Consider the following 56,668-nt stretch of genomic DNA (forward strand, 5'->3'; position numbering starts at 1 on the left):
GCGCACGACCGCCGAACTCCTCGACGAACCGCACTATCGGGATGTTCTCGCCGACATGCCGCTCATCGAGATCACCCGCATCGCCGACGGCGACCCCGTCCCGCTGCCCGGAGGGGTCGACCAGCCCCTCGACGGCATCCGGGCGTTGGGCATGGGACATGTGATCGCCGGCGCCGGGGTCGGCCGGGCACTGGCCCTGCACGGCGCCGACGTGCTCAACGTATGGCGTCCCGACGAACTCGAGCACGACGCGACCTATGCCACCGCCAACGTCGGCGTACGGTCATCGACGATCAATCCCTACGACGCCGACGGTGCCGCCCGGATTCGTCGGCTGCTCAACGACGCCGACGTGTTCTACGCGAACCGCCGGCCCGGCTACCTCGACAAGATCGGACTGTCCGCCGATGCCGCCGCCGACGGACATCGCGGGATCGTCTACGCCACCGCCTCTCTCAACGGTGAGCACGGCCCGTGGTCGTCACAGGTCGGATTCGATCAGACCGCGGGCAGCCTGACCGGGATGATGCTGCTCGAGGGCGGGGGCGACAAGCCCAAGCTCCCACCGATTCTCGTCGTCAACGACTACATCGTGTCGTGGTTGCTCACCGCGGGAATCGTCGAAGCCCTCACCCGCCGCGCCCGCGACGGCGGCAGTTACCGGGTGCATGTGTCGCTGACCCGGGCTGCACTCTGGATCATCGGGATGGGTGTGTTCGATCGTGGTTACGCCCACGAGATCGCCGGCACCGATGTCGGCGACGGCACCCATCGTTATCTCGATCCCGAGACCTTCACCGCCGAGACACCGCTCGGGGCGTATCAGGGTGTCACCGACCAGGTCCGGATGAGCCAGACGCCGGGGCGCTACCGCACGGTGCTGGTTCCGCGCGGCTCGTGCCGGCCGGAATGGCTTGCGCGACCGGACTGATCAGACCGGACTGATCAGTAGGCGGATGCCGGGCCGAGAGGAGTGATCCCATGATGTCGTTGCGCCACATCCGGGTGCGCGCGCACCCGGGACTTCCAGGCGTTCTCGCCGTAGGTGCTGAAGATCGGATTGTCCGGGTCCGCCTCGACACCGCGGGACAACGCCGCGAGCTCCGGCGGCAGTTCGATGATCGGGATCGTGGCATCGAGAGCCGGATTCAGGAAGAACGGTATCGAGATACGGTCGGTGCCGGGGCGCGGCGCGCGCACCCGATGCCGGGTCGCGCGCAGGTAACCGCCGGTGGCCACCTCGAGCAGTTCACCGATGTTGACGATGAACGCGCCCGGCTTCGGCGGCACATCGACCCAGGTGCCATCCAGCGTTTCCACCTGCAGCCCTTCGGAATCCGGTTCCACCAGCAGCAGCGTGAGGACACCGGAATCCTTGTGCGCTCCGACGCCCTGGTCCCGGTCGATGCTGCCCGGGTAGCGCACCACCTTGAGCAGGGTCGCCGGACGGTCGGCAAACGCGTCATCGAAGTAGCCGGCCGGCGCTCCGAGTGAGGCCGACCACTGCCGCAGCAGGCGCACGCCCACCTCCGACACCGCGTCGATCCACGCCTCGAACGCCGCACGGAATCCGGCGGGACGCTCCGGCCACAGGTTGGGGCCCTGTAGGTTCCAGTACCCGTGCGCACCGTCGACGACGGGCCGGTCCGGGCCGATGTCGACCTGTTCGCGCCAGTCGACGAGTCCGTTCGTCAACTCACCGCCGAGACGTGAATAACCCCGGAACGCGGGACTGTCCAGCTGGGAGATCCGCCGCTTCTCGGCGTCGGGCAACGCGAAGAACTCACGGGCCAGTCGCAGGACCTCGTCGATCCGCGCCGGCGCGATGCCGTGTCCGACGAGGTAGAAGAATCCGTGCTGGTGGGCGGCCTCGCGCAGCGCGGTCGCGAAGGCCTGCCCGTCGGTGTCGGCTGCGGTGAGGTCGAGGGTGGGCAACATGACTCCATGGTGGCACCCTCACGTGCGCCACGCGGCCCGAGAGACACCTCCGCGATCGTCAGTCGAGCCAACGCCGGCCCGTGCGTAGGTGGGCGGCCCTGGTCGACGGTTCCATGCGCTCGAGATTGGCCACCACGAACGACGACCGGCGGTTGCGGTCGAGAACGTCGCGATGATCGGCGACGAACGTCCAGTACAGGCCGTCCCACTCCGCGCACCACGGTCCCTTGCGGAGGTCGGACATCTTGCGCAGGTAGTTGCTGCCCGAGACGTACGGCTTGGTGGTGATGGCGGTGCCCGCGGCGAACTGGCTCATCCCGTAGACGTTGGGCACCATCACCCAGTCGTAGGCGTCGACGAACATCTCCATGAACCACCGATAGACCTCGTCGGGATGGGTTCGCAAGAGACACATGGCATTACCGAGGATCATCAACCGCTCGATGTGATGCGCCCAGCCGCAGTCCAGGACGTGGCGCACGACACCGTCGACCGGCACGAGCCCGGTCTGCGCCGTCCACCAGCCCGGCGCGAGTGCGCGGCGATGTCCCAGCCGATTGGCGGTCCGCATCGTGCGACCGTGGACCACGTAGGTGGCGCGCATGTACTCGCGCCACCCGATGAGCTGACGGACGAATCCCTCGAGCCCGGCGAGCCCGATCTCGCCCTGCCCGCCGACCTCGAGTGCGCGGCGCAGCACCGTCCGCGGTGACACTAGGCCGATGTTGAGGGCGGGCGTGAGCATGGCGTGGAAGAGGTACGGATTGGTGGTGCTGATGGCGTCCTCGTAGGGGCCGAACCCGGCGAATCGCTCGGCGAGAAAGTCCTCGAACATCTCGCGCGCCCCACGGTGGTCGGTGGCCCACCGAAACGCCCGCGCGTCGCCGGGATTGTCGGGGAACTCCTTCTCGACCCATTCGATGGCCGCGTCGACGTGTTCGTCCGGATCGGGAAACCGCGGCACGGCCACGTCGAGCCTGCGGGGGAGCGGCTTGCGGTTGTCGGCGTCGAAGCTCCAGCGTTTGCCTGCGGGCACGCCTGCGCTGTCCACGAGAATGCCGAGGCGGCGCCGCTGCCACGTGTAGAACTCGCTCATCCGGGCGGTCGGGCCGTCGAAGAATTCGGTGATCTGGCGTCGTGAGGTGAGGAAGTTGGGGCTCTCGGCGGTGGCCTCGGCGTCGAGGTCGATCCCGGCGTCGGCCAGGGCGCCGCACACATCGGCGGCGAGCCAGTCGTCGACGACGTCGTAGAGGTGCACCGACGACGGGCGCAGCCGCCGCACCACAGCGCTCAGGGATTCTCGGCTGGTGGTCGCGGAGTCGGTCTCGATGATCTCGACGTCGAATCCGTGGCGGCGCAGCCGCTGTGCGAACCGGCGCATCGACACACGATGCAGGATCAGCTTCTGCCGGTGGAAGCGGTACTGGCGGAACAGCAGATCGTGCTCGACGAGAACGAACCGCGTGCCGGGCTCGGCGTTCAGATGTGATTCGAACAACTGGTGCGGCATCACCAGGCGCAACTCGGACATCGGTGGATCATCCTCTTCTCGCAGCGGCCGTGACGAGAACCGTCGTTACCGGTACGTCCTTTGCCTGGAGTTCGACGCCTCGCGACATGCGGATCTCTTCGGCCGGTCGCCTCGGCGTGTCGGCGTGGTTGTCCACAGCGGCTCGGACGTGGCGCGGGCCACGATCGGTGGACGTGGGAGACTACCTGGCGGCCCGGCCACCAACCCGACCCCCCGATCGCAACCGAACCCCGACGAGCAACCGAACCCGAGACGAACCCACGAGGCGGCGATGGACAGTGCAACTCAGCCCACGCTCATGCAGGCGTGGGAGACCAACCGATCGATCCAACGATCCGCGGCCGTCCGGCTGTTCGCCGCGACCAACTCCGCGCTCTACGTGACATTGATGGAGCGTCACCTCGACTTCGGGGCGCGCCGGTCGGAAACCGATCTGGCGATCCGGCTCGAACGCGACATGGCCGAACTCGGCGTCGGCGACCAGCCCCACGGCATGGATCTGCTGAAACTGTGGGCCAAGAACGGGTGGCTGCATCGGATGGCCGACCCGGTCGTCGCGACCCAGAACCTGTGCTACCTCACCCCCGAGGCGCGCTCGGTGCTCGATTACATGCGGCGGCTGCGCCGGGAGGACTCGGTGGCCACCGCGGGTTCGATCAACGGCATCGCGGCAGGTTTGCGGCGCGTGGCCGGTCAGGTCAGCGACGACCCCAGCTACATCCGTGAGGACCTCACCCATCAGATCGAGGAACTCGACGCCGAACTCGCCGACCTCGACGCCGGTCGCCGGCGCCGACCGGATCTGCGGGCCGCCGAGGACGAGGCCCGCGCCATCGCCTACCAGATGGAGCAGATCATCTCCGACATCGGGCAGTACGGCAGCATGCTCGACCGCATCACCACCGCGCTCCTCGACGATCCGAACGACTCCGATCTGGCCTATCGGGACCGGCAGCGGCAGATGTTCGACGATTACGAGGCCTTGCTGGAGTCCTCGCAGAGCGCGTCCTATCACGCGTTCACGCACATGATCGGCGACCCGACCCAACGGGCTCGATTGGTCTCCGACATCGAGACCGTCACCGCGCATCTGCCCGCCATCGATCCAGGGTTGCGATCGGTGATGGACAACTTCTTCGTGCTGGTCACCCAGCAGATCGACGAGGTCGGCCGGATCCGTCGCCGCTGCGCGCGTCGGATCCGCCGATTCGTCGCCTCGGGAACCCTCGAGCAGAGCCGCGGTATCGCCCGCCAACTCAACGACGCCCTGGCCACGGCCAACGAACTGCTCACGATCTCTCTCGCCGATCGGCGGCTGGGTTACGAATTGCCGCTGGCCACCCCCGCGCTGACGTCCAACGGGCGTCTCGCGTTCGAGATCCGCACCCCTGAACCCCCGCAACCGGCGGTACCCGCGACAGGGGAGACCGATCTCGATTCGTTCGTTTCGCTGGCCGGCCAGGTCGACACCGTCGAACTCACCGAGGTGGTCAACAACGCGGTCGTCGACGGTCCGGTGGCGTTGTCGGAGGTCATCCATTCCCTCGACGACCCCTATCTCGCCCACGTGATCGTGTTGTGGTCGTGGGCGTTGCGGCAATCGTCGGCCACCGGCGACCCCGTGGCGACCGAGTTCATCCGATTCCGGTCCCTCGACGGCGAGGACCGTCTCATCGAGATTCCCGCCCTGCATTTCACCGAACCCATCCCCACCGCGGAGGTCGACGTCCTGTGACCGATCAGTCAGAACGGTTTCCCGCGAAGGGGTTCAGCGCCGAGGGGTTCAACGCCAAGGGGTTCAGTACCGAGGAGTTCAACGGCTACGACGACCTGCCCGCGGTGAGCCGGACCGCCGTCGAGGAAACAAAGGTCCCCCGCTTCGACGGGGACGTCTCGGCGATGCCCGACCGCGCCTGCTGGGCGTTGCAGAATCTACTCACCCGGCGCTATGTCAGCGGCGACCGCACTCCCCAGCTGTGGTCCTGGATCGTCGAATACCAGGAGTCCCTACGCATCCGGCTGTCCGAACTCGATCTGCGGCTGCGCCTGGTCACCGAACTCGAGGTCGCCTTCGTCGAGCAGGTGGGCTACGACTCCCGTTGGGGTAGAAGACTACTCAAGCGCGAGACGATCCAGGCCTACGACGCGATCCTCGCCCTGCACCTGGCCAAACACATGCGGGCCGCGCGCGAAGATCAGGTATTGATCACCCACGAGGAGATCCACGAACTGTTCGCCGGCGTCTCCAACACCATCGATCGCGACCTCGCCCTGTTCGACAAACGCATCGACAAGGCGATCGACAAGCTCGAGGAACTCGAGTTGCTGCGCCGCCATCGCGACGACCCCGACACCTTCACCGTGAGTCCGGCGATCACCGCGATCATGACGGCATCGGTGATCACCGATCTGCAGCACCAGTTCGAGCAATTCATCGGTGCCGGCGAGGAGGCCGACGCGCAGACGCTCGATCGCTCCGCGCCCGAATCCGGAGACGACGGTTCGGGATACCTCGCCGAGGGCGATCGGGACACCGACGACGGTGACGACACCGAGGATGACGACACGGACGAAGGAGATGACTGGTGAGCGATCGTGTCGACCAGTTCCACCTGTCGCGGTTGCAGTTGATCAACTGGGGCGTCTTCGACGGGTATCATTCGATTCCGTTCAGCGCCAACGGTTCTCTGGTGACCGGCTCGTCGGGCAGCGGTAAGTCCTCGCTTCTGGACGCCATCTCCCTGGCCTTCCTGCCCGACCATCGGCGCAACTTCAACGCCTCCGGCGACGCCACGGCGGCCGGATCGGCGAGTGGTCGGCGGACCGTCGGCAAGTACGTGCGTGGAGCATGGGGCGAGCGGCGCGACGGCGTGAACTCGACGCGCGAGATCATGTACCTGCGCGGCACCGGGCCGGCCTGGGCGGCCATCGCCGTCACCTACACCTCCACCTCGGGTGTGTCGATCACCGGCCTCGTCCTCAAGTGGCTCGCTGCGGGCAAGATGACCGACGCCCACAGCGCCTACTATCTCGCCGACGGCGACGCCGACATCGTCGACGCCTGTAACGAGTGGGCGGCCAACGGGCACAATGCGGCCCGGCTCCGTGAGCGCGGTTGGCGGGGCGGTCCCGGCGAGGGGAAGTACCTCGCGTCGCTGTACTCGCTGATCGGCATCCGCGGCTCCGAGGCCGCCCAGCAGCTGTTGGGAAAGGCCAAGTCGCTCAAGAGCGTCGGCGGGCTGGCCCAGTTCGTCCGTGAGTTCATGCTCGACGAACCGACCAGCATCGCGGGTATCAAGGATGCACTCGAGCAGATCGATCCGCTCGTCGAGGCCCGCGAATTCCTGGACGTCGCACGTCGCAAACGCACCATCCTCGGCAACATCGAGGCCGTCCAGGAACGGTATGCGACCGAGTCGGCGAAGTTCTCGGTGCTCGACACCATCGACAGCGCGACCATCCGTGCCTACGTGACCAACCTGCGGATCCGCAACGCCGAACCCGAGATCGCCGACCTCGACGATCAGATCGCCCGTCTCGACGGCGATCTGGCCGCGCTGACCTCCCAGCACGATCAACTTCGCCAGGATCACAGCCATCTGCTGTCGCGAATCTCCTCCAGCACAGCCGATCTCGCACCACTACAGGAACAGCTCGCCGCGGCCGGCAAAGCGGCGAGCGAGGTGTCGATGCGGCGGGCCTCGTTCGACTCGAAGATGTCGGCGCTCGACGTGGAGATCCCCGAGTCGGCCGAGGACTTCTGGGAGACACGCGAATCCCTCATCGAGGAGGCGACACGGCTCGACGGGCAACTCGAGGCCGGAAAGGGACACTACGCCGAACTGCTGGCCGCGGAGGTCGCAGCTCGGAGCCGCCGCGACGCCGCTGCCGACGAGCTGGCCCGGGTGCGCGAGGCCGGATCGGCGCTGCCGCGCGCCGAGCACGAGATGCGCCGGGTGATCGCCGACGCGTTGCAGCTCGACGACTCCGAATTGCGCTATGTCGCCGAACTCGTCGAACTCGACCCGGAGCAGGAGCGGTGGCGTCCGGCGGTGGAGAAGGTGCTGCGTAACGCCGGTCTGCGATTGCTGGTGCCGGATCGCCATTTCAATGCCGCCCTGCGGTTCGTGAACACCCACGACATGCGTGGGCGGATCCAGTTGCATCATGTCGAGCGCCGCACGGCGGTGCTGCCCGACCCCGGCACGCTGGCCGCGACCCTGCGTCCGGTCGATCCGGAGCACCCGAGCTCGGCGGAAGCCCTGACGCTGCTCGCCCGACTGGGCAATTACGTCTGCGTCGACGATCCGGCCGAATTCGCCGACCATGCCAAGGCGGTCACCGATCGCGGCCTGCGCAAGGACTCCGCGAAGCTGGCCATCAAGGACGACCGGCAGGCACTGCGGCCCTCGCAGTACATCTTCGTCGGCAACGTCGACGCCAAGGTCGCCGCCCTCGGTGAGGAACTCGACCACGAGGACAGCATTCATGCTGCGGCGCGCGAGGCCACCGCCGTCCTCGAACGCGAGCGAGCCGACAAACAACGCCGCCGCGACCTCTACCGCACTGTGTGCGAGCAGTTCACGCAGTGGAGTGAGATCGACGTCGAGTCCGCCGACGATCGCGCCGAGCGGCTCTCGGAGCAGTACGAACTGTTGATGGAAGAGCATCCCGACGTCGAGGCACTGCAACGCAAGGCCGAGGAGATCTGGGAGCAGGTCCGCGCGGCGATCTCCCAGGCCGCGCTCGTGCGTGACCGGATCGCGACCCAGGACGAGCGCCGGACGCAGTTGCTCGATCTCGTCGACCGCCTCAAGGCCGAGGACATCTCCGGTCCCGCACAGGCGGCCCTCGACACGTTCCGTGAGGATTCTGCGGCCACCCTCGATGTGCTCGCACCGGATCCCTACCGCCAGGAACTGATCAAGGCCGTTGGGCGCGACCGGGATCGGATGCGCGCCGATGCGCGTCGCTCCCGGGACGAACTGGCTCGTATCCTCGCGACCTACGACGAGGAGTTCCCCGACGAGATCCCCAACGACAGCAGCGATTTCGACGAGCGCATCTATGACTACGTCGCGTTGTGCCGCCGCATCGACGAGCGGGAGCTACCCGCGGCCTACGAGCGGATGCGCCGGCTCATCACCGAGCAGGCGCCGGGTGCGATCCTCAACCTGCACATGGCCGCCGACGCCGAGGAGCGCCGGATCGTCGAGCAGATCGAGCGGGTCAACACGGGCCTGGGTGCGGTCGCGTTCAATCGTGGCACCCGACTGCGCCTGCAGCCGGGACGCAAGAACCTCGGGGCCGCAGCCGAACTCACCGAAAAGGCGCGTCAGATCGCGGGGCGGTCGACCGCCGTCGCGTTCGGCGATGAGCAGGCCATCCTCGAGCAGTACGCCGACATCCTCCTGCTGCGCGAACGCCTGGCGGGGGCGACCCCGGAGGACCGGCAGTGGACGCGCGACGCGCTCGACGTCCGCAACCGTTTCGACTTCTACTGTGAGGAGCACGACGCCGAGACCGGGGAGACGATCCGCACCTACAGCAATGCCGGCGACAATTCCGGTGGCGAGCAGGAGAAGCTCATGGCCTTCTGTCTGGCCGGCGCATTGAGCTTCAACCTCGCCAGCCCGCATGGCGACGACAACCGACCGATCTTCGCGCAGTTGATGCTCGACGAGGCATTCTCCAAGTCCGACCCGCAGTTCGCCCAGCAGGCGCTCTCGGCGTTCCGCAAGTTCGGCTTCCAGCTGATCATCGTCGCGACCGTGCAGAACACCAGCACCATCCAGCCCTACATCGACAACGTGGTGATGGTGTCGAAGTCCGAGGCGGCCGGTGGTCGCCCGGTGGCGACGGCGACGTCGACCTCGATCGGTGCGTTCTCCGACCTGCGTCGGGCGTCGGGGAAGAACCGGCTGATCTGACCCGAACCCCCGACGCTGGAGGCTAGCGGCCGGCCCCGCGGTATTTGCGGTGGTACTCGGCGTATACGTCGGCGTTCTTCTCCTTCTCCCGACGGGAGACCAGATCGGGATCGAAGCCGTGCTGCGACAACCGGTAACGCCGGTAGACGCGGTTCAGTGCGACCGAGAAGAAGATGTAGGGGATGAGGATGGGCACGGTCATGTTCGCCCGGATCAGCCAGTCGGCCGGCACGAACAACATCGGGACGAGGATGATCACGCAGGGCACGGCCCACCACGCGACCATGCGCAGGGCGGCATACGGACCGGTCAGATCGTTGAAGACCCAGTCGCGCATCGAGTCCGGAAGCTTCGCCCCGTAGTGGTACTTGATGTACTGCAGCCCGTGCGGTCGATCACCGTCGCGGCCGGAACCGGATGTCGTCGAGGTGTCCTGCGACGCACGCGATGTCGCAGCACGGCGGTTCGTGTCAACCATGGGGGTTCCTCTTGTCGGTGACCGGTCTTTGTACCCGAGTTTCCCAGACCGACGATCCGGACGATACTCCGGTATACGGCTTCATGAAATCGAGTAATCGATGAACCACTAATCAGTAGTGCACGACTGAATTGTACGCCGTGTACGCGCGGGGACGCCACGACGGTCCGGCGGAGGACGTCACCGCGCGCGACAACTCAGCGCGCGACATCTCAGCGCGCAAGCGGGCTGTAGAACACCAGCCCGTTGCCCTTGTTGTCGTAGACCACCGCGCGCCGTTCGTGCGCGTCGTCGTAGGGGCCCTTGACGATGCCGCCACCGCTGGCCTCGATCGCCCTGGCGGCCGCGTCGACGTCGGCGGTCTTGATCCCGACCACGACCTGTCCGGGAATCGGATGATCGACCTCGGTGGCCAGGGCCAGGGTGACCGGCCCGCCGTCGAGGGCTGCGAAATGCGCGCCGTCGCGGAATTTCAGTGTCATACCAAGCGATTCGCCGTAGAACTTGATCGACTCGTCGAGGTCGTCGGTGGACAGGATGATCATCTTCACTTCGTGGTCACTCATCGAGAACTCCTCATCGTCGGGGTTCTCTCAGCGTAGGTCGGGCGACGGCGGCCGGGATGAGTCGGTGGTCCCTGATCGGGTCATCTTCAGGCCGGCGACCGCCGCGACGATACCCGCGATGAAGAGCAACTTGGCGACCGAAACCCCCTCGCTACCGGTGACCATGGAATACGTCACGGTCAGCGTCGCCCCGACACCGACCCATACCGCGTAGGCGGTGCCGATCGGCAGCGACGAGGCGGCCCAGCCGAGTCCGGCCATACTCAGCGCGAGCCCCACCAGGAACACCGCGACAGGCACCGGTTCGGTGAATCCGTTGGACCGGTCCAGGGCCACCGCCCACACCGCCTCGCACACGGCCGAAGCCAGCAGGATCAACCAGGCCATGTCAGCTCACCGCCTTGAGACCGACGACGCAGCCGACGAGGAGCACGAGAAGCCCGACTCGCACGACAGTCGGCCGTTCCTGTCCCGTGACGACACCCCAGACGACGGTCAGAACCACACCGATGCCCACCCACACCGTGTACGCGGTGCCCAGCGGCAACGACGTCAGCGCGAGAGCGAGTCCGAGCATGCTGAGCGTCAGGGCAACCACGAAGACCACCACCGGCAGTGGCTGTCGAAACCCTCGTGACGCCGACAGTGCAGCCGCCCACACGGCTTCGAGTACGCCGGAAATGATGAGAATGAGCCAGGCCATGGCGACCGACCTCCACTTTCGTGGCAGTCTTGTCGCTCGGCGGGTACTGCTCCCTCGTCCGCGGTCCTGGAATGGACTCCGATGTCCACGGTAGCAACGACGTCAACTCCCGGCGTTCACGCGAGAATTTCAGGCGCCGGGTTTTCCGGGGTCGGCGGTGTGGCGAGTCCCTCGTTCACCCATCCAGACCGCGACGACCAGCGTGACGAAACAGATCGCGGAGCCGACCACCACGGCGACGAGCGCCGTGACGCCCGCGTCTGCGCCATGTCCCACCAGCGAACCGGCAACGGCACCGACCACGAATTGCAGGGCACCCAGCAATGCGGCTGCCGCGCCGGCTCGTTCGGGGTGTCGTTGCAGTGCCAGCGCGGTGACGCTGGGGCCGATGATGCCCCACGACGAAGCGATCAGGGCGAATCCGAGAAGGAGCGGGATCAGCGCGCCGCTGCTGCCGGCGCCGATCATCGCCACCGAGGCGACGACCAGTACCCCTGCACCGCAGGCCATCTGACGGACCGGATCGGCGAACCGCACCCACCGTGCACACGCCATCAGGCACAGCCCGTTGATCGCGAATACCGCGGAGAACACGGCAGGCGGGCACCCGTGCACGACCTGCAGTGCGAACGGCGAGCCGGTGATGTAGGCGAACAACGACCCGAATCCTGCTGCGCCCGTACCGATCACGAGTAGGAATCGCAGGTCGCCGAACAGGACACGGTAGGAGACGAAGGCACCTCCCGGGCCACCGGCGGTTCGGCGATCGGTCGGTAGGGACTCGCCGACCCAGGCCGCCGTCGAGATCACGAGTAACGCGCCGATCACCGCCAGCACGGCGAAGACCGTCCGCCACGTGCCGACCAGGAGGATCGCACTGCCCAGCAGCGGGGCGATGACGGGCCCGAGGCCGACGACCACGGTCAGGACGGCGAAGACCGACACCAACCGCGGACCGCTGCAGCGGTCGCGCACCACCGCGCGGGCGATCACCACACCCGCCGAGCCACCCAGCGCCTGCAGCAGGCGACAGACGACGAGTACCGACACGCTGGGAGCAAAGGCGCAGGCGACCGAGGCGACGGTGAACAGCACCAATCCGGCGAGGAGAGGTCGGCGGCGGCCGAACCGGTCCGAGAGCGGACCCATGACGAGTTGACCGAGGCCGAGCCCGATCATCGACACCACCAGGGTGGCCTGCGCCCCGGCCGGCGTCGTCGACAGATCGGTGGCCGCCTCGGGTAGGGCGGGCAGATAGAGATCGGTGGAGATCGGTCCGAACGCCGACAAGGCACCGAGGACCACGAGCAGTCGGCCGCGAACGCCCGACGTGTCCGGGATTCCGTCGGTTCCCGCCGTGGACCTCCCGATGCCTGCCATGAAACTCACTGTAGGAGGGGCGCAGAGCACCCCGTAACCGAGTACCTCCGACCCGGAGTCATCGACGCCATCGTCAATACCCGCTTTACTGGTGTGGTGACTCTTGCTCTCCGGACTCCCGGAAATACGCGCCGAACGATGGTTCTGGTGATGATCGCGGCGGCGATGATCGTCGCGTGGTCGATCGCCGCGCCGCATGCACACGCGGACGAGGGAGCAGGAGGCCTCGATCCGGTCCTCGGCACCGCATATGCGCAGGCGTCGGCGGCAGCCCGCGCCGACGGCGTCCCCCTGCACATCACCTCTGGCGCGCGGACGCCGCCCGGCAGCAACAACTGTGGGACGAGGCGATCGCCACCTACGGCAGTCCGGCGCAGGCTCGCCGGTGGGTGTTGCCACCGTCGGAGTCGACGCATGTCGGGGGTCATGCCATCGACGTCGGACCGCAGGCCGGTGCCCGGTGGCTGCAGGTCAACGGCTTCCGCTGGGGCCTGTGCCGCACCTTCGACAACGAGTGGTGGCACTTCGAGGTCGCGACCATTCCGGGCGCTCCGTGCCCACCCATGTGGCCGGATGCGGCCGCACGGATCGACGCGCATCGGGGTGCATGATCATGACGACCTCCCCACCGCCCGGGATTTGCGACGATGGACAGATGTCAGAGCTGACGTATGAGGAGTTCGGCCGCCGTTTCTTCGAGGTGGCCGTCACCGAGAAACGGGTGGGGAGCGCCTTCTCGGCGATCACCGGCGACTCCTTCGACGTGGGGCCGATCCCGTCGGGACCCGGCGGGATCGCCAAGGTCCAAGCCCGTGTCAGTATCGACGAGCCGCAGATCATCCGCGACATCTCCGAGCTGATCACCTTCACCGTGCGCATTCCGCTGTCGATCCGGCTGCTGGTCGATCTCAAGGTCGATCGCATCCGCTACGACGTCGACGGGTCGGTGCGGCTCGCACTCACCGCCCGCGCGGTCGAACCCCTGCAACTCCACATCGACGTCACCCCGCCGCGTCCCGCGGATGTGACGGTGGGCGTCGCCTCCCGCAATCTGCGAGGCGAGATCATCCGGCTCGTCGCGCAGGTCGACGACGAGATCAAGCGCTTCATCGCCCGCGATGTGGCCGCCCGGATCGAGGATCCGGAGGTCACCAGCGCCCGGACCATCGACGTCGAGGCCGAGCTCGGCCGGGCCTTCGAGTCCATGTGAGACCGAGTCCATGTGAGGCGCAAGCCCTTCCACGGGGCCGGCATATGCCGGTGGTGAACGACCAGAGCCCCGATCCCCGGTGCGATACCGGGAAACGGGGCTCGTCAGGAACGTGACCGGCCGGTGACGCGTCAGCCGCGCACGGACTCCAGCGCCGAGTTCAATGTCGCGCTCGGGCGCATCACCTTGTCGGTGAGATCGTTGTCGGGGGCGTAGTAGCCACCGATGTCGACCGCGGTGCCCTGGACGTCGTTGAGTTCGGCGACGATGGTCTGTTCGTTCTCCTCGAGCGTCTTGGCAAGCGGCGCAAAGTACTTCGCCAGATCCGCATCCTCGGTTTGTTCCGCGAGCGCCTTCGCCCAATACAGCGCGAGGTAGAACTGGCTGCCCCGGTTGTCGAGTTCACCGGTGCTGCGTGAGGGGCCCTTGTTGTTCTCCAGCAGCTTGCCCGTCGCGGCGTCGAGCGCCTTGGCCAGCACCTTCGCCTTCGGGTTGTCGTTCTTGCGTCCGAGATCCTCGAGACTGACCGCGAGCGCCAGGAACTCGCCGAGCGAATCCCACCGCAGGTGGTTCTCCTCGATGAGCTGCTTGACGTGCTTGGGAGCCGAGCCACCCGCACCGGTCTCGTAGAGCCCGCCACCGGCCATCAGCGGCACGATCGAGAGCATCTTGGCGCTCGTTCCGAGCTCCAGGATCGGGAACAGGTCGGTGAGGTAGTCGCGCAGGATGTTGCCGGTCGCGGAGATGGTGTCGAGGCCGCGGATGAGGCGTTCCATCGTGTACCGGATAGCCCGTACCTGCGACATGATCTGGATGTCGAGGCCCTCGGTGTCGTGATCCTTCAGGTAGGTGTGCACCTTGGTGATCAGTTCGTTCTCGTGCGGACGGTACGGATCGAGCCAGAACACCACCGGCATACCGGATTCCCGGCTGCGGGTGACGGCGAGCTTGACCCAGTCGCGGATCGGCGCGTCCTTGACGATGCACATGCGGAAGATGTCACCCTCTTCGACGTCCTGGGACAGCAGCACCTCGCCGGTCGCGAGATCGGTGATGTTGGCGACGCCGTCGGTGGGGATCTCGAAGGTCTTGTCGTGCGACCCGTACTCCTCGGCCTTCTGCGCCATCAGACCGACGTTGGGCACGGTGCCCATGGTGGTGGGATCGAACTGCCCGTTGGTCTTACAGAAGTTGATCATCTCCTGATAGATGCGGGAAAAGGTCGACTCGGGATTGACGGCCTTGGTGTCCTTGGGCCGGCCGTCGGCGCCATACATCTTGCCGCCGGCGCGGATCATGGCCGGCATGGACGCGTCGACGATGACGTCGCTGGGGGAGTGGAAGTTGGAGATGCCGCGCGCCGAGTCGACCATCGCGAGCTCCGGGCGATGTTCGTGGCAGGCGTGCAGATCGTCGATGATCTCTTCCTTCTTCGACGCCGGCAACGACTCGATCTTCGAATACAGATCCGAGAGGCCGTTGTTGACGTTGACGCCCAATTCGTCGAAGAGCTCGCCGTGCTTGGCGAACGCCTCCTTGTAGAAGGTGCGCACCGCGTGACCGAACACGATGGGGTGACTGACGCGCATCATGGTGGCCTTGACGTGCAGGGAGAACATGACGCCGGTCTTGTAGGCGTCCTCCATCTGCTCTTCGTAGAACTCGATGAGCGCCTTCTTGCTCATGAACATGCTGTCGATGACGTCGCCGGCGTCGAGATGCACCTTCGGCTTGAGTACGATCGTCTCGCCTGCGGCGGTGATCAGTTCCATCTTCACGTCGCGGTCGGCGTCGAGGGTCATCGACTTCTCGCCGTGGTAGAAGTCGCCGTGCCGCATGTGCGCGACGTGCGTGCGCGAGGCCATCGACCACTCGCCCATGCTGTGCGGATGCTTGCGCGCGTACTCCTTGACCGCCTTGGGCGCTCGACGGTCCGAGTTACCTTCGCGCAGAACGGGATTGACTGCGCTGCCGAGGCATTTGGTGTAGCGATCCCGGATCGCGCGCTCCTCGTCGGTCTTCGGGTTGCCCGGGAAATCGGGGATCTTGTAGCCCTTGTCCTGCAGCTCCTTGATGGCGGCGGTCAGCTGCGGCACCGACGCGCTGATGTTGGGGAGCTTGATGATGTTGGTGTCGGGATCCTGGGTCAGCCTGCCGAGTTCGGCGAGGTTGTCGGGAACCTTCTGTTCGTCGCTCAGGTAATCAGAGAACTCGGCCAGCACGCGGGCGGCGACGGAGATGTCGGAGGTCTCGACGTTGATGTCGGCGGCGTCGGCGAATGTCCTGATGATCGGGAGAAAAGCGTGCGTCGCCAGCATGGGCGCTTCATCGGTCAGCGTGTAGATGATGGTCGGTTTCTCCGCGCTCATATCTGCCTTACTCTCCAGTCGTGGTCACGCAGCGCCCGGATTCGTGTTGTCCGGGCGGTACCAGTATCGCGGGCCGGCGACATCGGCGCGTGTTGACGCGTTCGGTGGAGCCACAGTGCCCACGGCCCTCGGGTCCGGGCCAGTTCCGAGCTTACGACCCCGGCCCGGGTTACCGTCACGTCACAGGCGAACGCGACATGCGACGAGAATCACACGACCTGCTGACTTCACGGAGGAGTGAAATTCGATGACCGACGCCGTCCCGCCCCGCGACGTCTACACACACGGGCACCCGTCGGTGGTCGTGTCCAGCCACGCGGCCCGCACGGCGACGAGTTCGGCCGCCTACCTGATACCGCTCCTGCGGCCCGGACTCGACCTACTCGACGTCGGGTGCGGACCGGGCAGCATCACCGTCGATCTGGCCGAACTCGTGGCCCCGGGTCGTGTTCGCGGCGTCGAGATCACCGATGCGCCACTGGGTCGGGCGCGGGAGCTCGCGACCGAACGCGACGTGGCGGTCGAGTTCGCGGTGGACGACGCATACCGACTCTCCGACGCCGACGACAGCGTCGACGTCGCACACGCCCACCAGGTTCTCCAGCATCTGTCCGACCCGGTGGCGGCGTTACGCGAGATGCGTCGGGTCACCCGAACCGGCGGGGTGGTCGCCGTCCGCGACGCCGACTACGCAGGGTTCCACTGGTGGCCGGCCGACGAGCGCCTCGATGCCTGGCTCGATCTCTACCGCGCCGTGGCCCACGGCAACGGCGCCGAGCCCGACGCCGGTCGGCACCTACTCGCCTGGGTCCACGAGGCGGGTTTCACCGAGGTCACGCCGTCGGCGTCGGTGTGGTGCTACGCCACCCCGGCCGAACGGAAGACCTGGGGCGAGATGTGGGCGCAGCGAATCCACTCCGACGTCGGCCGGATGGCTGTCGAACGCGGGCTGTCGAGTCCGTCGGACCTCGACGCGATCGCCGCGGCCTGGTTGCAGTGGGCGGCGCACCCCGACGGCTGGCTCGTCATCCCTCACGGGGAGATCCTCGCCCGCGCGTGAGCTCCCGTGCGCCGGGGTTGTGGTACGCGGGAGCCTCAGAGCATCGTGGCGACCTCGTCGGCGATCGCCAAACACGAGGTCAGGCCCGGTGATTCGATTCCGAACAGGTTGATCAGGCCGGGCACTCCGTGGTCGGCGGCGGTCTGGAACACGAAATCACCGGCCGCGTGCCCGGGGCCGGTGACCTTGGGTCTGATGCCGCAGTAGTCCGGTTGCAGTGCACCGTCGGGGAGTCCGGGCCAGTAACGGCGAATCGCGCTCTCGAACTCACCGACCCGCGTCCCATCGACGCGATAGTCGACCTCATCGACCCATTCGACGTCGGGCCCGAACCGGGCACGGCCACCGAGATCGAGCGTGAGATGTACGCCGAGACCGCCGTCCACCGGAACCGGGTAGATGAGTCTGCTGAACGGCACCGACCCGTGCGCCAGCGAGTAGTAGTTGCCCTTGGCGAGGTATTTGGCCGGCAGGAACTCCTGTGCGAACCCGGTCAGTGATGCGGCGACGTCCCACGCGCGCAGCCCCGCGCAATTCACGACCGCATGGCAACGCACGTCGCCGGATCCGTCGATGTCCAGCGACAGCGAGCCGTCGGCGCCGACCGATCCGGCGAGCACCGGGCTACGGACCACCACCACTGTCCCGGCCTGCTCGGCGTCGATACGCAACGCCCGCATGAGGCCGTGCACGTCGATGATCCCGGTGGACGGCGAGAGCAGACCGGCGCTCGCGTGAAGGGCCGGCTCGAGATCGGCGAGTTCGGAGCCGTCGACGCGACGCAGGTCGGTGACACCGTTGGCGTGCGCCTGCGCGGCGATCCGCTGTAGCGCCGGCTCCTGGTCCGCAGTGGTCGCCACGATCAGCTTGCCGAGCCGCTCATGGGCCACGCCCCGATCCCGGCAGTAACGGTAGAGCGCATCGCGACCGGCCACACACAACCGGGCCTTGCGGGTTCCGGTGGGGTAGTAGATGCCGGCGTGGATGACCTCGGAGTTTCGCGAACTGGTCTGTGTCCCAATCGAATCCTCGGCCTCGAAGACCACCATGTTGCGACCTGCGAGGGCGAGGCGGCGGGCCACCGCCAGTCCCACGACCCCCGCGCCGATGACCGCGCAGTCGATCTGTTCGGTCACCGATGCGTTGCCGAACTCAGTCGGCGTCGTCGATGCGGAAACCGACCTTCAGCGTCACCTGCGTGTGCGCGATCGCGCCGTCGACGACGTGCCCGCGGGGGCCGACGACCTCGAACCATTCGACGTTGCGGGTCGTCTGCGACACCCGGGCGATGGCGTTGGCGATCGCCGCGTCCGAACCCTCCGACGAGGAACCGACAACTTCGACGACGCGGTATGTGTGCTCACTCATGGCCCGATTCTGGCACGGCTGGGTGTCGCGGTGACCGGACTCGGCCGATCCGGGGCGATTCCGTGTTGCGGGTAGGGTTCTGCTGACCGCGCCGACGCCCGCAAAGGATGTACTGATGACCGACCTCAGCAGTCCGCTGAGCTTCACCCATGGCCCGTCATGGAACAACCGGGTCGGGTTGGCGCCACTGACCAATCTGCAGAGCAACGACGACGGAACCCTGTCCGACGACGAGTTCCGCTGGCTGGTGCGGCGAGCCGACGGCGGATTCGCGATGGTCATGACGTGCGCCGCCTACGTCAGCCGTGACGGGCAATCGTTTCCCGGCCAGCTCGGGGTCTCCGACGACGCCCACCTGCCCGGGCTGACCCGGCTGGCCGCGGCGATCTCCGACGCCGGCGCGGTGGCATCGATTCAGTTACAACACGGAGGGCGGCGCGCGGACCCGTCGCTGTCGGGACTGCCGGCTGTCGCGCCCTGGGACGATTCCGAGAAGGGCGCCTCCGCGCTGTCGACCGACGGTGTCGAGCGGATCGTCCGCGACTTCGTCTCCGCAGCGATCCGCGCCGAGCGCGCCGGCTTCGATGGCGCCGAAATCCATGGCGCACATGGCTATCTCCTCGCACAGTTCCTCGACTCCCGCCACAATGAGCGGACCGATCGGTACGGCGGCAGCGCGTCGAACCGATTCCGGATCATCCACGAGATCCTCGACGGAATCCGCGCGGCCACCGGCCCGGATTTCCAACTCGGACTGCGGCTCTCGCCCGAGCGCTACGGGATCGTCCTCGACGAGTCGCGAGCGCTTGCCGGTGAGGTGCTCGCCGAGGGCACCCTCGACTACCTCGACATGTCGCTGTGGAACGCATTCAAACACCCCTACGAGCCCCACCATCAGGATCGTCGACTGATCGACCACTTCACCGACCTCGACCGGGGTTCCACCCGACTCGGCGTGGCCGGCAAGATCCTCGACGCCGCCGGCGCACGCGAATGCCTCTCCCGTGGAGCCGATTTCGTCCTGATCGGTACCGGCGGCATCCTGCATCACGATTTTGCGCGCCGGGCCATCGCCGACGCCGACTACCGCGCGGTGTCGACGCCGGTGCACGTCGATCACCTGACGGCGGAATCGGTGGGTCCGCGATTCGTCGATTACCTCGCCGATCGCTGGGACGACTTCGTCATCCGGTAGTCGTCATCCGGTAGCTGCGGTCTACCGATTCCTGAGCAGATGGTGGTCGTCGTGAAGCCATCGGGCGAATTCGTCGCCGTCCATCTCGGTGGCGTGCAGACGGGGGAGGGCATGCCGGTCGTCGCCCACGGTCGCGGGCAATGACACGCTCGTACAGCCGACGTCGATCCCACTGTCGCGCACGATATCCCGCGCGCTCGCGTCGAGTCGGCCGAACGGGTAGGCGAAGTGGTCCGCCGGGCCGCCACGCAGTTCCTCCACCATCCGGTGGCCGCCGGTGATCTGTGCGTGCTGACGGGACGGGTCGGCGTCGGTGAGCGAGACGTGGTCGAGGGTGTGGCTGCCGAGGTTGATCAGGGGGTGGGCGGCGAGTTCGGCGAGTTGGTCGGCGGTGACGGGCAGGCGGGCGGCGACCGGTGGCTGCACCGGCGCCTCGGACCACTGCAGGAGAGCGTCCACCGCATCGTCCTGTGCTGCGGGCTCGAGAAGCACGATCGCGTCCCACAATGTGCGGAACAGGGTCTGTCGTGCGGTCACCGGTGGTGCGGCGTCGGCCCGCCACCCCTCGAGTCGTGCTGCGTCGTCCGGTGTGTCGTCGACGATGAAGCGCCGGGGGGCGTCACCGAAGGTCCACCGCAGTTCCGCGGGTAGCGCGGGCGGGTCGAGGATGGCGCGTTGCACAGCATCCCACCAGAACTCGCGCGTCCGGCCGACGGCGTTGCCGACCACGAAGATCGTCGCCGGGATCTCGAACCGCTCGAGGATCGGCAGGGCCGCGGTGAGGTTGTCGGCGTATCCGTCGTCGAAGGTCACCGCGAGGTGTGCACCGTCGGTTGTGTAGGCGCGGTCGTCGGCGAAGGCATCGAGCCCGACCGCCGCGCGGGCGGCCGCGAGGACCTCCATGTGATCGGCAAAGGCCTTGGGGGACACGCAGATCGCCCATGGGTCGCACCGCTGCACGCAGACGCAGTGATACATCAGGATGCCGCCCCGCGGACGGAGCCGCCGAACCCGCGAGCGCAGCGCCCCGAGAACGGCCCTACTTCTCGACATGAAACCAGGTCTCGCTGCCACCGGTGTCGGTCTCGACGGTCTCGGTGCGGACCGTCATGCCGTCGAAGTGGGCGAGGAATTCCTCCCGCGGGAGTTGCAGGGTGGGTACGAGTTGTTCGTTGTCCAGCCGTAACTCGCTGTCGCCCAGTGGAACCGATAGCATCACGGTCAACCGGCCGCCGGTGCGGGCAACAGCGTTGCGCAGGATGCGGCGCCAGGCCCAGGTGTGCTCGAGTACATGGGGGAGCACGATCGAGTAGGCCGGGATGGTGCGATCCTCGAGCTCATGCACGGTGAGTGCACCCCAGTCGGCGACCGGTGAGGCCCCGCCGGTGGTACCGAGGAACTCGGCGATCGAGCCGTACCGCGGGTCGGTCAGGTCCAGCACTGACCCGGCCGGTGCGTCGATTGCCGGGCGATGCCGCTGATCGAGATCCCCCTTACGGGCGGCGACGGTGAGGATCACCGGATACTCGGGGTCGACCACATCGAGCTCGGAGCAACGCAGCTCGTCCTGCGCCAAACCTTGCAGAAATGCGGTGGCCGACAAGACATTTCCGTGCGCCCGCGCATCGACGTTGCCCGGCGGGAACGCCGTGTCGAACAGTCGTTGCATCGACAGTCGGGTGAAAGACCAGTACCACGTCGAGTTCCACACCGGGTCGGCGACCTGACTGATGCCCGGTGCCGTGCACAGCAGCACGCCACCCGGTGCGAGAAGTCGGTACAGGGTGCGCACCGTCGCACGCAGATCGAAGATCATCTGCAGGGTCTGGGTGAGGATGATGCAGTCGTAGGTGTTGCTCGGCACCTGGGGCGCGTCGGTGAGGTCGGCGACGTACGTCGCGTCGGCGCCGTCGGAGACGTGGAGCATGTCCGACCGGGTGACGCCCTGGCCGAAGCGCTCGGTATAGGTGCGTTCGCCGATCTCGAGAACAGATCCCGTGATCAGCCGTCCGTGCTCGGCCAGGAAATTCTCGATGTAGTACCGGTCGACGGGACGTCCACGCGCCGAACCGTATTCGCGACAGATCGGTTGGGTTCGGCGCAGATCACCGAAGCGCACACGGCCGACCCGCGGGCGTTGCCGGCGCTCGTTGAGCACCCGGATGGCACGTCGATAATTGTCCTCGCCGAGTACCGCACGCGCCATCGACGTCCTGGTGGTCTGCTGCACCATCTCCGTGTCCGTTCCATGGGTGTCGGGGCGGAGCCGCGTCGTGGCGGACATGCCACACCGAACCACCCGCCCTGTGAGTTAGGTTAGGGTATCCTGTGAACCACGCGGTGGTGGCGTCGGGCCCGGGATCGGACGAAACACCCGTCGTCGGCACCAAGCCGAGCGAACGCTCCCGCGGCATCCGTGCCGCGCTCTACTGTGTGATGGGGAACACCAAGCGCGACCGGGGCGCACGCGGAGTTGGCGTGGACGTGCGCACCCATGATCACAGGGAGAGTGCGTATGACCGCGACCACCGAACCGACCAATGACCTGACGACCGAGCCCCTGCGTTCGCGCCGCAACCATTGGAACAACCAGGTCCGCAGGCACGCCTTCATGACCCCCGACCGCCCGGCGCTGCGGTTCCTGGGCCAAACCACCACCTGGCGGCAACTCGATGAGCGTTCCCGGGCCTTCGGTGCGGCGCTGGCCCGGCGTGGCGTCGGCTTCGGCGACCGCGTACTGATGGCACTGCTCAATCGCACCGAGTACGTCGAGGCGGTGTTGGGCGCCAACCTGATCGGCGCGATTCCGGTGCCGGTCAACATCCGGATGAGCCCCGCCGAGGTGGGGTACCTCATCACCGACAGTGGCGCACGGGTGATCGTCACCGAAACCCTGCTCGCGCCGCTGACCCAGGCGGCCGCCGCCTCCACCGGCGGCATCGATCACACGATCGTCGTCGGCGGCAGCGAGGTTCCCGACCACCTCGACTATGCCGACCTGATCGCCGAGGACTCCGCCGATCTCCCCGAGATCGATGTGCCCGAGGACACCGTGGCACTGATCATGTACACCTCGGGAACCACCGGAAAACCCAAGGGCGCCATGCTGACCCATCAGAACCTGCAGGCGCAGGCAGTGACAACGATCGCCGCGGCCCAGGACCATTCCGACGCCGACGTCGCCTCGGTGGTCCCACCCATCTTCCACATCGCCGGCATCGCCGCGTTCGCGCCGGTGTTCTACCGGGGAGTTCCCGCCGTGATCCACCCGCTCGGCGCGTTCGACCCCGACGACATGCTCGACACCCTCGAACGGGAGGGCACGACGTCGGTCTTCATGGTGCCGGCCCAGTGGCAGGCGGTGTGTGCCGCCCAACGTGTACGGCCGCGAAACCTCAAGTTGCGCACCATCAGTTGGGGTGCTGCACCCGCTTCGGACACGGTGCTCAACGCGATGAACGAGTCGTTCCCGCAGGCGCTGAACATGACGGCTTTCGGGCAGACCGAGATGTCGCCGGTCACGTGCGTCCTCGAGGGCAAGGACGCGCTGCGCAAGATCGGGTCGATCGGCAAGGTGGTGCCCGCGGTGACCGCCCGGATCGTCGATCCGATGATGAACGACGTCGCCCCCGGCGAGGTCGGCGAGATCGTCTACCGCGGACCCAATCTGATGAAGGGGTACTGGCAGAACCCGCAGGCAACCGCGGATGCCTTCCGCGGCGGCTGGTTTCACTCCGGAGACCTCGTCCGTCAGGACGAGGACGGCTTCCTCTTTGTCGTCGACCGGGCCAAGGACATGATCATCTCCGGCGGTGAGAACGTGTACTGCGCGGAGGTGGAGAACGTGCTCTACGGCCATGAGAAGATCGCCGAGGCCGCCGTCATCGGCCGCGCCCACGAGAAGTGGGGCGAGGTCCCGGTGGCCGTCGTCGTGCTCGCCGAGGGCGCCGACGACCTCACCCTCGACGAGCTCGAGCCCTATCTGAACGAGAACCTGGCCCGCTTCAAGCAGCCCAAGGACCTCGTCATCGTTGACGAACTACCGCGCAACGCCGGCGGCAAGGTCGTCAAACCGCGCCTGCGTGAGGCCTACGGCAGCAAGGACACCGGCCTGCACTGACCACCGGCTCCTCCGGCGAGCGGGTGGTCAGCCGGCGTAGTCGTAGAAGCCCTTGCCGCTCTTCTTGCCGAGATAGCCGGCCTCGACCATGCGCGAGAGCAGCGGCGGCGGCGCGAGGTGCGGCTCGCGGAACTCCTGATAGAGCGATTCGGCCACGTCGAGAACGACGTCGAGACCGACGGTGTCGCTCAGCGTCAGCGGGCCCATCGGGTGAGCGCAGCCGTTGACCATGCCGGCGTCGATGTCCTCCTTGGAGGCGTAGCCGCTCTCGTACATGCGGATGGCGCTCACCAGGTACGGGATCAGCAGGGCGTTGACGACGAAGCCGCCGCGATCACCGGCCGCGATCGTGCGCTTGCCCAGGTGATCGCGGGCGTAGACGGTGACGGTCTCGATGGCCTGCGGTGAGCTCGCGAGACTCGAGATGATCTCGACCAGGGGCATCACCGGAACCGGATTGAAGAAGTGGACGCCCACCACGCGCGAGGGGTCGGCGACGTCCTTGGCGATCCGGATGATGGGGATCGACGAGGTGTTGGTGGCCAGGATCGCCTCGGGCGCGGTGACCTTGTCGAGTTCGGCGAAGAAGCCGACCTTGAGCGACTCGACCTCGGGAAGCGCTTCGATCACCAGCTCACGATCCGCGAAATCGCCGACGGTGGTCGTCAGGGTCAGTCGGGACAGTGCCGCGGTGGCATCGTCCTCGGAGATCTTGCCCTTGCTGACGCCACGGCCCAGAGACTTCTCGATGCGGGCGCGTGCCGCATCGGCGGCGGTGTCGTCGCGCTCGAGTACGAGTACGTCATCGCCGGCGCGAATCGCGACCTCCGCGATCCCCGCACCCATGGTGCCGCCGCCGACCACTCCGAGCTGTGTCATGAAAACCTCCACGTAGGCAGTAGTGAACCGACGCCAAGCGTAGTGCGATGCGCGCCGGCGCAACGGGCACCCTGCTTCATGCGTCGTGTGGCGGGCGCTGGCAAGCTGGGGGAGGCACCGCCGGAGGAATCGAGCAGAGGGAGAGTGCACCGTGGCCACCGTGTCGTACGTCATCGCAGGTTCCGAGGCAACCGGGGGCGCGGGATTGCAGGCAGATCTGCGCACATTCACCCAGCTCGGCACCTACGGCGTCGGGACCATCACGTGCATCGTCTCCTTCGATCCGAAAGCCGGATGGGGACACCGCTTCGTGCCGATCGCCGCACCGGTCATCGCCGACCAGATCGAGGCGGCGACCATTGCTCATGAGCCCGAGGTCGTCAAGATCGGGATGTTGGGCACCCCGGAGACGATCACCACCGTCGCCGAGGGCTTGCGGGCCCGACCCTGGCGACACGTCGTTGTCGACCCGGTCCTGATCTGCAAGGGTCAAGAACCCGGAGCCGCCCTCGACACCGACAACGCGCTACGGGAACACATCCTGCCGCTGGCCACCGTCGTGACCCCCAACCTGTTCGAGGCAGCGACACTGGCCGGGATGGACGAACTCGCCGACGTCGAGGATCTCGCCGAGGCGGCCCGGCGGATCGCCGATCAGGGTCCGGCGGTGGTCATCGTCAAGGGTGGCGTGGGTCTACCCGGCGACGACGCCGTCGATGTGGTCTACGACGGTTCGGAGATCACCGTGCTGCGCGCGCCCAAGGTCGGCGAGGAGCGGGTGTCAGGTGCCGGCTGCGTCTTCGCCGCGGCGACCACGGCCGAATTGGCCAAGGGCGCAGACGTTCTCGACGCGATTCACACCGCCAAGGAGTTCACTCACGCCGGGATCGAAACCCGGATCTCCTCGACCGCCCCGTTCGACGCGGTCTGTCCACGGCTCTAGTCGGCCGGCCGGTGACCCCGAATCTCCGATTCCTCCCATGGAACGGATCGGCCGATTAGTCTCATCGCATGCATTGTGTGGTGATCGGTGGCGGATTGGCGGGACTGGCGTCGTCGGTGTGGCTGAGTGAGGCCGGACACCGGGTGACCCTGCTCGAACGCCGGGGATCGCTGGGCGGACGAACGATCTCGATGCCGGTCGCCGCGGTCGACGACGTCCCGGACAACGGTCAGCACGTCTTCGCCAGTGGCTATGAGCATCTGATGCGCTACCTCGACAGCGTCGGCACCCGTCAGCACGTGGCCTTTCCCGGCCACATGACGATCCGGATGCCCGGTGGCGCGACGCGCCGCTCGGCCTTCGGCGGGATCGCTGGGCTGCGTGCGGCACTGGGTGATCTGCCGGGCGTGCGCGGACTCGACCGGCTCCGGACCGCGCGTGCGCAAGCGCTGCTGATCCGGCAGGCGCTGCGCCAACCCGAGTGGCTCGATCAGATCACCGCCGACGAATGGTTCCGCCGACTGCGGATGCCCACGTCTGCGCGAGAGGCGTCGTGGGACGGCATCGTCATCGGTCTGACCGGCGACAAGCCGGACATCTCCTCGGCCAAGGTGCCCGCCGACCTCCTGGTGACCGGTATCCGCAGGGCGCGGGAAACCCGGACGCCGATCTCCATCGGTTATCCGACGGTGGATCTCGACACCCTGTTCGTCACCGGTGCACAGAAGGTCTTCGGCGATGCCGGCGTCGAGGTCCGCCATCGCGCGGTGGTCCGGACGGTCGAGATCGTCGACGAGGCCGTCACCGGGGTCACGCTCACCGATGGCGAGTTCCTCTCGGCGGACGCGGTCATCTGCGCGGTCCCGGTGTGGAGTATCGGCAGCCTGCTCGATCAAATGCCCGGTCACGACGAGATCCATTCGGCGAGCCGGCATTTGACGCCAGTGCCCATCGTCAGCGTCAACCTCTACCTGGATCGCCCCATCGGCATGGACGATTGGGGTGAGATCCTGCTCGGTGGCGAGGGCGTCCTCGAACAGGTGTGGGATCGCCAACGGATGCACGGTCGGGATGCGGCGCGCGGCTATCTGTATTCGACCACCGTCTCGGCAGCCTACGATCTCATCGGCAAGTCCAATGCCGACATCACCGACCTCCAGATGCAGATGCTGCGGCGTTACTACCCGGGCGCCCGGCGCGCCGAACTGATCCTCGGGCACGTGGTGCGGATGCCGAAATCGACGTTCGCCCAACGGCCCGGGACCGCCGACATCCGGCCCGATCAACGCACGTCGGTGCGCGGTCTGGCGTTGGCGGGGGACTGGACGCGCACCGATTGGACGACGACCATGGAGGGCGCATGCCAAAGCGCCGCCCGCGCAGTGGATGTGATTCTCGAACTCGCCGGATCGCACTGACCCGCCCCGCGCGCGGATCGGTCGGTGCACTGTCAGCTGTCGGGGTCGCTTCCCGATCCGTCGCCGCCCGATCCGTCGCTGCCCGATCGATCGCTGCCGGCTTGGTCGTCGGGGGATTCCTCGTCACCGGATCGGCTGTCGGCGGAGCGTTTGTCGAATCGCACCTGGATCTCCTGAAAACCTTTGTGCCGCTGCGCCTTGGCTTGTGCCACGTAGGCCGCCTTGTCGCCGGAGGTGAGCACCACGTTGTCGGTGAAGGGGGTGAGCATCGAGCGGGGATAGAGCTTGTCGACCCGCACGGCGTTGGCCTCGAGGCAGAACACGACGAGAATCGCCGCGATGTAGAGAAAGGCGAGCAGACCCAGCACCACGGCGAACACACCTGTCGTCGCACTCGCGTTGGCGATGACATGTTGGACGTAGATGCTGCCGAAGCTCTGCAGAGCCTGCCATCCGATCGCGGCGGCGATCGCGCCGGGCAGCACGTCTCGGACACCGAGCTCACGCACCGTACCGATGCGGAAAGCCACCACGAACAGGACCGCGGTCAACACCAGTGATCCCGCGATCGACAGCCATTTCCCCGTGGTGCCGAGATCGACGGCCGCGATCGCGCCGTTGACCACGGTCAACCCGATGATCGCGGTTCCCACCGTCGACAGCAGCAGCATTCCGCGCAAACGCACGCGGATCGGATCGGGACGGTCGTTGCGTGGCACCGCCCACACGACGTTCATCGCGTTCTGAATGGCCACGGCGACGCCCAGCCCACCGTAGAGGGCGCCGACCACACCGATCGTCACCGCGACCGTCCCTCCGCTGAGCTGCCCCGGCTGACCGAGCTCGGAACCGATCACCGGGATCTGCGACATCGCCGAGTCCACGATTCGCTCCCGCAGTTCGGGATTGTCGCGCAGAACGAACTCCAGCACGGTCGTCAACAGCAACAGCAGCGGAAACAGCGAGATGAAACCGTAGTAGGCGAGCAGTGCCGCGAGGTAGCCACCCTGATCGTCGAAGAACTTGTACGCCACCGCGAGGGGATAGCCGCTCAGCGGATGGCGACGCTGGAAACGGTCGATACCGGCGCTCAACGACATCGCACTCCACCTCGCTCGACTGTTCCGGCTCTCATCACTTCGCCCACGATCATCACCGACGGCACGGCAACGGCGACGGAGGACGGGCGAACGACGGCGTGTTGGCCCGTCAGGCCCCGAGCACGGTCGCCACGTATTGACAACATACAACCAACTGGTTGTATATTGAAGGAGTGATCGAGGACGACGAGGACCGCGCCGATGCGATGTTCCACGCCTTGGCCGACCGCACCCGCCGCGACATCATGCGACGGGTACTCGCCGGCGAACACTCGGTCTCGGCGCTCGCGGCGAACTACGACATGAGTTTCGCCGCAGTGCAAAAGCACGTTGCCGTGCTCGAACGAGCGGGGCTGCTGACCAAGCGACGCCACGGTCGCGAGCAATTGGCCACCGGTGACGTGCACGCGGTGCGCTCGGTGGCGACGATGCTGACCGACCTCGAACAGATCTGGCGCGGCCGGATCGGGCGGATCGATGACCTCATCGCCGACACCGCGGACAGAGAAGTACACACCAATGACACCGAAGTTGTTCGACACCAGGAGGATTGACCCATGCCCGTCACCGACGTCACCCACGACCTCGATTCCCGAACACTGACCATCACCGCGGAGTTCGCCGCCCCACCGTCGCGGATCTGGCAGATCTACGCCGATCCCCGTCAGCTGGAACGTATCTGGGGTCCGCCGAGCCATCCGGCCACCTTCGTCGACCACGATTTCACGCCCGGCGGACGGGTCACGTATTTCATGACCGGACCGGAGGGGGAGAAGTACGCCGGTTACTGGATCATCGATTCCCTCGACGAACCGCACGGATTCACCTTCCGCGACGGATTCGCCGACGAGGACTTCACCCCGGTGGACTCGTTGCCGGTCTCGGTCAACGAGTACAGCTTCGCCGAGAAGGACGGTCGTACCGTGGCGACCTTCCTGAGCACATACGAGACCGCCGAGGCGTTGCAGAAGGTCCTCGACATGGGCGTCGTCGAAGGGGCTTCGGGGGCGATCAATCAGATCGACGATTTCCTCGTCGCCAAGTAGTGGGACGCGTCGCATCGAGCATCGCGCACACCTGCTCGTCGGTGAGTTGGGCGAAATCGTCGTAAGCGCCGCCCACACCGCGAAAGTGCTGTGGGGTCATCGGACAGATCACGACATCGGCCTCGGGGAAGTCGCGGGCGACACCTTCGGGGCCGACCGGGACGGCGACGATCAGCTCGGCCGCGCCCTGGCGGCGCAGCGTGCTCAGGGCGGCGCGCATCGTTGCGCCGGTGGCGACGCCGTCGTCGACGAGCACGACCGTCCTGCCCGCCACGTCCACCATGGGCGCACCCCCGCGATAGACGCGCTCTCGGCGGCCGAGTTCTTTTGTCTCCTTGGCGATCACCGCATCGAGATCGCGCGAGGTGGTGTGGGTGCGCGCGATGATCTCGTCGTTGGTGACGATCGTCGAATCGGCGGCGATCGCGCCGGCGGCCAGCTCGGGTTGTCCGGGAACCCCCAGTTTGCGGACCAGGCAGATGTCGAACGGACACCCGAGGTCGGCGGCCACCGGAAGCCCGACGGGGACCCCTCCGCGCGGCAGTGCCAACACCACGAGACCGGTGCGCCCGCGCAGGTGTGACAGCGACGCGCACAAGCGGCGGCCGGCGTCGGTGCGGTCACGGTACGGGCGGGCGGATGTCATCGTCCCCAGCATCCACCCGCAGCGCCCCGGCGTCCGTCGAACCGGCCGAAATGACCGCAGGCGCAGCGCAGGATGTAACGATGGACGGTGGTGTCGACACGGGTCGGCGCCGGTGACCAGAGGAGCGTGGCCATGACGACGATCACCCGATTGCCTTCCGATCTGTCGCGGCTCGGGCGCGAATTCGACATGCTCGACACCATCGTGACGATGATGGGCGATGAGCGTTTCGAGGCGTCGGCCGACAATGGACTGCCGCGCCGCGAGGTGATCGCACGACTGACGCACTCGGGTGTCGAGCTGTCCGCGGCGGTATGGGCCGCCCTCGACTCACCGCGCACCGCTGCGCAGCCCGGCACCCACGCCACGGGCGCTGGTGAGAGTCCGGATGAGGTGCGTCGGCGACTGCGGGAGTCCCAGCGTGTGTTCCTCGACGCCGCAACACATCTCGAGGAGTGCTCGCCCGATGCGGTGATCAACTGTCGCGGCGTCGACCTGCGACCGCGGGACGTGGTACCTCAGCGCATCGCAGACATCGTCCTCGCCAACGACGCCGTCAGCTCGGTGTGGACGCTCGATGAGGCCGATCCCGACTCGGTGCTCGATGCGCTCGACGCCATGGTGCGCCGCCTCGAGATCTGCGCCGATGTCGCGCCCCTGACGATCACCACCATCGAGGGTGACGAGTGGACCGTGCACGGTGGTGGTGCACTCGTACACGGCACCCGCGAATTCGTCGCATCCTGGCTGGCGCGTGGCGCCGACGACGAGGGCTCGCTGCCTCGCGTGCCTCGGTGGGGCTGACGCCTCGTCTTCTTACGTCACTCTCCTTCTCGTGTCACCGAAGGTCGGGTAGGCCGATCGCGGCTCGTACCGTGCGGACCACACCGTTCTCGGCATTCGAGGGTGCGAGGTAGGCGGCGGCCGAGAGGATCTCGGGATGGGCATTGGCCATGGCATAGGAATACTCGGCGGTGCCGAGCATGGCCAGATCGTTGAGATAATCGCCGAAAACCATGGTCTGGGCGGGGGTGATCCCCAGTCGCTGCTGCACGGCGCGCACCGCCACCGCCTTGTCCACCCCCGGGGCCATCACGTCGAGCCAGTTGCGGCCCGAGACGACCACCTGCATCGCGCCCTCGAGCGAGGTCATCCGTGGCGCGGTGTCCTTCTCGACGTCGACGAAATCGTAGACCGCGACCTTGACGAAGGGGCCATCGACACGGCGGAGATCCTCGACGATCTCATGCGAGTGATAGTAGGGACGCACCTGTGCGAGAAAGGGGTCATCGGATCGCTCGACGAACGCGGTATCGGGTCCGCACAACACCACGCCCAGGTCGATCCCCGCTGTCGCGAGTTCCTGCGCCGCATCGAGGACCTCGCGCACCGCGGACGCGTCCAGTGGTGTGACACTGAGCTTTTCGGACCCTCGCGCAACCACCGCACCGTTCTCCGCGATCACCACCAGCTCGGGTAGGGCGTGACCGAGTTGATCGAGCAACGTTGCCGCCTGCCGCCCGCTCGCCGGGCTGAAGACGATACCGCGGCGATCGAGATCGGTGAGCAACGGCCACAGCGACTCCGGGATGCGCTTGTGCTCGTCGAGAAGTGTGCCGTCCATGTCGGTGACCACCAGCCGGAGGTCGGTGGGCACCGGCGGAAGGTTCGTCGTCACTCGCTCCGGCGAGGCCATGTCGTCTCCGGTCACGCGATACGGTAACCCGCGCCCGGCCGGCGGGCCAAGGCGATAGTGGGTGAGCCTTGCACGGTCGGGGCGGACTGGGCTGCGCCCCAATCGGTTCGACCGGTCGGGGCGCAGCATCCACGCTCGGTCTACGACGCCGGAACGACCTTGCCGTCCACCGTGACCTCGACCTTGTCGGTCGCGGAGTCCCAGGTGATCTTGCCGTGTTCGAAGGTGGAGGTCCGAAGCGTGCCGGACTCGGTCTCATCGCTCGTTGCGGTACCGAGCGGCCCCTGCGAGCCACCCTTCCCGTCGGTGGCCGGTTGACCGGCGGCGTCGCGCGGCACATTCCACGCGTCGCGGATCTTGCCCCACGTGATATACGCCGGCGTACCGGCCTCGGCGTTCTTGGCGGTGATGACCCCGCCGTCGAACTGCTGGAACACCACGCCGTTGGCGCCCGTTCCGGACGCGTCCGCCCCTGTCTTCGGCTTACCCAGGTCGGTCTTCTGTTTGGCGGTCGCGGCCTCGTACTTCGTCGCGATGGGTCCGGTCAGGGTGACCGTCGTGCCGTCGGCTGCGGTCAGTGCGACCGAGGCGCCCTGCGCCTGGGCACCACTGGAGGCGGACGCGCTGCCCTCGGCCATCATCGACGATGCGGCCGACGACGAGGATGTCGCCGAATCGCTGTTGTCGTCACTACATCCTGCTGCGGTCAACACAGCCACGGACACCGCGGCGACACCGACTGCCATTCGCATGGTCTTCTTCATGATTTCCCTTCGGTTCTCACTGTTCTCGGCCAAGCGGATGGGCCCATCGAAAACGACCCATTCGGCAGGCTAACGAAGTTGTCATCATGAATCCAGGGTTCGCGAAGAACAGCATCCGGCGTGTCGACGCCGCGATCATCCGGACCCCCGTGCTCGAAGCGGTGGCGCCCGGACGCATTACGCTCGTCTGCACCACCCGAGGAAAGGACGTCGCACGCGTGGCGAAACGACCACAGATCGAGACCCTGACCCTGACCTCCGCGGAGGTGGGCGATGCCCACCAACTCGAACCGTATGCGTCTGTCGAACTCGTCCGGCTCACCGACGTCGACCTCTCCGGCCGTGACCTGAGCGGGCTCGAACTGTCCAGGTGCCGGCTGACCTCGGTGTCGCTGGACGACACCGATCTGACCGGCGCCCGACTTGTCGAGACCCGGCTCGAGGGAATCAACGCGCCACGGATGTCAATGCCGCGCAGCTTCATACGGCAGGTCGAGATCTGCGCGAGCCGCGTCGGGGCACTCGATCTCTTCGAATCCCGGATTCGGTCACTGGTGGTCGATTCGGCGAAGATCGAGCTGGCCAATTTCCGCGGCAGCGACGTCCGGGACGTGCTGTTCCGGGGGTGCATCATCGGCGAACTCGACCTCGTCGACGCCACCGTTGCGCGTATGGCATTCGAGGACTGCACGGTGACGACACTCGATGTCCATCAGGCGACGCTGTCCGACGTCGACCTACGCGGACTCGACATCGGTACGATCCATCACCTCGACGGGCTGCGGGGATGCACCATCGACGGCGAGCAGGCTCTCGGGCTCACCGGACACTTCGCGGCGCACCTCGGCATCGTCATCGACTGACGCACTCGGGTGATACCGTGGCTGCCCGTGCACGGCGACCTCGGGGGAGACCAGTGAGCCATCCGACACAGGGCAATCCACCGGACCCGAATCAGCAGCCTGATCATCAACACTCCGGCTTCGTGCCGCCCGGCTACCAGCAACCGGGCTATCAACAACCGGGGTACCAACAACCAGGGTTCCAACAACCGGGGTTCCAACAATCGGAGTATCCGACCCAACCACATTGGTACCCGGGTGCCGTGCCACCGGGTTCGGCGTATCCGGGTCACCCCATGGCGCAGCAACCACAAGCTTGGGACGCCGGAACGCCGGGCGGACCCGGCGGGCCGCCGCGCGGTGGGGGCAGCGGCAAGGCACTCGCGGTCATCGCGGCGGGAGTGATCCTGATCGTCGTCGTGGCCGTCGCTGCGGTGGTGCTGGTGGTGCGCTCCACGCATGACGGTCACGACACCTCCGCAAGCGCAGCGCAGTCGTCGTCGGTACTCCCGAGCACCACCACTCCCACGCCGTCCGGGTCTCCTTCGACAACGGCTCCGGCAGCTGCGCAATGTCCGCCGGCCACCGCCGCCCCCGATACCCCCGCCGGATGGCGCACCGTCGCAGGCAAACGCGGTCTGGCCTATGACGTCCCACCCAACTGGACGGTGGCGAGCTGCGGCACACTCGTCGGCTGGGAGAAGCGGTGCAACGACGGTCCTTTCGGCTATTGCGCGATCCGCACCATGAGCGGTGCGGCCACCCTCGACGCACCCGGCTGTGGCGACAACTCGGTCGGGGTCTCCGGATTGCCGGGCGCGTCGAACACCACCGACATCAACGAGGCTGTACGTGACGAGGCGGCACTGGTGGCCGACATCTACACCTCGGACTCCGGACACGTCCCGACGGTACAGCTCAGCCCACCCCGACAACTCACCGTCGGCGGGGCACCCGCTGTCCAGGTCGTCGCATCGGTGAGCAACATCGCGACCTCGAACTGTGTCGGCCCCACCGCCATTCATTCCATGGTGGCCACGACGGTGCCCGGACAGCAGGGGTGCGTGCTCTTCGTCATCTCGGCTCCGCAGGGCGTTCCCGACGCGGTTAGTCCCGCCGTCGTCACCGAGATGGTCTCGACGCTGCGCCGGGCGAGCTGAGCGGTGTGTTCACCGACCACCGGCGGTGTGGAAGTCGTACGCCGACTCGGCATGTTGTGCGTCGTCGATGCCGTCGACCTCGTGCTGGCGATCGGCGCGTAGACCCATCGTGTACTTGAGTGCGAGACCGATGATCCCGGTGACGACGACGGCGTAGGACAGTACCGCCACCACAGCCACCGCCTGGCGCCACAACTGATCGAATCCGCCCCCGTAGAACAGCCCGTCCACGCCGGCCGGTGCAGAGCTCGAGGCGACCAGGCCGATCATCAGGGTGCCGACGACACCACTGACGAAATGCACCCCGACCACGTCCAGGGAATCGTCATAGCGCCAGCGGAATTTCAGTTCGATGGCGTACGAGCTGAGCGCACCGGCGACCGCACCGATCGCCAGCGCTCCGAGTGGTGTCACCGCCGAACACGAGGGCGTGATCGCCACCAGGCCGGCGATCACCCCGGAGGCCGCACCAAAAGAGGTGGGGCGGCCATGCCGGGCGTATTCGACGACGAGCCACGACACCATCGACGCCGCGCCCGCCCCGAGGGTGTTGACCGCGATGATCGCCGCGGACCCGTTGGCCGCCAAGGCCGATCCGGCGTTGAACCCGAACCAGCCGAACCACAACAGGCCGGCACCGAGCATGACGAACGGCAGATTGTGCGGGCGCATCGGATCCTTGGGCCAGCCGCGCCGCCGCCCCAGGAGGATGGCGAGCACCAGCGCCGACGCACCCGAGTTGATCTCGACCGCGGTGCCACCGGCGAAGTCGATGGCCTTGAGGTGGGCGACGATCCAGCCACCGTGCTCTTCGGTCAATCCGGGTGCACTGAACACCCAGTGCGCGATCGGGATGTACACCAGCAGCGACCAAATGGTCGCGAACACCACCCACGAGACGAAGCGCATCCGGTCGGCGACCGCACCGGCGATCAGGGCCACGGTGACCATCGCGAACCCGGCCTGGAAGGCGACGAACAGAATCGCGGGAATGGTGCCGACGAGCGGGATCGTCGTCGGATGTGCCGCATCATGGCCGAAGGTGTGTTCGAGGCCCGGGAACGAGCCGAAACTCCCGATCAGTCCTGCGTGATCGTCACCGAAGGCCAGCGAGTACCCGACGACGACCCACAGAATCCAGACGATGGGGATCGCCGACAGACACATCATCATCATGTTCAGGACACTCTTGGAGCGGACCATCCCGCCGTAGAACAGTGCGAGAGCGGGTGTCATGAGCAGGACGAGCGCGAATGCCACCAGCATCCACGCCGTGTCGGCACCGTCGGGAATACCGTACTTGGGGAACATGGCCGCCTTCCGTTGCGTCCGGGCGACGAAAGTCTATCGGCTCAATATTCTTCGGCAGCAGGGGATTCGACCATCGACCCAAACCGGCATTACGGACTTTCGGGGCGCCGTCACACCACGTCGTCGACGACCTGGCCCGCCTCCACCCGCCACCGGCGATCGAGGCGGACGGTCGCGATCATCCGCCGGTCGTGGGTCACCAACAGCAACGCCCCGTCATAGGCGTCGAGCGCCTTCTCCAACTGTTCGATCGCGGGCAGGTCGAGATGGTTGGTCGGTTCGTCGAGTACCAGCACGTTGGTGCCCCGCGCCTGCAGGAGCGCCATCGCGGCCCGGGTTCGTTCACCGGGGGAGAGCTCGGTGGCCGGGCGTTCGACGTGGCCGGCCCGTAACCCGAATTTCGCCACCAGCGTTCGGATCTCGGCCACCGAGAAGTCCGGCAACAACTCTTCGAAGCGCTCGACGAGCGCACTGCTGCCCCCACCGAGCTGGGCGCGCGCCTGGTCGATCTCACCGACCGCCACACTCGCGCCCAGCGACGCCCGCCCGGAGTCGGGTTCGACGCGGCCGAGCAGCGCGCGCAGCAGGGTGGATTTGCCCGCCCCATTGGGACCGACGATGCCGATTCGTTCGCCGGCGTCGACCTGCAGCGAGACCGGGCCGAGGACGAAATCACCCTGCCGGACCACGACCTCGTCCAAGGTGGCGACCACCGAACTCGACCGCGGTGCCGACCCGATGGAGAAGTCGAGGATCCACTCCTTGCGCGGCTCGGCGACCTCCTCGAGGCGTGCGATGCGGCTCTCCATCTGCCGTACCTTCTGGGCTTGCTTCTCGCTGGAATCGGCGGCCGCCTTGCGGCGCAGCTTGTCGTTGTCGGGCGCCTTCTTGATCGCATTGCGCACACCGTGACTCGACCACTCCCGCTGAACACGCGCACGGGCGACGAGATCGGCCTTCTTGTCGGCGAATTCGTCATAGGCCTCGCGCTTATGGCGGCGCAGTACCTCGCGTTCCTCGAGGTAGGCGTCGTAGCCGCCACCGTAAATCGTGGTGGTGTGTTGCGCGAGGTCGAGTTCGAGAACTCGGGTCACCGTGCGCGCCAGGAATTCTCGGTCATGACTGACGAGAACGACCGCAGCGCGCAGGCCGTCGACGAAGGTTTCCAGACGTTCGATTCCGTCGAGGTCGAGATCGTTGGTCGGTTCGTCGAGGAGCACGATGTCAAAGCGTGACGCCAGCAGGGCGGCGAGTCCGACTCGCGCCGCCTGTCCGCCGGACAGTGAGGTCATCAGCGTGGACCCGGGGTCGAGGTCCCCGGTGTGCCCGGCGCCGCGCAGACCCAGGTCGGCCAGGATCGCCGGTAGTCGCTCGTCGAGGTCTGCGGCTCCGGTGGCCAACCAATGATCCAGTGCCGCAGCGTAAGTGTCGGCGGGATCGGGTGCACCGGGAGGCCGAGTCGACGACAACATCTCGGCGGCCGTATTCATCGCCTCGGTCGCCTGCGCACATCCCGTGCGGCGCGCCACATACTGCGCGACGGTCTCGCCCGGAACGCGTACATGCTCCTGCGGCAGCCATCCGACGAAACCATCGGCCGGCGCCAAGGACACCTCACCCCCGAGTGGACCGAGATCCCCGGCAAGGATCCGCAGCAGCGTCGTCTTGCCGGCACCGTTGGCGCCGACCACACCCACCACGTCGCCGGGCGCCACGGTGAGATCGAGTCCCTCGAACAGGGTGCGGGGGCCGTGGCCACCGGCGAGGTCCTTGGCGACGAGAGTTGCGGTCATGCCCTCATGATTCCCCACCCTGCCGGTCTGCGGTCTGCCGGTATCCGGGATGTCGGTACGCGCTCATTCACAGATCGCGCCTCGTGACGCCGAGGTGACCAGCTTGGCGTACTTGGCGAGGACACCACGGGTGTAGCGCGGCGGCAATGGGCTGAATGTTTCTGCACGCGAGGCCAATTCGCCGTCGTCGACGAGTAGGTCGAGGGTGCCCGATCCGACGTCGAGGCGGATCCGGTCCCCGTCGCGCACCAGGGCGATCGGTCCGCCGTCGACGGCCTCGGGAGCCACGTGCCCGACGCAGAGCCCGGTCGTGCCCCCGGAGAAGCGGCCATCGGTCATCAGCAGCACGTCCTTGCCGAGGCCGGCGCCCTTGATCGCGCCGGTGATGGCCAACATCTCGCGCATACCCGGCCCACCCTTGGGGCCCTCGTAGCGGATGACGACAACATCGCCCGCGGTGATGGTGCCGTCCTCGAGGGCATCCATCGCCGCGCGCTCCCGATCGAAGACGCGTGCCACCCCCTCGAACACATCGGAATCGAATCCTGCGGATTTCACCACCGCCCCGCCCGGCGCCAGAGATCCGTTGAGGATGGTGATCCCGCCCGTGGGATGAATCGGAGAATCCAGGGCGCGCAACACTTTGCCGTCCGGATCCGGCGGTGCGATGTGGGCGAGGTTCTCGGCCATGGTGGCCCCGGTGACGGTGAGACAGTCGCCGTGCATCAATCCGGCGTCGAGGAGTGCCTTCATCACGACCGGGAGGCCACCGATGCGGTCCACGTCGGTCATGACGTGGCGGCCGAACGGCTTGACGTCGGCGAGATGCGGCACGCGCGAACCGATCCGGGCGAAATCCTCGAGAGACAGTTCGACGTCGGCCTCGTGTGCGATCGCGAGCAGATGCAGGACGGCGTTGGTCGACCCGCCCAATGCCATCACCACGGCGATCGCGTTCTCGAATGCCTCGCGGGTCATGATGTCGCGCGCGGTGATGCCGCGGCGCAGGAGTTCGACGACCGCGACTCCGCTCTTGCGCGCGAACTCGTCTCGCCGACGATCCGGTGCCGGTGGGGCGGCACTGCCCGGCAACGACATCCCGAGGGCTTCGGCGACCGCGGCCATCGTGTTGGCGGTGTACATCCCGCCACAGGCGCCCTCACCGGGGCAGATGGCACGTTCGATGGTGTCGACGTCGGCGCGACTCATCAGACCGCGCGCACACGCGCCGACCGCCTCGAAGGCGTCGATGATCGTCACCTGATGTTCGGAGCCGTCGGCCAGTTTCGCGTAGCCGGGCAGGGTCGAACCGGCGTAGAGGAACACGTTGGCGAGGTCGAGTCGCGCTGCTGCCATCAGCATGCCGGGCAGCGACTTGTCACAGCCGGCGAGCAGCACCGAGCCGTCGAGGCGCTCGGCGCTCATCACCGTCTCCACGCTGTCGGCGATCACCTCACGTGAGACCAGCGAGAAGTGCATGCCCTCGTGGCCCATCGAGATGCCGTCGGAGACCGAGATGGTGCCGAACTGCAGCGGATAGCCACCGGCAGAGAACACGCCCTCCTTCACCGCGGTGGCCAGGCGGTCCAGCGACAGATTGCAGGGGGTGATCTCGTTCCACGACGAGCCGACCCCGATCTGCGGTTTGACCCAGTCGTCGTCGCCCATCCCGACCGCACGCAACATGCCTCGGGCTGCGGTTCTCTCCAAGCCGTCGGTGACGTCGCGGCTGCGGGGCTTGATGTCCACCTCGGGTGTGGACTCGGTCTCGGGACTCATGGTGCCCACCCTAGAACCGTTGGCGTGGCAAGGCGGGTTGTTGGTCGACGAGTCCGGGTGTGGTTACGGGATCGCGATTTCAGACCGCCTGGCCACGAGCGGTTTTACGCTGACCGGATGAGCGTGCACACCCACGACACCGCGGTGACACATCGTGACGACCTGCGCCTCCCGCGGTGGGTGGTCGCGTGGTTCGCCGTCACCGCGCTGATCCAGACCTACGACGCCTGCTACGAACTGCTCGGCTCGATCTCACATCGGGGTGGGCCTCTGGCGTGGTTGTGGCCGGGGCACGTCTACTACTCGACCTTCGACCACCGCTACGCCGGGTTCGACGCATTCGGCAGCGCGCAGAGCTGGGCCAATCTCCTCGAGGTGATCGCTCTGGTCTGGGTTTTGACACATCGGCGACGATTCTCGGCCGTCGTGGTCGGGCTCGTGGTCAGCGTCGCCACCTTCTGGAAGACCGTGCTCTATTTCCTGGTGGAGATCTGCAGCGGACTCGACATGACCCGACAATCACTGGAGCGCGGCGATCTCGGCGGCTTCCTGATGGTGGCGGTACTACCGAACCTGATCTGGATCGTCGTTCCGGGTGTGGTCATCGTCGTTCTCGGGAGGCAGGTGCTACGAGTGGGTGCTACACCGCCCCACCCGTAGTCGCCGACCGCGTGTCGGAACTGCGTCTAACCGGTGGTCTCGGCGGCCAGCCGGCCCAGGGTGTCCTCGAGTTGATCGGCCGACACGAGCGGGAACTTCACCTGCTGCAACAGGTCTTTGTCGGTGACCTTGGACCAGTCGTAGGTGTGGCGCACGAGCGTGGCGTCGGGACCCTGGGATTCCAACTCCCACACCCATTCCCATCCGGGAGGCTCGGTGCCTGCGGGTGCGGTCTGCCATGCCAGGAGTTTGTCCTTGGCGTAGCCGGTGACGTGGTTGTCGGTCTTGTACTCACCACCCATGTGCGGGCCGTCCATGTTCATGGTGAACACGTCGCCGACCTGCTGGATACGGTCGGCGTGCTCGACGCCGCGAATGAATCCAGAGCCGTCGAGTTTCTGATGGCGCTGCGGGTTGCTCAGGACGTCGAAGACCGTATCCACCGGTGCGTCGATGACCCGTTCCACTGTGACACTCGTTTGTTCACTCATCACTCCACCGTGCCCAAGGGGCGTCGACTTGGCAACCAGCCATCGGGGGACAGCCGTCGGATCATCGGCTACTGCCCGTAGGTGTGGCGCAGGTTCGCGTTGATCAGGGTGCCGATGCGCTGGCACAGGTGTCGGAACCGCCGGTCGTCGGGTGCAGGCGGCTCCACCAGCAGGGTCCAGCGCAGATCGGTGCCCCCATCGGCGCGCGCCGTGAGGTCGAAGGCGATCCGGGCGTCGGGGCACTTGAGCCACAGCGACGACCAGACGACGCGGGAGGGCCGCTCGGATTCGAGCACCGCCGGCGCGATCTCGTCGTCCTCGAGGTGTAGCCACGGGCGACATGGCTGACGATCGGGGTCGACGAGATCGTCGAAGATCACCCAGGGCGGCGCCGGCTGAGAACGGCGCTTCGAGGCGATGGCATCCACCCGGCGAGCGTAGGTGACCAGCAGGACCCATGCACGCGTCTTGCACGACAGTGTGCGACAGCAGGCGACAGGTCACGACAGAGCCACGACAGAACCGCTACCTAGCGTTGTCGGTAATCGAACCCCGGCTGTCCGCTAGGAGGACCTCATGACCAGCGTCACCACCGCGCCGACGACCACGTCGCGCACCTACACCTCGCTTGGAGCGGCATGGATACCGCTCGCCGCACTCTGTCTCGCGTTCTTCGTCGAGATGGTCGACAACACTCTGTTGTCGATCGCTCTGCCCACCATCGGCCGCGACCTCGGCAGCGACACCGTCGCGCTGCAATGGGTCACCGGCGCCTACTCGCTGACCTTCGGCGGCCTGCTGCTGACCGCGGGCTCCATCGCCGACAGATTCGGCCGACGGCGAGTGTTGCTCATCGGCCTCACCGCCTTCGGTCTGCTGAGCCTGCTCGTCGTGTTCGTCTCCACGACAGGCGAACTCATCGCCTTGCGCGCCTCCCTCGGTATCGCCGCCGCCGCGATGGCACCGATCACCAATTCGCTCGTGTTCCGCCTCTTCGACGACGAGACCCTGCGGATGCGTGCGATGACCGTCATGATCGTGGTCGGCATGGCCGGGTTCGTCCTCGGTCCGGTCCTCGGCGGCACCGCCCTGGCACACGTCCGCTGGGAATGGCTGCTCGTCGTCAACGCACCGATCGCGCTGATCGCCGGCATCGGTGTCCGGCTCGGCGTCGCCGCCGACCGCTCCGACGGTCTGACCAAGGATCGACTCGACCTGCCGGGCGCTCTGTTGAGCATCGTCACGATCGGCCTCGCATGCTGGTCGTTGACCAGCGGCGTCGAGCACGGTTGGGTGTCGTGGCCCACCATCGCCTCCATCGTCGGCGCGGTGCTTGCCGCAGCGGCCTTCATCTGGCACGAACTTCGTTCGGCCGCTCCGATGCTCGACGTCCGGCTGTTCAAGGTCGGGACGATCCGCGGTGCCACCATCGCCCAGATCGGCACGTCGATCGCGATGGCCAGCGTGATGTTCGGACTGATCCTGCACTTCCAGTACGCCTACGGCTGGAGTCCGGTCAAGGCCGGTCTGGCCAACCTGCCGATCATCGTCACGATGCTCGTCGCGACGCCGATCTCGGAGTGGTTGGCCGGCCGGTTCGGCCACCGCATCGCCTGCCTCGTCGGCGCAGCCTGCCTGGCCGGATCGCTCGGCGGCCTGGCATGGGGTGTCGAGCACGGCTACCTCGTCATCGCGCTCTCGATGGTCGTGATGACCATCGGACTGCGCACGGTGATGACCATCTGTGCCATCGCCCTCGTCGAGGCGATGCCGGCCAACCGCACGTCCATCGGCACCGCGCTCAACGACACCGCCCAGGAGGTCGGCACGAGCCTGGGGACCGCCGTCATCGGCACCATCATCGCCGCGGTGGTCACCACTCAGCTCCCGGCCGGCACCTGGGGCGCCGACCTCGTCGAGTCGTTCTTCCACGGAGAGCGGCTGACCTACGGCATCCTCGCGGTCGTCGTCGGGGTCGTCACCGCGGTCGGCGCGATGGCGCTGACCAACTCACGTAGCACGCAGGAGTGATGGCTCGATGCTTCGAGGGCACCGCATGCCCGGCCCTCCAGGCCGGGCATGCGGTGTTTTCAGATCATGTTCTTGCGGGTCATCCAGTGCATCACCGGCCACCCGATGAAGACCGGTAACCAACAGGTCAGGACCCGATAGAGCAGCACCGCGGGTACCGCCACCGCCGAGGGAAGGCCGAAGGCGGCCAGTCCACCGATCAGCGCGGCCTCGACGGCGCCGACACCGCCGGGCGTCGGGGCGGCCGATGCCAGGGTTCCGCCGATCATCGTCACCACGGTGACGGTGACGAACGAGGTCTGCCCACCAAAGGCGTACACGCTGGCCCACAGTGCCAGCGCTCCGCCGAGAGTCGTGGTGGCACAACCCAAGACGATGGTGCCGAGCCGCTTGGGCTCACGTGCCACGTCGAGGATGTCGGTCAGCAACTCGATCACCTTGGGCCGCAACGACGTTCCCAGCCAATGCCGAAGCTTCGGAACGAGGAGGAACACACCGACGACGCCGAGTAGAGCGCCGGCGACCAGGTAGAGCACCGTCGTGGAGGGAACGAAATGTTCGAGGTTGGTCGATGTTCCGGCCAGCGTGGTGAATACGATCAAGAGCGCTACATGGACGATCACCTGCACACTCTGTTGCAGGGCGACCGCCGTGGTCGCGCGGACTCCGCCGAGACCGCCCTTCTGCAGGAACCGGGTACTCAGGGCGAGCCCGCCGACACCCGCCGGGGTGGTGGTGGCGGCAAAGGTGTTGCCGAACTGCATGATCACGAGGTTGCGGAAGCTGACCACGCCGTCGGCGCACGCCCACAACGCCGCGGCCGCACCGACATAGGTGAGCATCGACACGACCAAACCCATCAGCGCCCACCACCAGTCGAGGCTGCGCAGTTCACCGAAGAACGTCGGGACGGTGCTGATGAACGGGTAGGCCACGTACACGAGGGCGACCAGCAGTACGAGTTGGATGACCTGGCTGCGGGTGAACCGGGTGATCGGGGCGGCCTGGATTTCACCGCCGGTTTGCGAGACGATCTCCTCCCGCGCCTGCGACAGCGTGGATTTCGCGTCGGCGAGACCATCCCGGATGCGGGAGGGCAGAGCGGTTTTGGTGAGACGGCGGGAGGCGACAAGGACCCGGTCCTCACCGAGCACATCGATGGCCGCGGTGACCGCGGCCTCGGCGCCGTACAACTCGGTGGTGCTCGCGAGCATCTGGGCGATGTCGGACTCCATCCGATTCTCGTTGGCGCCGTACTCGGCGTGGGTGAACCCACCGAACAGGACTGTCCCGTCGAGAACGGTGATCCGACTTGCCCGGAGATCACCGTGCGCGATGCCGTGTGAATGCAGTTCCTGCAGGGCCTCCCACAGCGCCCGCGGTGTGGTCTGGGTGATCGCGGCGTCCAGGTCGCAGCCGCGACGCGTGCGGTGGGCATACATCGTCCATCCCCGGTCGAGGGAAGCGACCGCGACGGGAGCGGAGTCGGCGAGCCCGACATCGCCGACGGCGATCGCCATCAGCCCGCGATGCTCGACCATCCGGCTGACCGAGAGCTGCAGCGGCCCGGTCTCCTGGGTCCGCAGTCGGATCTTGCGGACGAACTGCCGGAGCAGTCCGGCACTGTGCTGATTGGGGCCGTAGAGGTCGATGACCACGTGACCGCAGTCGTCCGAGTCCGACGTAGACTCGTCCGTCGTCGAGTCCGCCTCCAGCCCGAGAGGCCCGGTACCGGCCGGGGTGACGATCGACAACGCGGTCACCTCGATTCCCCGTTGCCCCAGCACCCGGACCGCGCTCTCCAGCGGTACCACCAGAGCCGGCGTGCCCACCACCCAGACGACGATCGACCCGACCAACCAGCCGGTCGACAACCCGAAGACCGCTCCGGCCGGAACGACGGAGCTGACCACGAGATGGATCGGGATGAAGGCCAACAACAGCGTCCACCACCAGCGCCGCCAACGGGCGGGCAACCACGGCCCGGACACGGTCAACACCGCGGCGAGCATCGCGATCCATCGCGGGTCGTCGAGGAATTGCGAGACAAGCGAATTGAATCGCTGGTGTCGGTCGAAGTGCCAGTTGGGTGCGCTGACACCGTTCTCGCTGATGGACAACGACAGGAAAGTGATCGCCGCCGCGGCGCCGTAGGCCCACAACATGCGCCACTGACGTGCGGCGAGCAGTTCCAGCAGGATCACGAACGGTAACGCGAGGATCGCGAGACCGTAGGCGAGGTAGACGAGATCGGCCTGGGTGGGGGACAGGACCCCGATGATGCGGGAGATGGACTGCTCGAGATCGACCCAATTGTTGCGGGTGATGAGCGAGCCGACCACGACCACCACGAGCATCAGCGTTGCGGCCACCACCCGCAGGATGTCGGTGGTGCGACGCCACAGCGGTTGCAGCAGGCTCCCTGATACGGTGATCTGCCGACCGTCGACGTCCATCTGCCCCGAATCTCCGCTGACTATGTGCCGCCCCGTGCGCCGGTACGCGCCGGAGCCGTCGAGCTTCCCATAAACATAGTCGGCGCCGGAGCGTCCGAGGGTCGCGGCGGTCCGGCGGTGTGGGGCAGGACCGCGACAGCCGGCAACGCGGTCCTCACGACTGGGCGTCGATGTCACCGACCCCCGGCGTCCCGTCGGCTCGCGCGTACTGCAGGTAAACCGTTCCGCCGGGCGAGGCCGTCGGCGGCTCGAGAAGAGTCAGAACGGTGGGCAGTGTGCCCTGATCGAACACCTTCTTGCCCACGCCCAGCACGATCGGGTGCACCCACAGATCGAGCCGATCGAACAGCTTCTCCCGCACGAGTGTCTGTACCAGATTCAGGCTGCCGACCACGGTCACGTGCTCGTGCACGTTCCGGAGTCCACCGACGGCGGACACCAGGTCTGGTCCGAGAAGATGTGAGCCCGACCAGGTCAGCTCCGGATCACCGGTTGACGCAACATACTTGGGAATGCTGTTGAAGAGCTTGGCGAACGGCGACGACTGGGGATCCTGATTCGGCCAGTACCGGGCGAAGATGTCATACGTCCGACGACCGAGGAGTAGAGCATCGGTGTGCTCGTAGGCGGCGACGACCTGCGCGCCGCTGACCTCGTTGAGCAGCGGTACCTGCCACCCGCCGTACGGGAAGCCGTCGGGATCCTCGTCCGGGCCGCCGGGTGATTGGCCGACGAGATCCAGCGTGGAGAACAGTTCGATCTGAATGATGCCCATGGCAGACCTCCGGGAGAGTGTGGCGAGCAGTGTCGGAGATATCGACACGCCGGCCGTATAGAACTCATCGCCCCGGAAGGGTCTCAGCCGAGATAAGCACCCAGCGCATCGAGCAGGCCCCGCGTGCCCTTCTCCCGGTTGGGGCCGTCGGCCCAGAACCGGTCGAAGAACACCCCGTGCTCGGCGTGAGTGAATCGGGTTCCCGCATCCACCGACTCGAACTCCAGCGATGCCACGGACGTGGACATGTGGATGCCGTCGATCCACATGTCGTAGGTCGTGACGATGCGGTTGTGCTCGACGATGTCGGTATAGGTGGCCACATACCGCGAGACCGGGCCGTCGTGGAATCTGCCTTCGGCGACGTCACGACCACCGACCCGGAAGTCGAAGGCCCACTCGATGGGATCCACCGAGTCGCCCCCGCCCCACCAGGAGAGCTTCTCCTGTTCATCGGCAAAGGCATCCCAGACGCGGTGCACCGGCGCGGGATAGTCGCGGGTCAGGGTGAATTCGGCGCGCGCGAGTCGACGTTCGATGCTCATCTGTGTCCTATCGGGTGAAGGTGACGTGGATGGTGCCGCTCTCGGCGACCTCGGTGGTCACCTTGTGGGTGCGGTCGAGGGCGGGCAGGTCGTCCCACAGCCGCATTCCTCGGCCGAGGACGATCGGGGCGACCATGAGATGTAGGTGGTCGACGAGTCCCGCGCGCAGGAACTCGCGGGCGGTGCGCACCCCACCGCCGACGCGCACGTCGAGTCCAGCAGCCGCGGCGGACGCTTCGGCGAGCACGTCGTCGACTGCGCCGCTGCGGAAATGGAAGGTGGTCCCGCCCTGCATCTCGATCGAGGGACGTGGTGCGGTGTGGCTCAGGACGTAGACGGGCGTACCGAACGGCGGTTCGTCACCCCACCAGCCCTTCCAGTCCGGGTCATCGGGATAGGTGTGCAGCCCGAACATCGATGCCCCGATGATCTCGGCGCCGATCCCCTCGAAATGTGCTGCGGCATAAGTGTCGTCGACGCCGGTGGTGCCTGCGCCGCTGGTGTCGCCGAAGACTCGTTCGTGAAAGGTGCGGGTGGCCGCGTAGGACGCGGTGAGCCGCCCCCAGTCCTCGCCCATCGGGTTGTCGGCGGATTCGCCGCCCATGGAGGTGTATCCGTCCAGTGAAACGAACATGTCGATGCGAACGCGGGTCATGTCAGGTCTCCTTGTGAGTCGTGCGGGTCAGGTGGATGCCGAGCCGATCGGCCTGGTGTTCTGCAGGGGTGCGCTGCTCGCCGAGCCAGACATGCAACACATCGAGTGAACCCGGGCGCAGGCTGACGGTGCGAACCCGTCCAACCTTGTGCGACACGATGATTCCGGCTTCTTCGAGTACCCGCAGATGTTGCATGAACGACGGCAACGCCATCGGGAACGGTGCCGCGAGTTCGGATACGACGGCCGGCGAGATTGCCAACCGTTCGACGACGGCGCGACGAGTCGGGGCCGCGAGAGCGCGGAGCACCGTGTCGACATCGTCGTGATACTTAGGCACACGCCTAAGTGTTGCCGACGTGCAGGTCGGCGTCAAGGGCGCATCAACGGTCACGCCGGACGTCGGCGAGGTTCCATCGGCCGGATTGCCGAAGCCCACTACCGTCGACTCGCACACATGTGCGACTATGGTTCCGTGAGTGTACGCAAAGGGGACGGTCTGACGTCCGACGACCTGACAGCGCTGTCCGCCGGACTCGCCGCAGGAAAGAGGGTCACGGTCTATCTGCGCGACCCCATGCCCTCCCTCAACCTCGACGCCGGGACCTCGGCTCGCGTGGTGTCCATCGAGGGATCGGTCGTGACGGTGCGCCCGAAAGGCGTCGACGATCAGTTGCCCTTCGAGGCGAATGAACTGCAAAGGTCGCAGGCCGCAACGGGGTCCGCATCTCCGGGACAGAAGCGTCCTGCCGCAAGGTCTGCACCTGCGAAGGTCGCTGCACCGCCAGCCGTCCCGTCTTCGCCGCCGCTCACATCGAACTCGACCACCCGGAAATCCGAATCCGGGCCCGGGGGAGCAGGTACCTCAGCGCCGACGCCGCGAGCCGCGAACACGAGTCCGCAGAGTTCGGGCGCTGCTCCGAAGGCGCCACGGCGAGCGAAGACCACGACAGCCGCCGTGAGCGTCACGCTCACCTCAACCCCCGCAGGAAGCTGGGCCGTCTCGGTGTCGCAGGGCAGCAAGAAAACCGTCAAGGCGACCGAGGTGACCGCCGATCGCGTGGCGCGGGCGATGCGCGAACTCGGCAACGACGCCGCCATCGCAGCCGTCGACGAGGTCATCAGCGCAGCGCGCGAGGCGGCGCAACGCAGGATCGACGAACTCAGTCACGAACTCGAAACCGCGCGTGCGGCATTGGCACATCTCGAGGATCAGGCGTCGGATAGCTGAGCGGTACTATGCGCTGTCGGTGCCGCCGCTGTCGAGATCTCGTAAGTACTGCGCGTTACCTCTGATCGCCGCCTCGTAGCGTGGGATGTCTCCGTCCCGCATCTCGTCGGCCACGAGCTCGAGCACAATCGCGAGGGAAGTCGCCGCCCGGCCGTCGGCATGGACACTGAGGGCGTAGAAGACGCGCAACGCGTGCGATCTCGGAAAGCGTTGGCACGCGTCAGCAACAACGGCAAGGGACTCGTCAAGCCGCCCGAGGTTGCGCAGGGTGCTTCCGTATTGGAGTAGGCAGCGCGCCAGGCGGTCACCGGATAGCCCGGCCGCCAGGGCTTCCCGGTACAACGCCTCCGCCCGGACCCCATCGCCGGCCGTGTCGTAGGAGCCCGCCAACTCGTACAAGACGGCAGCGTGTCCGGGGTGACGCGCGAGCAGATCCTCGAAGTACGCGATCGTCGGCTGCATGTTCGCGCGGTCCCGCTGGTCGAATCCGTGGGCAATGGATGCTTCGAGTTCGTGATCGTCGAGTGCGTCATCGTCGGTATTCACGGTTTCGATCTCCTACTGTTCGGCGGTGAGCCAGGTACGGGTGACTCCCAGGACGCGCTCGCCATCGAGATCGGCCAGCGATATACCGGCGAAAATCGTTGCGGCGTCCGAACTCTGCCACCGGAACCGGAAACTCTCCGTCATCGCAGCGTCAGCGATGGCGAGCGCCGCGCTCTGAGCAGTCTGCGCGTTGGCGAACGCACCGGCGGTTCGGCTGAGATAGGCATCGAGCAGCGGACCGTAAGCGTCGGCGCCTTCGGGACGCTCAGCGTTGGAGACGAAGTCGCTCGCCACGGCGGCCGGTTCGATCACCGCGACATGCACGTTGAAGTTCTCGGCGACCAGCGCCAGGGACTGCATGAATCCTTCGACGGCGAACTTCGCGCCGCAATAGGCGTCGGCGAATGGTTGTCCGACGACGCCACCCACACTCGTGACCGTCAGGATGCTGCCGCTGCGGCGTTCCCGCATACCTGGCAGGACGAGCTTCGTGAGATTCACCGGGGCAAGGTAATTCACATCCAGCTGCGCCTGGATGTCCGACATCGACAACTGCTCGGCGGTCGCCACACAGCCCTGACCCGCGTTGTTGACCAAAACATCGATCGCGCCGTGGTCACTGACCACCTCGGCGACCAGGCGGGCGGCGGCAGTGTGATCGACCACGTCCAGCGCTCGGATGTCGAGCTCCACGCCGGCGTCGGCCGCAGCGTCACGCAATCGACCGGATCGACCGGTGTCGCGCATGGTGGCGACGACCCGCACGCCGCGGCGAGCGAGCTCGACCGCCGCGTACATGCCCATGCCGGAGGAGGTGCCGGTGACGAGTGCTACTTGTGTCATGCCCACACCGTAATCGTGGCGGTGTCGGGTCCGGATGGCATTGCGTCGGCCGCAGCGTTGCACGGCGATGATGTCTCGTCCGCGTTGGTTGTCGGCGGTGGCGACTAGTGTCTGCGACGAGCACGCCCACTCATCCGTCGGCCGACCAGGAGGAAACAGTCAATGGCCAGTGGTTACCGATCATCAGCCGACTGGACTGCGGTGGCACGAGTCATCGCCGAGGCCACCGACCGGGGGATCGGCGCGGCACGCACTCATGAGCTCGAAGAATTACGCGACGTTGTCGAGGAACTCGCGATCCAAGCCGACGCCGCCCGTGACGTACACGGCCACTTGGTGCGCGAGCTGCTGGAAACCTCGTATCAGGACGGGCTCGACGGCGACGATATCGCCGAAGTCCTCAACCGCACCGTGAGTGCCGCCGGATGCTGGAACGCACAGGTGGACCCCACCGCCGTCGCGGTGGTGCTCACCGGCGCGCTCGGCGTAGCAGAGCGGCCCGAGGACGGAACGACGTCGGTGCCCACACCGAACGACGTCGTCGTCGCGGCGCTCCTGGTGGCTGCCGATCTGGCGTCGGCGGCCGCTGTCGATCACGGCCCGTATGTGACTCGTGCAGTCGAGGAGCTACGCCGCGCGCAGACAGTCGAGATGCCCTGAGCGGCTCGGTGGCACGAGGTGGCCGACGCGCCACAACCATTGGTGGACACCGCGGCGGTACTCACCGGGCATGCCAGCCGAGGACCCGCCGACTCTGCCGTGCCGTGGCCAGCAACCGTCCCGACTCATCTCGCAAGGTCGTGTCATCGACCGACCACCCTCCCGACGTCGACACATTCCGCGTGTGGACGAGGACGGGCGCGGGCGACGGGTCGTCGAGCGCGGCGGCCGCGTGCATCGAGAACGCCACAGTCGGGACGGCCAGGGGAGCCGACAGCGTCGGAAAGACCCCCGGCGGAAGGCAATCGGCGAGAAGCGCGAGATAGGCGAAATCCATCGACATCGGTGTTCTCGTCGAGATCCACGCCCGCATCCAGGCATCCTCCGAACCGGTCAGCGGGAGCGCGCCGTCGGTGGGACGTAGGTCGAGATGTCCACCCATCGGGACGATCTCGGGCGGGATCATGAATGGTTCGCAGTCCTCGGGACGCGCGACGACATCCGCCGACACATCCACGATGTCGGCTGGGGACGCCGGCCCCTCCCGGCCCAGGGTCACCGTGGCGGCCGCGACATCGCGACCGCCCTGGGTGATGCCGACATCGACAATGCGCGTGCTGCCGCCGATCTTCTTCTCAAGGAGAGTCAGGACGAGTTCACCGTCGGCAGGTCGTCCAAGGAATCGGAGGTCGAGCGCTCGCACCGATCGATCCGGTACGGCCGCCGCTGCCACGTGGCCAGCCAGAGCCGCGATCACCCCGCCATGCGGACCGGACCAGCCCCACCATGAGCGATCGATGTCGGCCGACCACGTGCCCTCACCAATCGGCTTGACCGAGAACTCATCAACCAGCGCCTGCCTACCGAGTTGTTTCACGCAACCGAGGTAATCACACCGAGTTTCGTCACGCAACTCACTTCGCACAGGATCTCGGACCTCCGCCGATCGGGGGAGGGCACACTCCGCTGGCCGATCAGCCAATCGGCGGTCCCCAGAGCATCGGAGTCCCGAGCACACTCACATGTGTTGCCGGTTCCGACGACACCGCCTTCGGAAGGAGCGCACCATGACCACCAGCCACGAGACCGGGTTCGACGGCTCCTACATCTCGGCGATTGCCGCACGTCTCGACGAGAACCGAGACACCGTCGTTCTCGAAGACGACGACCGGATCTACTCGGGAAAAGCGCTGCAGGACATGATCGATCACCTCGATCGCGCACTGTGGTCACAGGGTGTGCGCCCCGGCGACCGGGTCGCGTTGATCGCCCCGATCACCGCCACTGCGATCGCTGCGCGGTACGCCGCATCGCAGATCGGCGCGGTCACGGTGTTCTGCCCGGGTGCCGGCACTCCCGAACGGCTTGCCGTGTTTCTGTCCCGCATCGCGCCCAGCCACGTCATCGTGTTTCCGGAGACCGCCGACGCGGTGGCCGCGGCCGGCGCCTCGACGGCGCTCTCGGTCGGGGCGGTGGACGGTGCTGTCAACCTCCTGGCCGTTCAGCCGGGCGTCGACGGCGTCCATCCTGCTGTGACCGTCGGCGCCAACGATGACTGCGTGGTGGTCGCCTCGGGCGGGACGACAGGGGTTTCCAAGGCAAGCATCCGCTCCGTCGGCGCATACCGAAGGTTGGTCGATCTCGGTTCCAACCCTGGTCGTCGCCAACTGGTGTGCACGCCACTCGCCTACATCGCGCAAACCATGGTCGACGCCACGCTGCTCGGCGGCGGCACTGTCGTACTGCGCCGCAGCGCCGATCCCGGCGTCATCATCGATACCGTGCAGCGGCGCCACATCACGCACCTGACGCTCGTCGAACCCCAGCTCGTCGAATTCGCTTACGACGACACTCTTTCCGACGCCGACCTGTCGTCGTTGATCATGCTGACCCACGTCGGCGCCGACGCCGCACCGGCCTTGCGCACGAAACTGCTGAGGCGACTCGGCTCTCCGGTCCTCGCAAAAACGTACGGCGCCAGCGAGTTCGGTCTCGCCAGCATTCTCGCCGGCCCCGCCTACACACTGTGCTCGTCACATCTGGCGACCGCCGGACGACCCCGCCCTGACATCGGCCTGCGCGTCGTCGACGACACCGGCACACCAGTGCGTGACGGCCGGTCCGGGTTCATCGAAGTAGACACACCGGAGCAGGCGTACGCCTACAGTGTCAGCCCCGCCAATTCCGGCTTTCTACCCGATGGCTGGTTCCACACCGGCGACGTCGGCCTCATTCATGAGGGTTATCTGCAGATACGCGGACGCGCTGGGGATCGCCGGCGCACAGCACGAGGAGATCGGTTTCCCGTCGACCTCCAGCAGGTCCTCTGCTCGAATCCCGCTGTGCGGTATGCCGTCGCGATCCCCGCACCTGCCGGCGCCGACCAACCTTTCGGTGCCGCGATCGTCCTCGACGCGAGTTCGGGGGAAGACGTGCTCACCGACCTGAATGCCCACCTCGTCGCCAGGGCGCCGGAGTTCGCGGGAACCCCGATCGTCATCGTCGATCACGTCCCGACGACCGAACAGGGCAAGCCGGATCGCGCGGTGATCAGCTCGCTCGTGTTCCCGTCCACCCAGATCGGGTAACCGGAGGTCTTGTCACCAGTGCGGCGCCCACCGGTGGTGGCACCACCCATCACCGGTGGGCGAGGCGGTAGTGCGCCGGGCTCTGGCCGTGTACCGATTTGAATGCGTTACTGAACGAGTATGCCGACCCGTATCCGACTCGGCGAGCGATCGTTTCGAGCCCGTCGTCCGTGGCGATGAGAGCGTCGGCCGCCAGCGTCATCCGCCAGCGCGCGAGATACCGCGCCGGGGTTTCGCCCACACCATCGCGGAACTTCGCGGCGAGTCCGGACCGCGAGACGTGCATTGCGGCCGCCAATGAGGTGACCGACCAAGGCTTTTCGGGTGATTCGTGCATCAGGTCCAGCGCGCCGGCGACGGTTGGGTCGACAGTGCCGGACAGCCATCCCGGCCCGGCCAGAGGCGCCGCGGCGCGGATCACCGAGGCAACGACGACGTCGAGGAGACGATCGATGACAAAGCTGTGCCCGGGTTTCGGATCGGCGAGTTCGCTGCGAAGTAGGGCAAGTAGTGTTTCGTCGACGCTCCCGGGTGGTGGGACCGTGATGTCCCGCAACTGCTCGGTGAGGTGGTGGCCGACCTGCGACACGCGGGCATAGGTGCCCACCAGCAATTGGTCGGCTCCGTCGTCGTCATTTCCCCATGTGAGCAGACCTCGGTGCGCGGTGGACCGCATCGTCTCGGAGAGCGGAATACACACTCCGCCTTCGATGATGCGCACCGTCGGAGGGCGTTGCGGCGCGTCGGCGACAACGTAGCGCGGGCCGTGTGCGACCAACGCCACCTGGCCCGCCACCAGCCGCACCGGCTGTCCTGAACCCGCGAGCCATACCGCTCCGCGATCCACAGCGATCACCGTGAGCGGGGCGCCGTCATCGATGTCGACCGACCACGGCGCAGTCATCGACAGGCGCAGCGCGAACAGGCCCTGTGCCCGCAAGCTGGACAGCATCCGAAACAACGGGTCCACGACCTCAGATTAGACGTTTGCGTATGAATGCTGGATGGCTCGGCATGGAGAACGCCAGATCATCGACCGATGCTTGTTCCCATGATTATGAAGACAGTGATCGGATTGGCCTCACTCCTCAGCGCGACTCTGGCAGGCTTTTACTTCGCTTACGCCACAGTGATCACCGCTCAGGGCGGAGTCGACGGCGCGGACGCGATGCGCAGGATGAATTCGGTTGTCGAGCGTCCGCCGTTTCTGGCGCTCTTCTTTTTCGCCCCGCTGCTCGCGGTCGCCACGGCGGTCTGGATCGTCGTCGCCAGCCCGCGGGACGCTCGTGGGCTCGCCGCGGTGTTCGGTGCAGTATGCGCGATCGCCGCGTGCGTCACGACGGTGGCGATCAACGTACCCCTCAATCAGCGACTGGCCACCGGCTCGGTGGAATGGGCCACGTTCACCCGCACGTGGGGAACGTGGAACGTGCTACGCCTGTGGTTGTCGTTGCTCGGCGCGATCGGGATGGGAGTGGCCGCGCTCCGCTGACCGTAGGCCGAGCGTGACAAGGCAGAAGCCTCCTCTTCACACTCGTTCGACGGGCTGCCTGAGGATGGTGCGCAGCTTCGCGGGCTCGACCTTGCGGAAGTCGTTGAAGTAGATCTCGTGGTGTTTGCCCGTCGGCTTCAGCCCCGCGCTCGGGATGAAGGTGTGGTGCAACTCGGCCAGCGTGTCGGCCTCGTCGTCGTAGGAGCCGATGTGAAGCCGCTGAACGGAGAGTCCCTCGTGGAGTATCTCCAATCGCACCCTGTCGAGGCTCGCGGGCGGGTTCTTGTTGGCGGCCTTCGCTATCGCAGCGTCGAACATCTCGGGGGTGATCCAGTCGGGGACCATGATCATGGCTGTCCAGTCCCATTGGGATTTGTCGCGCCTGTCGGTGAAAGCGTCCATATCCTCGGCCGACCAGAGCGATTCGAGAGGCATGACGACGTAATCCTTGCCGAGCTCTTTCTTGCTCGCGAACTTGAGTTTGTAGGCGACGGAGTACAGTGCGGCAACAGCGTCGGTGTACTCCTGGCCGGTGTTGGGGTCGCCGTTGCCGTCGACCATGAGGTACTGCAGTGGTGGGACGTCCACGATCTCAAACGCCTTGGAGCTGGCACGGTAGGAGGCCAGCTCTTTCTTGAAGTCTGTCTTCGTCATTGTTGTGCTACCTGCATCCTTGGCCCGCGGAATACCCGAAATCGTCGGCGGAATACCCGTCGCGCCTTCCTATTTGCTCCCTGGTCCGCACGCAACCAGCTCGCGCTGTTCGAGCCCCCATCCACCGGCTCGGTCGAGAACCACGAGATTCGAGAGCTTTTCGCCACGGTAGTCCAGGGCAGGTCCGTCCGGGCGCGCGACGGGGCTGGTTCCTGTACACCAGATCGTCCGAGGTTCCCGCGGGAACCGATGTCAGGAGAGACAATTGATCCGGTCCGCACCTCACCGGTGGGCGCTTCCTGTCATCCGGGCCGCACCACCGCGCCGGCGCGGCGCAGCCATTCGAGGTCATCGGGTCGGATTTGCACGCCGGGATTGGCCGTCGGCACCACCACGACCTGCTCACACCGGGCCACGAGGAGTCCGAGTGCGTTCTCGGCTTGTGCCACAGCACTTTCCGCACGGTCGGCAACCTCCTCCTCGAGACGGACGTTCGACCCGCCGTCGGACACCACCAGGACGCGGGCAGCGGACTCCGGTTCGTCGTCGATCACCCCAACGGCGAGCAGGAAGGCCGACGCCAATGGTGTGCCGCCACCGGACGGCAGCGCCGCGATGACCTCGTACGCGTCCCGGAGGTCGCGGGTGGGTTCGACCACGAGTTGCGCTGTAGCACCGCGGGCCACGATGACCGCCACTTTCGACCGGTTGGCGATGGACTGTTCGATCGCGCCGATCGCCCTGCCGGCCGCCACGCGTCCACGGACGCCGCTCATGGAGTCGGACCGGTCGACGATGACGATCGTCAGGCGACCTCCTCGACGCACGTGGATGCTGCTTCGCAACGCATCCCGATCGAGGTGGCCCCGTCGGCCGGCTGCGGTCAGCGTCGAATGAATGTCAAGACCGAGCGCCGCATCGTACTCGACGACACGTCTGACCCGACCTCGTCTCGTGCGCCCCATCGCACCCCGGCGTCCGGGGCGGCGCTGTTGCAAGTAGCGCCGCGCGACCGACACCGACGCCCATTCCGGCGTTGACGCGCAGGCTGCACCGAGGTCGACCAGCCGCGCCACCTCGGCCTCGTCGGCGCCGAGCTCTTCCACGGCGTCTCCCGCGGCAGGTGCGTCCACCTGAGTCGGATCGGCGGCCGACGGTACGAGGGTCGCGGCCTCGACCAATGGTCCGAGCCGCGGTTCGATGATGTTGCGGGCCAGCACCGTCGAGGGCGAACCGCCCGCCGCGGACACCGCGTCGAGGCATCGCACGGTGCCGATGTCGAGACGGTGATCGTCGATTCCGTTGGCGGCCAGCGTGCGCACCGCCCAGTCGAGGCGCGACACGCCGCCCTGTGCAGGCAATCGCCGGGATCGGGTGGTTGGGGTCACGCCCAGCCCGACGACGACCGGAACGCGGGAGAGGAGTACCGGTGGCACGCTCTCGACGTCCGGTGCCGACGCGAGAATCCGGTCGCAGTCGAGGAGCGCGGCGACCGCCGGGTCGATCAGGTCGGCGGCGGGAATGATGACACCGGCGGGTGTCGCGGCCCGGTCGAGCACGGAGAGCATCGGTGACCCGGTGGCGGTTTCATCGGCGGTGACGTCGGCGTCGGTCATAGCGGCGGTGATCGTCATCGCGGAGTCGGGGCGAAGAAATGCCATCACCGCCTCCCGACGGCCTGCGTCGCCCACCAACAGCAGGCCGAAGCCGCCGTCGGTCTGCCAGGCCCTGCAGAGACGCAGTTGTTCGGAGTCGAGGAACGACTCCGGCGGGCGATGCCAGGGCAGCGTGGGCATCTATGCCGCGAAGTGCCCGA

At 66.8% G+C, this 56,668-nt stretch carries 55 protein-coding genes, 1 pseudogene and 1 riboswitch (1 of these 57 cut by a window edge); of the genes and pseudogenes, 22 read left to right on the top strand and 34 right to left on the bottom strand.

Annotated features, from left to right (window positions below; translation table 11 throughout):
- A partial coding sequence (locus tag B1964_RS10835) for a CoA transferase (RefSeq protein WP_172398810.1) occupies positions 1–931 on the top strand: 931 nt, incomplete at its 5' end.
- 14 nt (positions 932–945) lie between these two features.
- Here B1964_RS10835 and B1964_RS10840 read toward each other — a convergent pair.
- Together B1964_RS10840 and B1964_RS10845 are read right to left on the bottom strand one after the other, a co-directional pair.
- Entirely contained in the window at positions 946–1,938 is a 993-nt protein-coding gene (locus B1964_RS10840) for a 2-oxoglutarate and iron-dependent oxygenase domain-containing protein (protein WP_020171296.1), read from the bottom strand.
- A 58-nt stretch (positions 1,939–1,996) separates the two neighbouring features.
- Positions 1,997–3,469 carry a cryptochrome/photolyase family protein gene (locus B1964_RS10845; RefSeq protein WP_079929742.1) on the bottom strand — a complete coding sequence of 491 codons (1,473 nt, stop codon included), beginning with the start codon at positions 3,467–3,469 and terminating at the stop codon, positions 1,997–1,999.
- Between the two features lie 271 nt (positions 3,470–3,740).
- On the opposite strand from B1964_RS10845, the gene B1964_RS10850 reads away from it, so the two are divergent.
- Genes B1964_RS10850 through B1964_RS10860 form a run of 3 tightly spaced genes read left to right on the top strand, consistent with a single transcriptional unit; the run spans position 3,741 to position 9,399 of the window.
- Positions 3,741–5,204 carry a DUF3375 domain-containing protein gene (locus tag B1964_RS10850; protein WP_043456447.1) on the top strand — a complete coding sequence of 488 codons (1,464 nt, stop codon included), beginning with the start codon at positions 3,741–3,743 and terminating at the stop codon, positions 5,202–5,204.
- Positions 5,201–6,058: a DUF4194 domain-containing protein gene (locus tag B1964_RS10855; protein ID WP_079929743.1), complete on the top strand. Its 858-nt coding sequence runs from the start codon at positions 5,201–5,203 to the stop codon at positions 6,056–6,058. Before B1964_RS10850 ends, B1964_RS10855 begins: the two co-directional genes overlap by 4 nt.
- A complete protein-coding gene (locus tag B1964_RS10860) occupies positions 6,055–9,399 on the top strand; it encodes an SbcC/MukB-like Walker B domain-containing protein (protein ID WP_020171293.1) in 3,345 nt (1,114 codons plus the stop codon). The genes B1964_RS10855 and B1964_RS10860 overlap by 4 nt, the downstream gene beginning before the upstream one ends.
- Before the next feature lie 22 nt (positions 9,400–9,421).
- Here B1964_RS10860 and B1964_RS10865 read toward each other — a convergent pair whose 3' ends face one another.
- From B1964_RS10865 to B1964_RS10885, 5 genes are all read right to left on the bottom strand, one after another.
- Positions 9,422–9,877 carry a DUF5313 family protein gene (locus tag B1964_RS10865; RefSeq protein ID WP_006372758.1) on the bottom strand — a complete coding sequence of 152 codons (456 nt, stop codon included), beginning with the start codon at positions 9,875–9,877 and terminating at the stop codon, positions 9,422–9,424.
- A 212-nt stretch (positions 9,878–10,089) separates the two neighbouring features.
- Complete coding sequence (locus tag B1964_RS10870) at positions 10,090–10,443, bottom strand: VOC family protein (RefSeq protein ID WP_020171292.1); 354 nt, start codon at positions 10,441–10,443, stop codon at positions 10,090–10,092.
- Positions 10,444–10,470: 27 nt separating this feature from the next.
- The gene (locus B1964_RS10875; protein WP_014360079.1) at positions 10,471–10,830 is read right to left on the bottom strand and encodes a multidrug efflux SMR transporter; all 360 of its coding nucleotides are present in this window, start codon (positions 10,828–10,830) and stop codon (positions 10,471–10,473) included.
- Position 10,831: 1 nt separating this feature from the next.
- Positions 10,832–11,146, bottom strand: a complete 315-nt coding sequence (locus B1964_RS10880; RefSeq protein ID WP_006372755.1) for an SMR family transporter — start codon at positions 11,144–11,146, stop codon at positions 10,832–10,834.
- 17 nt (positions 11,147–11,163) lie between these two features.
- A riboswitch (guanidine-III (ykkC-III) riboswitch) is annotated at positions 11,164–11,228 on the bottom strand.
- A gap of 47 nt (positions 11,229–11,275) precedes the next feature.
- Positions 11,276–12,526, bottom strand: coding sequence for a multidrug effflux MFS transporter (locus tag B1964_RS10885; RefSeq protein ID WP_026920123.1), 1,251 nt, complete (start codon positions 12,524–12,526; stop codon positions 11,276–11,278).
- A 138-nt stretch (positions 12,527–12,664) separates the two neighbouring features.
- Between B1964_RS10885 and B1964_RS10890 the strand changes: the two are divergent.
- Together B1964_RS10890 and B1964_RS10895 are read left to right on the top strand one after the other, a co-directional pair.
- A pseudogene (locus tag B1964_RS10890) lies at positions 12,665–13,137 on the top strand (M15 family metallopeptidase).
- A 44-nt stretch (positions 13,138–13,181) separates the two neighbouring features.
- Positions 13,182–13,736 (top strand): hypothetical protein, encoded by a 555-nt coding sequence (locus tag B1964_RS10895; RefSeq protein ID WP_026920122.1) that lies wholly within the window; start codon positions 13,182–13,184, stop codon positions 13,734–13,736.
- A gap of 131 nt (positions 13,737–13,867) precedes the next feature.
- On the opposite strand, the gene B1964_RS10900 is transcribed toward B1964_RS10895, so the two are convergent.
- On the bottom strand, positions 13,868–16,105 hold the full coding sequence (locus B1964_RS10900; protein WP_006372751.1) for an NADP-dependent isocitrate dehydrogenase: 2,238 nt from the start codon (positions 16,103–16,105) through the stop codon (positions 13,868–13,870).
- 247 nt (positions 16,106–16,352) lie between these two features.
- Between B1964_RS10900 and B1964_RS10905 the strand changes: the two genes are divergently transcribed.
- Positions 16,353–17,165: a methyltransferase domain-containing protein gene (locus tag B1964_RS10905; protein WP_079929744.1), complete on the top strand. Its 813-nt coding sequence runs from the start codon at positions 16,353–16,355 to the stop codon at positions 17,163–17,165.
- A 35-nt stretch (positions 17,166–17,200) separates the two neighbouring features.
- Here B1964_RS10905 and B1964_RS10910 read toward each other — a convergent pair whose 3' ends face one another.
- Both B1964_RS10910 and B1964_RS10915 read right to left on the bottom strand, forming a co-directional pair.
- The gene (locus B1964_RS10910; RefSeq protein WP_079929745.1) at positions 17,201–18,301 is read right to left on the bottom strand and encodes an NAD(P)/FAD-dependent oxidoreductase; all 1,101 of its coding nucleotides are present in this window, start codon (positions 18,299–18,301) and stop codon (positions 17,201–17,203) included.
- 16 nt (positions 18,302–18,317) lie between these two features.
- Complete coding sequence (locus B1964_RS10915) at positions 18,318–18,533, bottom strand: dodecin (protein WP_079929746.1); 216 nt, start codon at positions 18,531–18,533, stop codon at positions 18,318–18,320.
- A gap of 115 nt (positions 18,534–18,648) precedes the next feature.
- On the opposite strand from B1964_RS10915, the gene B1964_RS10920 reads away from it, so the two are divergent.
- Positions 18,649–19,728, top strand: coding sequence for an NADH:flavin oxidoreductase (locus B1964_RS10920; protein ID WP_079929747.1), 1,080 nt, complete (start codon positions 18,649–18,651; stop codon positions 19,726–19,728).
- 21 nt (positions 19,729–19,749) lie between these two features.
- On the opposite strand, the gene B1964_RS10925 is transcribed toward B1964_RS10920, so the two are convergent.
- On the bottom strand, positions 19,750–20,781 hold the full coding sequence (locus tag B1964_RS10925; protein WP_253193954.1) for a polysaccharide deacetylase family protein: 1,032 nt from the start codon (positions 20,779–20,781) through the stop codon (positions 19,750–19,752).
- Positions 20,768–21,961 (bottom strand): methyltransferase domain-containing protein, encoded by a 1,194-nt coding sequence (locus tag B1964_RS10930; RefSeq protein WP_172398811.1) that lies wholly within the window; start codon positions 21,959–21,961, stop codon positions 20,768–20,770. Before B1964_RS10930 ends, B1964_RS10925 begins: the two co-directional genes overlap by 14 nt.
- Before the next feature lie 282 nt (positions 21,962–22,243).
- On the opposite strand from B1964_RS10930, the gene fadD5 reads away from it, so the two are divergent.
- Positions 22,244–23,848 carry a fatty-acid--CoA ligase FadD5 gene (gene fadD5, locus B1964_RS10940; protein WP_079929750.1) on the top strand — a complete coding sequence of 535 codons (1,605 nt, stop codon included), beginning with the start codon at positions 22,244–22,246 and terminating at the stop codon, positions 23,846–23,848.
- Between the two features lie 27 nt (positions 23,849–23,875).
- On the opposite strand, the gene B1964_RS10945 is transcribed toward fadD5, so the two are convergent.
- Entirely contained in the window at positions 23,876–24,727 is an 852-nt protein-coding gene (locus tag B1964_RS10945; RefSeq protein ID WP_014360089.1) for a 3-hydroxybutyryl-CoA dehydrogenase, read from the bottom strand.
- Between the two features lie 151 nt (positions 24,728–24,878).
- On the opposite strand from B1964_RS10945, the gene B1964_RS10950 reads away from it, so the two are divergent.
- Together B1964_RS10950 and B1964_RS10955 are read left to right on the top strand one after the other, a co-directional pair.
- Positions 24,879–25,670 carry a hydroxymethylpyrimidine/phosphomethylpyrimidine kinase gene (locus B1964_RS10950; RefSeq protein ID WP_020171283.1) on the top strand — a complete coding sequence of 264 codons (792 nt, stop codon included), beginning with the start codon at positions 24,879–24,881 and terminating at the stop codon, positions 25,668–25,670.
- A gap of 68 nt (positions 25,671–25,738) precedes the next feature.
- Positions 25,739–27,088, top strand: a complete 1,350-nt coding sequence (locus B1964_RS10955) for an FAD-dependent oxidoreductase (RefSeq protein WP_020171282.1) — start codon at positions 25,739–25,741, stop codon at positions 27,086–27,088.
- 32 nt (positions 27,089–27,120) lie between these two features.
- Here B1964_RS10955 and B1964_RS10960 read toward each other — a convergent pair whose 3' ends face one another.
- On the bottom strand, positions 27,121–28,188 hold the full coding sequence (locus tag B1964_RS10960; RefSeq protein ID WP_014360092.1) for a YihY/virulence factor BrkB family protein: 1,068 nt from the start codon (positions 28,186–28,188) through the stop codon (positions 27,121–27,123).
- A gap of 173 nt (positions 28,189–28,361) precedes the next feature.
- Here B1964_RS10960 and B1964_RS10965 point away from each other — a divergent pair, with 173 nt between their 5' ends.
- Positions 28,362–28,742: a metalloregulator ArsR/SmtB family transcription factor gene (locus B1964_RS10965; protein ID WP_020171281.1), complete on the top strand. Its 381-nt coding sequence runs from the start codon at positions 28,362–28,364 to the stop codon at positions 28,740–28,742.
- Between the two features lie 3 nt (positions 28,743–28,745).
- Positions 28,746–29,234 (top strand): SRPBCC domain-containing protein, encoded by a 489-nt coding sequence (locus tag B1964_RS10970; RefSeq protein ID WP_006372999.1) that lies wholly within the window; start codon positions 28,746–28,748, stop codon positions 29,232–29,234.
- Here the strand turns inward: B1964_RS10970 and B1964_RS10975 are convergent.
- Positions 29,200–29,892, bottom strand: coding sequence for a phosphoribosyltransferase (locus tag B1964_RS10975; RefSeq protein ID WP_014360095.1), 693 nt, complete (start codon positions 29,890–29,892; stop codon positions 29,200–29,202). The two genes, B1964_RS10970 and B1964_RS10975, sit on opposite strands and share 35 nt — an antisense overlap.
- A 120-nt stretch (positions 29,893–30,012) precedes the next feature.
- Between B1964_RS10975 and B1964_RS10980 the strand changes: the two genes are divergently transcribed.
- A complete protein-coding gene (locus tag B1964_RS10980) occupies positions 30,013–30,684 on the top strand; it encodes a hypothetical protein (protein WP_026920120.1) in 672 nt (223 codons plus the stop codon).
- Positions 30,685–30,718: 34 nt separating this feature from the next.
- Here B1964_RS10980 and B1964_RS10985 read toward each other — a convergent pair whose 3' ends face one another.
- Positions 30,719–31,591, bottom strand: coding sequence for a Cof-type HAD-IIB family hydrolase (locus B1964_RS10985; protein WP_014360097.1), 873 nt, complete (start codon positions 31,589–31,591; stop codon positions 30,719–30,721).
- 125 nt (positions 31,592–31,716) lie between these two features.
- Positions 31,717–32,340: an LGFP repeat-containing protein gene (locus B1964_RS10990; RefSeq protein ID WP_014360098.1), complete on the bottom strand. Its 624-nt coding sequence runs from the start codon at positions 32,338–32,340 to the stop codon at positions 31,717–31,719.
- Positions 32,341–32,426: 86 nt separating this feature from the next.
- On the opposite strand from B1964_RS10990, the gene B1964_RS10995 reads away from it, so the two are divergent.
- Together B1964_RS10995 and B1964_RS11000 are read left to right on the top strand one after the other, a co-directional pair.
- Positions 32,427–33,203 (top strand): pentapeptide repeat-containing protein, encoded by a 777-nt coding sequence (locus B1964_RS10995; protein WP_253193955.1) that lies wholly within the window; start codon positions 32,427–32,429, stop codon positions 33,201–33,203.
- Positions 33,204–33,478: 275 nt separating this feature from the next.
- Positions 33,479–34,342, top strand: coding sequence for a hypothetical protein (locus tag B1964_RS11000; protein ID WP_079929751.1), 864 nt, complete (start codon positions 33,479–33,481; stop codon positions 34,340–34,342).
- A gap of 9 nt (positions 34,343–34,351) precedes the next feature.
- Here B1964_RS11000 and B1964_RS11005 read toward each other — a convergent pair whose 3' ends face one another.
- The 3 genes from B1964_RS11005 to ilvD form a co-directional block, all read right to left on the bottom strand.
- On the bottom strand, positions 34,352–35,653 hold the full coding sequence (locus B1964_RS11005) for an ammonium transporter (RefSeq protein WP_014360101.1): 1,302 nt from the start codon (positions 35,651–35,653) through the stop codon (positions 34,352–34,354).
- 110 nt (positions 35,654–35,763) lie between these two features.
- Entirely contained in the window at positions 35,764–37,446 is a 1,683-nt protein-coding gene (locus B1964_RS11010) for an ABC-F family ATP-binding cassette domain-containing protein (protein ID WP_079929780.1), read from the bottom strand.
- A 63-nt stretch (positions 37,447–37,509) separates the two neighbouring features.
- Positions 37,510–39,225 (bottom strand): dihydroxy-acid dehydratase, encoded by a 1,716-nt coding sequence (gene ilvD / locus B1964_RS11015; protein WP_079929781.1) that lies wholly within the window; start codon positions 39,223–39,225, stop codon positions 37,510–37,512.
- Positions 39,226–39,342: 117 nt separating this feature from the next.
- On the opposite strand from ilvD, the gene B1964_RS11020 reads away from it, so the two are divergent.
- Entirely contained in the window at positions 39,343–39,885 is a 543-nt protein-coding gene (locus tag B1964_RS11020; RefSeq protein ID WP_079929752.1) for a hypothetical protein, read from the top strand.
- Between the two features lie 26 nt (positions 39,886–39,911).
- On the opposite strand, the gene B1964_RS11025 is transcribed toward B1964_RS11020, so the two are convergent.
- Positions 39,912–40,376, bottom strand: a complete 465-nt coding sequence (locus B1964_RS11025; protein ID WP_020171273.1) for an SRPBCC family protein — start codon at positions 40,374–40,376, stop codon at positions 39,912–39,914.
- A 68-nt stretch (positions 40,377–40,444) separates the two neighbouring features.
- Positions 40,445–40,804: a hypothetical protein gene (locus B1964_RS11030; RefSeq protein WP_079929753.1), complete on the bottom strand. Its 360-nt coding sequence runs from the start codon at positions 40,802–40,804 to the stop codon at positions 40,445–40,447.
- A 148-nt stretch (positions 40,805–40,952) separates the two neighbouring features.
- Between B1964_RS11030 and B1964_RS11035 the strand changes: the two genes are divergently transcribed.
- Positions 40,953–42,407 (top strand): MFS transporter, encoded by a 1,455-nt coding sequence (locus B1964_RS11035; RefSeq protein WP_079929754.1) that lies wholly within the window; start codon positions 40,953–40,955, stop codon positions 42,405–42,407.
- 59 nt (positions 42,408–42,466) lie between these two features.
- Here the strand turns inward: B1964_RS11035 and B1964_RS11040 are convergent, their stop codons facing one another.
- The 5 genes from B1964_RS11040 to B1964_RS11060 form a co-directional block, all read right to left on the bottom strand.
- Positions 42,467–44,863, bottom strand: a complete 2,397-nt coding sequence (locus B1964_RS11040; RefSeq protein WP_006372979.1) for a lysylphosphatidylglycerol synthase transmembrane domain-containing protein — start codon at positions 44,861–44,863, stop codon at positions 42,467–42,469.
- Positions 44,864–45,017: 154 nt separating this feature from the next.
- A complete protein-coding gene (locus tag B1964_RS11045) occupies positions 45,018–45,638 on the bottom strand; it encodes a dihydrofolate reductase family protein (RefSeq protein ID WP_079929755.1) in 621 nt (206 codons plus the stop codon).
- A gap of 83 nt (positions 45,639–45,721) precedes the next feature.
- Entirely contained in the window at positions 45,722–46,183 is a 462-nt protein-coding gene (locus tag B1964_RS11050) for an SRPBCC domain-containing protein (RefSeq protein WP_020171269.1), read from the bottom strand.
- A gap of 7 nt (positions 46,184–46,190) precedes the next feature.
- The gene (locus B1964_RS11055; protein ID WP_079929756.1) at positions 46,191–46,838 is read right to left on the bottom strand and encodes a dihydrofolate reductase family protein; all 648 of its coding nucleotides are present in this window, start codon (positions 46,836–46,838) and stop codon (positions 46,191–46,193) included.
- Between the two features lies 1 nt (position 46,839).
- The gene (locus tag B1964_RS11060; protein WP_079929757.1) at positions 46,840–47,178 is read right to left on the bottom strand and encodes a metalloregulator ArsR/SmtB family transcription factor; all 339 of its coding nucleotides are present in this window, start codon (positions 47,176–47,178) and stop codon (positions 46,840–46,842) included.
- 237 nt (positions 47,179–47,415) lie between these two features.
- Here B1964_RS11060 and B1964_RS11065 point away from each other — a divergent pair, with 237 nt between their 5' ends.
- Positions 47,416–48,069: a DUF6319 family protein gene (locus tag B1964_RS11065; RefSeq protein WP_366664272.1), complete on the top strand. Its 654-nt coding sequence runs from the start codon at positions 47,416–47,418 to the stop codon at positions 48,067–48,069.
- A gap of 6 nt (positions 48,070–48,075) precedes the next feature.
- Here B1964_RS11065 and B1964_RS11070 read toward each other — a convergent pair whose 3' ends face one another.
- Positions 48,076–48,615, bottom strand: a complete 540-nt coding sequence (locus tag B1964_RS11070; RefSeq protein WP_079929759.1) for a tetratricopeptide repeat protein — start codon at positions 48,613–48,615, stop codon at positions 48,076–48,078.
- 12 nt (positions 48,616–48,627) lie between these two features.
- On the bottom strand, positions 48,628–49,458 hold the full coding sequence (locus tag B1964_RS11075) for an SDR family NAD(P)-dependent oxidoreductase (protein WP_253193956.1): 831 nt from the start codon (positions 49,456–49,458) through the stop codon (positions 48,628–48,630).
- Positions 49,459–49,620: 162 nt separating this feature from the next.
- On the opposite strand from B1964_RS11075, the gene B1964_RS11080 reads away from it, so the two are divergent.
- The gene (locus B1964_RS11080) at positions 49,621–50,118 is read left to right on the top strand and encodes a hypothetical protein (protein WP_079929761.1); all 498 of its coding nucleotides are present in this window, start codon (positions 49,621–49,623) and stop codon (positions 50,116–50,118) included.
- A 61-nt stretch (positions 50,119–50,179) separates the two neighbouring features.
- Here the strand turns inward: B1964_RS11080 and B1964_RS11085 are convergent, their stop codons facing one another.
- Positions 50,180–50,995, bottom strand: coding sequence for a thioesterase family protein (locus B1964_RS11085; RefSeq protein ID WP_035728903.1), 816 nt, complete (start codon positions 50,993–50,995; stop codon positions 50,180–50,182).
- Between the two features lie 190 nt (positions 50,996–51,185).
- Between B1964_RS11085 and B1964_RS11090 the strand changes: the two genes are divergently transcribed.
- Positions 51,186–52,706: a fatty acid--CoA ligase family protein gene (locus B1964_RS11090; protein WP_172398812.1), complete on the top strand. Its 1,521-nt coding sequence runs from the start codon at positions 51,186–51,188 to the stop codon at positions 52,704–52,706.
- Positions 52,707–52,755: 49 nt separating this feature from the next.
- Here B1964_RS11090 and B1964_RS11095 read toward each other — a convergent pair whose 3' ends face one another.
- On the bottom strand, positions 52,756–53,676 hold the full coding sequence (locus B1964_RS11095; protein WP_253193957.1) for an AraC family transcriptional regulator: 921 nt from the start codon (positions 53,674–53,676) through the stop codon (positions 52,756–52,758).
- An 81-nt stretch (positions 53,677–53,757) separates the two neighbouring features.
- Between B1964_RS11095 and B1964_RS11100 the strand changes: the two genes are divergently transcribed.
- On the top strand, positions 53,758–54,198 hold the full coding sequence (locus B1964_RS11100) for an anthrone oxygenase family protein (protein WP_253193958.1): 441 nt from the start codon (positions 53,758–53,760) through the stop codon (positions 54,196–54,198).
- Positions 54,199–54,234: 36 nt separating this feature from the next.
- Here the strand turns inward: B1964_RS11100 and B1964_RS11105 are convergent, their stop codons facing one another.
- The 3 genes from B1964_RS11105 to B1964_RS11115 form a co-directional block, all read right to left on the bottom strand.
- Positions 54,235–54,852 (bottom strand): GyrI-like domain-containing protein, encoded by a 618-nt coding sequence (locus B1964_RS11105; protein WP_079929765.1) that lies wholly within the window; start codon positions 54,850–54,852, stop codon positions 54,235–54,237.
- Between the two features lie 302 nt (positions 54,853–55,154).
- A complete protein-coding gene (locus B1964_RS11110) occupies positions 55,155–56,648 on the bottom strand; it encodes a VWA domain-containing protein (protein ID WP_079929766.1) in 1,494 nt (497 codons plus the stop codon).
- Positions 56,649–56,668 carry the 3' end of an ATP-binding protein gene (locus B1964_RS11115; RefSeq protein WP_079929767.1) on the bottom strand. Its footprint extends 916 nt past the window's final position, so only the last 20 of its 936 coding nucleotides appear in the window; its start codon lies off the right edge, out of view — the gene reads right to left on this strand; it ends in the stop codon at positions 56,649–56,651.

The organism is Gordonia sp. i37 (assembly GCF_002043085.1).
Taxonomy (GTDB): Bacteria; Actinomycetota; Actinomycetes; order Mycobacteriales; family Mycobacteriaceae; genus Gordonia; species Gordonia polyisoprenivorans.

Bases quoted from the DNA above. Each gene is read 5' to 3' on its own strand.
- B1964_RS10980 (WP_026920120.1), top strand. From the start codon at position 30,013: ATGACGACGATCACCCGATTGCCTTCCGATCTGTCGCGGCTCGGGCGC.
- B1964_RS10945 (WP_014360089.1), bottom strand. From the start codon at position 24,727: ATGACACAGCTCGGAGTGGTCGGCGGCGGCACCATGGGTGCGGGGATC.
- B1964_RS11025 (WP_020171273.1), bottom strand. From the start codon at position 40,376: ATGAGTGAACAAACGAGTGTCACAGTGGAACGGGTCATCGACGCACCG.
- B1964_RS11075 (WP_253193956.1), bottom strand. From the start codon at position 49,458: ATGACACAAGTAGCACTCGTCACCGGCACCTCCTCCGGCATGGGCATG.
- B1964_RS10870 (WP_020171292.1), bottom strand. From the start codon at position 10,443: ATGAGTGACCACGAAGTGAAGATGATCATCCTGTCCACCGACGACCTC.
- B1964_RS10900 (WP_006372751.1), bottom strand. From the start codon at position 16,105: ATGAGCGCGGAGAAACCGACCATCATCTACACGCTGACCGATGAAGCG.
- B1964_RS11105 (WP_079929765.1), bottom strand. From the start codon at position 54,852: ATGACGAAGACAGACTTCAAGAAAGAGCTGGCCTCCTACCGTGCCAGC.
- B1964_RS10975 (WP_014360095.1), bottom strand. From the start codon at position 29,892: ATGCTGGGGACGATGACATCCGCCCGCCCGTACCGTGACCGCACCGAC.
- fadD5 (WP_079929750.1), top strand. From the start codon at position 22,244: ATGACCGCGACCACCGAACCGACCAATGACCTGACGACCGAGCCCCTG.
- B1964_RS11080 (WP_079929761.1), top strand. From the start codon at position 49,621: ATGGCCAGTGGTTACCGATCATCAGCCGACTGGACTGCGGTGGCACGA.
- B1964_RS11020 (WP_079929752.1), top strand. From the start codon at position 39,343: ATGAGCGTGCACACCCACGACACCGCGGTGACACATCGTGACGACCTG.
- B1964_RS11050 (WP_020171269.1), bottom strand. From the start codon at position 46,183: ATGAGCATCGAACGTCGACTCGCGCGCGCCGAATTCACCCTGACCCGC.
- B1964_RS10875 (WP_014360079.1), bottom strand. From the start codon at position 10,830: ATGGCCTGGTTGATCCTGCTGGCTTCGGCCGTGTGCGAGGCGGTGTGG.
- B1964_RS11100 (WP_253193958.1), top strand. From the start codon at position 53,758: ATGATTATGAAGACAGTGATCGGATTGGCCTCACTCCTCAGCGCGACT.
- B1964_RS10955 (WP_020171282.1), top strand. From the start codon at position 25,739: ATGCATTGTGTGGTGATCGGTGGCGGATTGGCGGGACTGGCGTCGTCG.
- B1964_RS11000 (WP_079929751.1), top strand. From the start codon at position 33,479: ATGGCGCAGCAACCACAAGCTTGGGACGCCGGAACGCCGGGCGGACCC.
- B1964_RS10995 (WP_253193955.1), top strand. From the start codon at position 32,427: ATGAATCCAGGGTTCGCGAAGAACAGCATCCGGCGTGTCGACGCCGCG.
- B1964_RS11010 (WP_079929780.1), bottom strand. From the start codon at position 37,446: ATGACCGCAACTCTCGTCGCCAAGGACCTCGCCGGTGGCCACGGCCCC.
- B1964_RS10905 (WP_079929744.1), top strand. From the start codon at position 16,353: ATGACCGACGCCGTCCCGCCCCGCGACGTCTACACACACGGGCACCCG.
- B1964_RS11065 (WP_366664272.1), top strand. From the start codon at position 47,416: ATGCCCTCCCTCAACCTCGACGCCGGGACCTCGGCTCGCGTGGTGTCC.
- B1964_RS11055 (WP_079929756.1), bottom strand. From the start codon at position 46,838: ATGACCCGCGTTCGCATCGACATGTTCGTTTCACTGGACGGATACACC.
- B1964_RS10925 (WP_253193954.1), bottom strand. From the start codon at position 20,781: ATGTCGAGAAGTAGGGCCGTTCTCGGGGCGCTGCGCTCGCGGGTTCGG.
- B1964_RS10930 (WP_172398811.1), bottom strand. From the start codon at position 21,961: ATGGTGCAGCAGACCACCAGGACGTCGATGGCGCGTGCGGTACTCGGC.
- B1964_RS10885 (WP_026920123.1), bottom strand. From the start codon at position 12,526: ATGGCAGGCATCGGGAGGTCCACGGCGGGAACCGACGGAATCCCGGAC.
- B1964_RS10895 (WP_026920122.1), top strand. From the start codon at position 13,182: ATGTCAGAGCTGACGTATGAGGAGTTCGGCCGCCGTTTCTTCGAGGTG.
- B1964_RS11040 (WP_006372979.1), bottom strand. From the start codon at position 44,863: ATGGACGTCGACGGTCGGCAGATCACCGTATCAGGGAGCCTGCTGCAA.
- B1964_RS11005 (WP_014360101.1), bottom strand. From the start codon at position 35,653: ATGTTCCCCAAGTACGGTATTCCCGACGGTGCCGACACGGCGTGGATG.
- B1964_RS11045 (WP_079929755.1), bottom strand. From the start codon at position 45,638: ATGGGCATCATTCAGATCGAACTGTTCTCCACGCTGGATCTCGTCGGC.
- B1964_RS10880 (WP_006372755.1), bottom strand. From the start codon at position 11,146: ATGGCCTGGCTCATTCTCATCATTTCCGGCGTACTCGAAGCCGTGTGG.
- B1964_RS10850 (WP_043456447.1), top strand. From the start codon at position 3,741: ATGGACAGTGCAACTCAGCCCACGCTCATGCAGGCGTGGGAGACCAAC.
- B1964_RS10920 (WP_079929747.1), top strand. From the start codon at position 18,649: ATGACCGACCTCAGCAGTCCGCTGAGCTTCACCCATGGCCCGTCATGG.
- B1964_RS10840 (WP_020171296.1), bottom strand. From the start codon at position 1,938: ATGTTGCCCACCCTCGACCTCACCGCAGCCGACACCGACGGGCAGGCC.
- B1964_RS10990 (WP_014360098.1), bottom strand. From the start codon at position 32,340: ATGAAGAAGACCATGCGAATGGCAGTCGGTGTCGCCGCGGTGTCCGTG.
- B1964_RS10960 (WP_014360092.1), bottom strand. From the start codon at position 28,188: ATGTCGTTGAGCGCCGGTATCGACCGTTTCCAGCGTCGCCATCCGCTG.
- B1964_RS10915 (WP_079929746.1), bottom strand. From the start codon at position 18,533: ATGAGTGAGCACACATACCGCGTCGTCGAAGTTGTCGGTTCCTCGTCG.
- B1964_RS10845 (WP_079929742.1), bottom strand. From the start codon at position 3,469: ATGTCCGAGTTGCGCCTGGTGATGCCGCACCAGTTGTTCGAATCACAT.
- B1964_RS11090 (WP_172398812.1), top strand. From the start codon at position 51,186: ATGACCACCAGCCACGAGACCGGGTTCGACGGCTCCTACATCTCGGCG.
- B1964_RS11035 (WP_079929754.1), top strand. From the start codon at position 40,953: ATGACCAGCGTCACCACCGCGCCGACGACCACGTCGCGCACCTACACC.
- B1964_RS10970 (WP_006372999.1), top strand. From the start codon at position 28,746: ATGCCCGTCACCGACGTCACCCACGACCTCGATTCCCGAACACTGACC.
- ilvD (WP_079929781.1), bottom strand. From the start codon at position 39,225: ATGAGTCCCGAGACCGAGTCCACACCCGAGGTGGACATCAAGCCCCGC.
- B1964_RS10865 (WP_006372758.1), bottom strand. From the start codon at position 9,877: ATGGTTGACACGAACCGCCGTGCTGCGACATCGCGTGCGTCGCAGGAC.
- B1964_RS11110 (WP_079929766.1), bottom strand. From the start codon at position 56,648: ATGCCCACGCTGCCCTGGCATCGCCCGCCGGAGTCGTTCCTCGACTCC.